Origin of the sequence: Ferrimicrobium sp. (genome assembly GCF_027364955.1) — a bacterium.
Classification (GTDB): Bacteria; Actinomycetota; Acidimicrobiia; order Acidimicrobiales; family Acidimicrobiaceae; genus Ferrimicrobium.
Map to the genome: position 1 here is coordinate 1 of NZ_DAHXOI010000001.1, position 57671 is coordinate 57671.

58 protein-coding genes and 1 tRNA gene (1 of these 59 running past the window's edge) are annotated in these 57671 nt (G+C 57.2%); 45 read left to right on the forward strand and 14 right to left on the reverse strand.

Annotation, left to right across the window (positions count from 1 at the left end; genetic code table 11):
- Positions 1-73: 73 nt before the first annotated feature.
- The 3 genes from M7Q83_RS00005 to M7Q83_RS00015 form a co-directional block, all read right to left on the reverse strand.
- A complete protein-coding gene (locus tag M7Q83_RS00005) occupies positions 74-562 on the reverse strand; it encodes a TetR/AcrR family transcriptional regulator (protein WP_298334044.1) in 489 nt (162 codons plus the stop codon).
- Positions 563-644: 82 nt separating this feature from the next.
- Positions 645-1376, reverse strand: a complete 732-nt coding sequence (otsB, locus tag M7Q83_RS00010) for a trehalose-phosphatase (RefSeq protein WP_298334047.1) — start codon at positions 1374-1376, stop codon at positions 645-647.
- Positions 1363-2721 carry a trehalose-6-phosphate synthase gene (locus tag M7Q83_RS00015; protein ID WP_366526343.1) on the reverse strand — a complete coding sequence of 453 codons (1359 nt, stop codon included), beginning with the start codon at positions 2719-2721 and terminating at the stop codon, positions 1363-1365. The genes otsB and M7Q83_RS00015 overlap by 14 nt, the downstream gene beginning before the upstream one ends.
- Before the next feature lie 47 nt (positions 2722-2768).
- Here M7Q83_RS00015 and M7Q83_RS00020 point away from each other — a divergent pair, with 47 nt between their 5' ends.
- Complete coding sequence (locus M7Q83_RS00020) at positions 2769-3794, forward strand: glycerate kinase (RefSeq protein WP_298334053.1); 1026 nt, start codon at positions 2769-2771, stop codon at positions 3792-3794.
- On the opposite strand, the gene M7Q83_RS00025 is transcribed toward M7Q83_RS00020, so the two are convergent.
- A complete protein-coding gene (locus tag M7Q83_RS00025; RefSeq protein WP_298334056.1) occupies positions 3791-4516 on the reverse strand; it encodes a glycosyltransferase in 726 nt (241 codons plus the stop codon). The genes M7Q83_RS00020 and M7Q83_RS00025 overlap by 4 nt on opposite strands.
- A 327-nt stretch (positions 4517-4843) precedes the next feature.
- Between M7Q83_RS00025 and groL the strand changes: the two genes are divergently transcribed.
- The 6 genes from groL to M7Q83_RS00055 all read left to right on the forward strand — a co-directional run bounded on the left by groL (position 4844) and on the right by M7Q83_RS00055 (position 9877).
- Positions 4844-6469 (forward strand): chaperonin GroEL, encoded by a 1626-nt coding sequence (gene groL / locus M7Q83_RS00030; protein ID WP_298334058.1) that lies wholly within the window; start codon positions 4844-4846, stop codon positions 6467-6469.
- 192 nt (positions 6470-6661) lie between these two features.
- Complete coding sequence (locus tag M7Q83_RS00035) at positions 6662-7408, forward strand: chlorite dismutase family protein (RefSeq protein WP_298334061.1); 747 nt, start codon at positions 6662-6664, stop codon at positions 7406-7408.
- Between the two features lie 42 nt (positions 7409-7450).
- Complete coding sequence (gene larE, locus M7Q83_RS00040) at positions 7451-8311, forward strand: ATP-dependent sacrificial sulfur transferase LarE (RefSeq protein WP_298334064.1); 861 nt, start codon at positions 7451-7453, stop codon at positions 8309-8311.
- Positions 8283-8522 carry an NIL domain-containing protein gene (locus tag M7Q83_RS00045; RefSeq protein ID WP_298334066.1) on the forward strand — a complete coding sequence of 80 codons (240 nt, stop codon included), beginning with the start codon at positions 8283-8285 and terminating at the stop codon, positions 8520-8522. The genes larE and M7Q83_RS00045 overlap by 29 nt, the downstream gene beginning before the upstream one ends.
- Complete coding sequence (locus tag M7Q83_RS00050) at positions 8509-8934, forward strand: hypothetical protein (RefSeq protein ID WP_298334069.1); 426 nt, start codon at positions 8509-8511, stop codon at positions 8932-8934. Before M7Q83_RS00045 ends, M7Q83_RS00050 begins: the two co-directional genes overlap by 14 nt.
- A gap of 235 nt (positions 8935-9169) precedes the next feature.
- Positions 9170-9877: an NUDIX hydrolase N-terminal domain-containing protein gene (locus M7Q83_RS00055; RefSeq protein WP_298334071.1), complete on the forward strand. Its 708-nt coding sequence runs from the start codon at positions 9170-9172 to the stop codon at positions 9875-9877.
- Positions 9878-9931: 54 nt separating this feature from the next.
- On the opposite strand, the gene M7Q83_RS00060 is transcribed toward M7Q83_RS00055, so the two are convergent.
- Positions 9932-10786 (reverse strand): PAC2 family protein, encoded by an 855-nt coding sequence (locus M7Q83_RS00060; RefSeq protein ID WP_298334073.1) that lies wholly within the window; start codon positions 10784-10786, stop codon positions 9932-9934.
- Between the two features lie 55 nt (positions 10787-10841).
- On the opposite strand from M7Q83_RS00060, the gene M7Q83_RS00065 reads away from it, so the two are divergent.
- Together M7Q83_RS00065 and M7Q83_RS00070 are read left to right on the forward strand one after the other, a co-directional pair.
- Positions 10842-11297 carry a GNAT family N-acetyltransferase gene (locus tag M7Q83_RS00065; protein WP_298334075.1) on the forward strand — a complete coding sequence of 152 codons (456 nt, stop codon included), beginning with the start codon at positions 10842-10844 and terminating at the stop codon, positions 11295-11297.
- 26 nt (positions 11298-11323) lie between these two features.
- Positions 11324-12592, forward strand: a complete 1269-nt coding sequence (locus tag M7Q83_RS00070; RefSeq protein ID WP_298334078.1) for a citrate synthase — start codon at positions 11324-11326, stop codon at positions 12590-12592.
- A 52-nt stretch (positions 12593-12644) separates the two neighbouring features.
- Here M7Q83_RS00070 and tesB read toward each other — a convergent pair whose 3' ends face one another.
- Positions 12645-13496, reverse strand: coding sequence for an acyl-CoA thioesterase II (gene tesB, locus M7Q83_RS00075; RefSeq protein WP_298334080.1), 852 nt, complete (start codon positions 13494-13496; stop codon positions 12645-12647).
- Between the two features lie 70 nt (positions 13497-13566).
- On the opposite strand from tesB, the gene M7Q83_RS00080 reads away from it, so the two are divergent.
- The gene (locus M7Q83_RS00080) at positions 13567-14049 is read left to right on the forward strand and encodes a GtrA family protein (RefSeq protein ID WP_298334083.1); all 483 of its coding nucleotides are present in this window, start codon (positions 13567-13569) and stop codon (positions 14047-14049) included.
- Positions 14046-15098: a nicotinate-nucleotide--dimethylbenzimidazole phosphoribosyltransferase gene (gene cobT / locus M7Q83_RS00085; protein WP_298334087.1), complete on the forward strand. Its 1053-nt coding sequence runs from the start codon at positions 14046-14048 to the stop codon at positions 15096-15098. Before M7Q83_RS00080 ends, cobT begins: the two co-directional genes overlap by 4 nt.
- Before the next feature lie 42 nt (positions 15099-15140).
- On the opposite strand, the gene M7Q83_RS00090 is transcribed toward cobT, so the two are convergent.
- Both M7Q83_RS00090 and hemE read right to left on the reverse strand, forming a co-directional pair.
- A complete protein-coding gene (locus M7Q83_RS00090; RefSeq protein ID WP_298334090.1) occupies positions 15141-16475 on the reverse strand; it encodes an FAD-dependent oxidoreductase in 1335 nt (444 codons plus the stop codon).
- Positions 16472-17575 carry a uroporphyrinogen decarboxylase gene (gene hemE / locus M7Q83_RS00095; RefSeq protein ID WP_298334093.1) on the reverse strand — a complete coding sequence of 368 codons (1104 nt, stop codon included), beginning with the start codon at positions 17573-17575 and terminating at the stop codon, positions 16472-16474. The genes M7Q83_RS00090 and hemE overlap by 4 nt, the downstream gene beginning before the upstream one ends.
- Before the next feature lie 216 nt (positions 17576-17791).
- On the opposite strand from hemE, the gene M7Q83_RS00100 reads away from it, so the two are divergent.
- The 8 genes from M7Q83_RS00100 to M7Q83_RS00135 all read left to right on the forward strand — a co-directional run bounded on the left by M7Q83_RS00100 (position 17792) and on the right by M7Q83_RS00135 (position 26957).
- Positions 17792-19948: an AAA family ATPase gene (locus M7Q83_RS00100; protein WP_298334096.1), complete on the forward strand. Its 2157-nt coding sequence runs from the start codon at positions 17792-17794 to the stop codon at positions 19946-19948.
- Positions 19949-20038: 90 nt separating this feature from the next.
- The gene (locus M7Q83_RS00105; RefSeq protein WP_298334099.1) at positions 20039-20635 is read left to right on the forward strand and encodes a cytochrome c oxidase subunit 3; all 597 of its coding nucleotides are present in this window, start codon (positions 20039-20041) and stop codon (positions 20633-20635) included.
- 57 nt (positions 20636-20692) lie between these two features.
- Entirely contained in the window at positions 20693-21559 is an 867-nt protein-coding gene (locus M7Q83_RS00110; RefSeq protein ID WP_298334102.1) for a c-type cytochrome, read from the forward strand.
- Positions 21556-22452: a ubiquinol-cytochrome c reductase iron-sulfur subunit gene (locus M7Q83_RS00115; protein WP_298334105.1), complete on the forward strand. Its 897-nt coding sequence runs from the start codon at positions 21556-21558 to the stop codon at positions 22450-22452. Before M7Q83_RS00110 ends, M7Q83_RS00115 begins: the two co-directional genes overlap by 4 nt.
- Entirely contained in the window at positions 22449-24017 is a 1569-nt protein-coding gene (locus M7Q83_RS00120) for a ubiquinol-cytochrome c reductase cytochrome b subunit (protein ID WP_298334108.1), read from the forward strand. The genes M7Q83_RS00115 and M7Q83_RS00120 overlap by 4 nt, the downstream gene beginning before the upstream one ends.
- Positions 24018-24094: 77 nt before the next feature.
- Positions 24095-24829: a cytochrome c oxidase subunit II gene (locus M7Q83_RS00125; RefSeq protein ID WP_298334111.1), complete on the forward strand. Its 735-nt coding sequence runs from the start codon at positions 24095-24097 to the stop codon at positions 24827-24829.
- Positions 24830-24868: 39 nt separating this feature from the next.
- A complete protein-coding gene (gene ctaD, locus M7Q83_RS00130; protein WP_298334113.1) occupies positions 24869-26554 on the forward strand; it encodes a cytochrome c oxidase subunit I in 1686 nt (561 codons plus the stop codon).
- Positions 26544-26957, forward strand: coding sequence for a cytochrome c oxidase subunit 4 (locus M7Q83_RS00135; RefSeq protein ID WP_298334116.1), 414 nt, complete (start codon positions 26544-26546; stop codon positions 26955-26957). The genes ctaD and M7Q83_RS00135 overlap by 11 nt, the downstream gene beginning before the upstream one ends.
- Positions 26958-27676: 719 nt before the next feature.
- Here M7Q83_RS00135 and tatA read toward each other — a convergent pair.
- On the reverse strand, positions 27677-27904 hold the full coding sequence (gene tatA / locus M7Q83_RS00140) for a twin-arginine translocase TatA/TatE family subunit (RefSeq protein WP_298334119.1): 228 nt from the start codon (positions 27902-27904) through the stop codon (positions 27677-27679).
- A 50-nt stretch (positions 27905-27954) separates the two neighbouring features.
- Between tatA and M7Q83_RS00145 the strand changes: the two genes are divergently transcribed.
- Positions 27955-28590, forward strand: a complete 636-nt coding sequence (locus M7Q83_RS00145) for a DedA family protein (RefSeq protein WP_298334122.1) — start codon at positions 27955-27957, stop codon at positions 28588-28590.
- Between the two features lie 38 nt (positions 28591-28628).
- Here M7Q83_RS00145 and M7Q83_RS00150 read toward each other — a convergent pair whose 3' ends face one another.
- Positions 28629-29498, reverse strand: a complete 870-nt coding sequence (locus M7Q83_RS00150; protein WP_298334125.1) for a glycosyltransferase family A protein — start codon at positions 29496-29498, stop codon at positions 28629-28631.
- Between the two features lie 80 nt (positions 29499-29578).
- Between M7Q83_RS00150 and M7Q83_RS00155 the strand changes: the two genes are divergently transcribed.
- Positions 29579-31036, forward strand: a complete 1458-nt coding sequence (locus M7Q83_RS00155) for a UDP-N-acetylmuramoyl-L-alanyl-D-glutamate--2,6-diaminopimelate ligase (RefSeq protein WP_298334128.1) — start codon at positions 29579-29581, stop codon at positions 31034-31036.
- Positions 31037-31039: 3 nt separating this feature from the next.
- Here M7Q83_RS00155 and M7Q83_RS00160 read toward each other — a convergent pair whose 3' ends face one another.
- From M7Q83_RS00160 to M7Q83_RS00170, 3 genes are all read right to left on the reverse strand, one after another.
- Positions 31040-31876: an ABC transporter permease gene (locus M7Q83_RS00160; protein ID WP_298334131.1), complete on the reverse strand. Its 837-nt coding sequence runs from the start codon at positions 31874-31876 to the stop codon at positions 31040-31042.
- A gap of 4 nt (positions 31877-31880) precedes the next feature.
- On the reverse strand, positions 31881-32828 hold the full coding sequence (locus tag M7Q83_RS00165; protein WP_298334134.1) for an ATP-binding cassette domain-containing protein: 948 nt from the start codon (positions 32826-32828) through the stop codon (positions 31881-31883).
- 349 nt (positions 32829-33177) lie between these two features.
- Positions 33178-33249, reverse strand: a tRNA-Arg gene (locus M7Q83_RS00170).
- A gap of 141 nt (positions 33250-33390) precedes the next feature.
- Here M7Q83_RS00170 and argS point away from each other — a divergent pair.
- From argS to M7Q83_RS00285, 23 genes are all read left to right on the forward strand, one after another.
- Positions 33391-35013: an arginine--tRNA ligase gene (argS, locus tag M7Q83_RS00175; protein WP_298334138.1), complete on the forward strand. Its 1623-nt coding sequence runs from the start codon at positions 33391-33393 to the stop codon at positions 35011-35013.
- A gap of 1 nt (position 35014) precedes the next feature.
- The gene (gene lysA, locus M7Q83_RS00180; RefSeq protein ID WP_298334141.1) at positions 35015-36295 is read left to right on the forward strand and encodes a diaminopimelate decarboxylase; all 1281 of its coding nucleotides are present in this window, start codon (positions 35015-35017) and stop codon (positions 36293-36295) included.
- Positions 36292-37572, forward strand: a complete 1281-nt coding sequence (locus tag M7Q83_RS00185; RefSeq protein WP_298334144.1) for a homoserine dehydrogenase — start codon at positions 36292-36294, stop codon at positions 37570-37572. The genes lysA and M7Q83_RS00185 overlap by 4 nt, the downstream gene beginning before the upstream one ends.
- A gap of 11 nt (positions 37573-37583) precedes the next feature.
- Positions 37584-38630, forward strand: a complete 1047-nt coding sequence (thrC, locus tag M7Q83_RS00190) for a threonine synthase (protein WP_298334147.1) — start codon at positions 37584-37586, stop codon at positions 38628-38630.
- A gap of 75 nt (positions 38631-38705) precedes the next feature.
- Positions 38706-40457, forward strand: a complete 1752-nt coding sequence (rho, locus tag M7Q83_RS00195) for a transcription termination factor Rho (protein ID WP_298334150.1) — start codon at positions 38706-38708, stop codon at positions 40455-40457.
- Positions 40458-40830: 373 nt separating this feature from the next.
- Positions 40831-41049, forward strand: a complete 219-nt coding sequence (gene rpmE / locus M7Q83_RS00200; protein WP_298334737.1) for a 50S ribosomal protein L31 — start codon at positions 40831-40833, stop codon at positions 41047-41049.
- 15 nt (positions 41050-41064) lie between these two features.
- On the forward strand, positions 41065-42045 hold the full coding sequence (locus M7Q83_RS00205; RefSeq protein ID WP_298334154.1) for a hypothetical protein: 981 nt from the start codon (positions 41065-41067) through the stop codon (positions 42043-42045).
- Positions 42038-43114, forward strand: coding sequence for a peptide chain release factor 1 (prfA, locus tag M7Q83_RS00210; protein WP_298334157.1), 1077 nt, complete (start codon positions 42038-42040; stop codon positions 43112-43114). Before M7Q83_RS00205 ends, prfA begins: the two co-directional genes overlap by 8 nt.
- The gene (prmC, locus tag M7Q83_RS00215) at positions 43101-43919 is read left to right on the forward strand and encodes a peptide chain release factor N(5)-glutamine methyltransferase (RefSeq protein WP_298334160.1); all 819 of its coding nucleotides are present in this window, start codon (positions 43101-43103) and stop codon (positions 43917-43919) included. Before prfA ends, prmC begins: the two co-directional genes overlap by 14 nt.
- Complete coding sequence (locus M7Q83_RS00220) at positions 43916-44614, forward strand: L-threonylcarbamoyladenylate synthase (protein ID WP_298334163.1); 699 nt, start codon at positions 43916-43918, stop codon at positions 44612-44614. The genes prmC and M7Q83_RS00220 overlap by 4 nt, the downstream gene beginning before the upstream one ends.
- Positions 44615-44724: 110 nt before the next feature.
- Entirely contained in the window at positions 44725-46005 is a 1281-nt protein-coding gene (glyA, locus tag M7Q83_RS00225; protein WP_298334165.1) for a serine hydroxymethyltransferase, read from the forward strand.
- A gap of 1 nt (position 46006) precedes the next feature.
- Positions 46007-47149, forward strand: coding sequence for an MraY family glycosyltransferase (locus tag M7Q83_RS00230; RefSeq protein ID WP_298334167.1), 1143 nt, complete (start codon positions 46007-46009; stop codon positions 47147-47149).
- An 85-nt stretch (positions 47150-47234) separates the two neighbouring features.
- Entirely contained in the window at positions 47235-47576 is a 342-nt protein-coding gene (locus M7Q83_RS00235) for a hypothetical protein (protein ID WP_298334168.1), read from the forward strand.
- A 1-nt stretch (position 47577) separates the two neighbouring features.
- A complete protein-coding gene (locus M7Q83_RS00240) occupies positions 47578-48000 on the forward strand; it encodes a hypothetical protein (protein WP_298334170.1) in 423 nt (140 codons plus the stop codon).
- The gene (atpB, locus tag M7Q83_RS00245) at positions 47997-48767 is read left to right on the forward strand and encodes a F0F1 ATP synthase subunit A (protein WP_298334172.1); all 771 of its coding nucleotides are present in this window, start codon (positions 47997-47999) and stop codon (positions 48765-48767) included. The genes M7Q83_RS00240 and atpB overlap by 4 nt, the downstream gene beginning before the upstream one ends.
- Before the next feature lie 97 nt (positions 48768-48864).
- On the forward strand, positions 48865-49128 hold the full coding sequence (gene atpE / locus M7Q83_RS00250) for an ATP synthase F0 subunit C (protein WP_081900972.1): 264 nt from the start codon (positions 48865-48867) through the stop codon (positions 49126-49128).
- A gap of 11 nt (positions 49129-49139) precedes the next feature.
- Complete coding sequence (atpF, locus tag M7Q83_RS00255; RefSeq protein ID WP_298334176.1) at positions 49140-49658, forward strand: F0F1 ATP synthase subunit B; 519 nt, start codon at positions 49140-49142, stop codon at positions 49656-49658.
- 2 nt (positions 49659-49660) lie between these two features.
- The gene (locus M7Q83_RS00260) at positions 49661-50527 is read left to right on the forward strand and encodes a F0F1 ATP synthase subunit delta (protein ID WP_298334178.1); all 867 of its coding nucleotides are present in this window, start codon (positions 49661-49663) and stop codon (positions 50525-50527) included.
- 12 nt (positions 50528-50539) lie between these two features.
- Positions 50540-52066, forward strand: coding sequence for a F0F1 ATP synthase subunit alpha (gene atpA / locus M7Q83_RS00265; protein ID WP_298334180.1), 1527 nt, complete (start codon positions 50540-50542; stop codon positions 52064-52066).
- Between the two features lie 6 nt (positions 52067-52072).
- The gene (gene atpG, locus M7Q83_RS00270; protein WP_298334181.1) at positions 52073-52981 is read left to right on the forward strand and encodes an ATP synthase F1 subunit gamma; all 909 of its coding nucleotides are present in this window, start codon (positions 52073-52075) and stop codon (positions 52979-52981) included.
- A gap of 2 nt (positions 52982-52983) precedes the next feature.
- Complete coding sequence (atpD, locus tag M7Q83_RS00275; RefSeq protein WP_298334183.1) at positions 52984-54462, forward strand: F0F1 ATP synthase subunit beta; 1479 nt, start codon at positions 52984-52986, stop codon at positions 54460-54462.
- The gene (locus M7Q83_RS00280; RefSeq protein ID WP_298334185.1) at positions 54462-54854 is read left to right on the forward strand and encodes a F0F1 ATP synthase subunit epsilon; all 393 of its coding nucleotides are present in this window, start codon (positions 54462-54464) and stop codon (positions 54852-54854) included. The genes atpD and M7Q83_RS00280 overlap by 1 nt, the downstream gene beginning before the upstream one ends.
- A 24-nt stretch (positions 54855-54878) precedes the next feature.
- Positions 54879-55823: a 2'-5' RNA ligase family protein gene (locus M7Q83_RS00285; protein WP_298334187.1), complete on the forward strand. Its 945-nt coding sequence runs from the start codon at positions 54879-54881 to the stop codon at positions 55821-55823.
- On the opposite strand, the gene glpX is transcribed toward M7Q83_RS00285, so the two are convergent.
- Positions 55781-56767 (reverse strand): class II fructose-bisphosphatase, encoded by a 987-nt coding sequence (glpX, locus tag M7Q83_RS00290; protein WP_298334189.1) that lies wholly within the window; start codon positions 56765-56767, stop codon positions 55781-55783. The genes M7Q83_RS00285 and glpX overlap by 43 nt on opposite strands.
- Before the next feature lie 115 nt (positions 56768-56882).
- Here glpX and M7Q83_RS00295 point away from each other — a divergent pair, with 115 nt between their 5' ends.
- Positions 56883-57671, forward strand: partial view of a methylmalonyl-CoA mutase family protein gene (locus M7Q83_RS00295; RefSeq protein WP_298334191.1) — the start only. It continues 891 nt past the right edge of the window; the window shows 789 of its 1680 coding nt (coding positions 1-789); the start codon lies at positions 56883-56885; the stop codon falls past the right edge of the window.

A 57671-nucleotide genomic window follows, 5' to 3' on the forward strand; every position in this document is an offset into this window, starting at 1 on the left:
TCAATGCTGCGTCGGCCATGCTCACATGATAGCACAGACTCCGTGACTGTTCAAGTTATTATTGCTTGACTCCTTAGACCGCCTCTACCAGCTCTGCATAGCGCCGTAAAGCCGCATCCTCACACGCTTGGGAGTGCAAGAGATAGCGTTCGAAGAGCAATCCCACCACCATCGTTCGTTTGGCTCGATCGCCGTTGGGGAGCAAGAGGTCGAGAAGGTGGCCAAACTGCTCAGCGCCTCGCTCCCTGGCGTCGACCATACAGATCATGAGGGCCGTAATCCATAGTGCCGCTGATGGTCGATCAAAGATGGAGAGCCTCCACATCAGATCACGAGAGGGATCTGCCAGTTCGGTCTCTACCTCCAACGGGATATAGGTCACCTCCTGGAGCAGATCCGCCTTCGAGCTAAAGTAGTGATAGATCAGCGCAGGGTCCACACCAGCGGCTTTTGCAACACTACGAATCGTTAGACTGCTGGCGCCGTCGTTGACGAGAACATCCATAGCTGCTCGCAGAATCTGCTCTCTGCGTTCGCGCCAGGTTTCTTGAACATTTCCCATGATCTGATCCACCTTTGCAAGTTGCAAGAAGGTATCGGAGCGATTTGTCGATTCTAAACTTTCTCGCGCGTGCGCGTGATCCTCAGGTATTGCTAACAGAGGTCAATAAGACGAGATAATGGACAAATTGCGATCGGGAAATACTCTCGTCGGCGAGCACAGTTAGCTCAGCTGGAGACTGTTCGGAGGCGATGGCAAGTCCACACGTCGGCGTGTCGAACTCTTGGAGTGCCTTCATGGCCGGGATATCTCCCACATCATCACCGGCGTACAGCACAGCGGAGTGACCTCCAGCCAGTCGACGCAGTACCGTTCCTTTGTCGGAGTGATCACCAACGCTGACCTCTACCACAGATTTTCCAAAGTCGAGGGTAACGTCGTACTCGCGTTGTTGCCGACGGCTCCAGTCCAGGACCTCAGATGCTCGATCGGGAGCGCGACGATAATGAAGCGCGAGCGAACTTGGCTTTTCCTCCACCAAAATGGCGGTGGGCAACTCTTGGCGAGCCCGTCTGACGAGCGCCTCAAGCAGGGTTTGATCCGTTGGTTCCAGCGTCTCTGGACGGCCATAGTTACCGATGAGATCGACCTTAATACCGACGAATTGCTCCTGAAGATAGTCAGTTGGGCGACCGGAGAGAATGATGACGTTTGTTTGTCTGCTCAGTTTCACTAGCGGTTGGCGGAGCTGGACATCAAGGCGGGCTTGGCCAGGCGTTGACACGATGGGGGCAAGCGTTCCATCGAAGTCGAAGACAAGAAGGGCCGTCGTGGGGTGTTGGAGATAGACCTGGCGAAACTCAGCGAAGAGCACGGTTGATGGTCTCCAACCACCTTGTCCACGTATTCTGGCTGGTCCATGATCTGACAGGGTCAAGATCGCCACCCCCGAGCGCCCGGTCGAGTGCCCCTGCTGTCTCAGCGATGTCGAGCGGGTTGATGAGTTCAAGCCATTGGCCAACGTGCTCGGCGGCGCCAGCTTCGGTAGAGAGCACAATTTGTGCGGTCGGCTTGGCGACGAGAGCAGCTTCAAAGACGACGAGGTTCAGGCCGTCGCGCAGCGGGTTGACCAAGAGGGCATCAAAGAGCTGGTAACTCGCAAGGCTTCTGGCGGGATGGTCGGAGAGGTCGAGGTGAATAGGGTTCCAGCCTTCATGGAACCAGCGTTCATTGACCTCCTTGACGAGCGTCTCGAGTTCAACGGTCAGACGGCGATACTTGGGAATGGTACTTCGCGATGGGTAGGCAAAGAGGAGGGCTCTGAAATTTCCGCGTGCCTTCGGGTTCTGGCGCAGCATGCTATCGATGGCATAGACGCCCCGCAGGAGGTTCTTCGACGGTTCAATTCGGTCGACTCTCAGGATTGTGGGGAGCCCCATGGCAAGTGGTTCGAGCCGATCACGCTCGCGGGCGACCGCTTCGTCGGAGACTGAGTTTATCATGCCAAGTGTGTCGGCTGGGAGGGGAGCCACTACCGTTGGGGGCAGTCGAGACCCACGGTGGCCGAAGGAATCGATAAAAAATTGTTCCCAATGATGAGCGTGGAGGCCGATGACGTTAGCGGCAGCGAAGTTACGGAGCAGTTCGTCGCGGACGATTGACGGGATAAGGTCGGATTCAGCCGCCGTGCAGATCGGCGTATGAAAGAACAGAACGATCGAACCACCGAATCCGCGATCACGCAAGAGTTGGGGCATCAGCATCAGGTGGTAATCGTTGATAATGATTGTGGTAGCGCTCAGGTCAAGTTTCGATACTGCGTCAGCCATCTGGTCATTGAAACGACGATACTGATCGTAGGCGTCGAAAAAGGCCTGGTCAAAGATTGGCTCGAAGCTGAGGTCAAAGAGCCCATGGAAAAGATACCAGAAGTATTCGTTGGCGATCACTTGATAGGCGACTCTGTGGTCTTGCGCGTTGACGGGTGCAGGACAGAAACCTGGTTGGATCGCCTCATAGCGATGCTCGCGCGCTGCGGTTACTTCGGCTTCGGAGGAGATAGGGAATAACCATCGAATTTCGTCGTGCCCCGGTTGGTCCATCAGCCCAAGCAAGCCACTTGCGAGTCCTCCTCCTGAGCGGATAAGGGTATGGCCGTCGGCGCCGACCTGCATCGGTCCTCTATTGGTGACAAAAAGATATCGTGACTTTTGCTGCATAATGGGTGTCGTGCTTTAGTGTAGTGTCATGTGGTAAGGCGGGATGCGTGAAGGTTCTAGCCGCTTTTGACAGCTTGAAGGGTACCGCGTCGGCACAGGAGGCCTCCCATGCCTTTGCGCGTGCGCTAAGGGCTGACGAGGTAAGAGAGTGTCCCCTCTCTGATGGGGGCGATGGCTTCCTTGAAGTCCTTGCCCACCGATGGGAACAGGTGGCGACTGTCGATGCTCTTGGTCGTCCATGTCGTGCCCGTCTTGGTTATCGTGCTCTCGATAAGGGCAACGTTGAGGTGATCCTTGAGACGGCGGAGGCCATCGGATTAACGCGTATCGGTGGTGCTGCGAACAATGATCCGATACGTGCAGACTCGACCGGCGTAGCGATCCTGCTCGAAGAGACGTTACGAAGATCAGAGCCACACCGCATTGTGGTTGGTTGTGGCGGTTCTGCGGTTACCGATGGTGGACTTGGTTTTATCCGAAGGGTACGACAGCGTCGTCTTGCAGTTGATACCAGTTTGCTGAGGGTAGCACTCGACGTGCAGACTCGTTTTAGCGATGCGGCCGTCATTTTTGCTCCCCAGAAGGGAGCGAGTGCGGAAGCGGTACGACTGCTCACCATGAGGCTTGGCGCGGCACGAAACTGGTACCAGCGTTGGTACGGGATCGATCTTGACCATTTTGTTGGGACTGGCGCGGCGGGAGGCTTGTCGGGGGCCCTGTTGGCGATCGGAGCCGAGCTCACCTCTGGGTTTGATGAGGTGGCCGATCGAGTCCAATTGGCGCGCCATATCGGCGATGCTGATCTTGTCGTTACTGGTGAGGGTCGGCTCGATGACACGTCGCTTGGTGGGAAGGTGGTGGGCGGTGTTCTCAGGCTTGCTGAGAGTCAAGGCACGCCAGTTTGGGTGATTGTCGGCTCTGCTGCACCCGAGACAGTGCAGGCCGTGCGCCAGCGAGGGCACCGGGTATCGGTGTTGAGTGAGCTTTTTGGTCTAGATGTGGCGTTAGCCAACCCGCTCGAGCTGCTTACTCAGCTAGCCACGGCAGCAAGGGACGAGGCTGGATCGGGCTAGAGGAGTTGCGTGATCAGAGATTCCGGGATCGGCTCCTGCGGATCTATCTGGAGCCGCTCGACGCGCTCGAGGAGCGCCCGGATGACCTGCCGAGATTGAATGCCGAGCGACGAGAGCGGTTGGTGGGGGTGATCTTTGATGCCAAATGGGATTTCGGCGATGGCGCTGCGCCCATAACGCTGCGCGAGTTCCAACAGAATGGCGATGTCGACACCGTAGTCATCCGGAAGATCTAGGGAGATCGCGTCGTCACGATAGAACGCCATCTCACCGCTGAGTGGAGACTGTAAGTCGGCACAGGAAGGGAAGAAAACCTCTAGCAGTGGCTTTGCAGTGAGTTCCGTCACCCGTCCACTGTCATCAGCAGAGTTGCCGTAGGCCGCTTTCGCCAGCCGCAACTGCCGTTGGCTTGTGAGCGTCCAAACAAGACGACTCAACTGTGCATGCTGCAGCGAGCCTAAGTCCGCATCACAGGTCACGACAATGTCGGCCGTGGACCGTTCCCAACCCACCCGCAGCGCTTTACCCTTGCCGGGCCTCCCGTCGCGAATAGCGACAACACGTACCTGTGGGAACTGATGGGCTACCTCTTGGGTCGCGTCAGCGGAACCATCGTCTACAACGATGATCTCGTCAAAAAGAGCAGGCTGATCAGAGGTGACGATATCGAGCACATGCGGGAGTCGTGGAGCTTCATTGCGAGCTGGTATGACGAGCGCCACGGTGTTCCTTGGGCTCAGGGAGTTTTTGACGACCACGACGTATCATCCTAGAAGTTTGCGTGGCCCTATGCGCAGACGGTCTGAGTACTGGCTCGCCGAGGTCCAAGTTTGCGGGCTTTGCTGCAGGCGCAACGCGGATCGGAATGAGGAAGCTAGACAAGGGATGGTGAGTCCTCTGCGGCTGATGCACCGGGTGAACGGAATTTTGAGGGGCAGAGCGTGCGTGAATGGCGTGCAGCCTGGCTAGGATTGTTAGCACTCTCATATGTAGAGTGCTAGTTTCGGTAAACACACTAGTTTCGGTAAACACAATGGAGGAAAGTGGCTATGGCTAAGCTGATTCTGTTCGATGATGAGGCTCGACGCAAGCTCGAGTCAGGGATGAACCAGCTCGCTGACGCGGTGCGGGTAACCCTCGGACCCAAGGGACGTAATGTGGTGCTCGATAAGAAATGGGGAGCACCTACCATCACCAACGATGGAGTGTCGATCGCTAAGGAGATCGAGCTCGAGGATCCATTTGAGCGACTTGGTGCTGAACTTGTGAAGGAAGTCGCCAAGAAGACTGATGATGTCGCAGGTGACGGCACCACGACGGCGACGGTTTTGGCGTGGACGATGGTCCGCGAAGGCCTTCGAAACGTCACCGCTGGGGCAAACCCCATGTTGTTGAAGACGGGCATTGAACTCGCAGTAGAAGAGGCTGTTCTCTCGCTGAAGAATCTTGCTCGCGAGACAGAATCACGGGAGCAGATTGCCCAGGTTGCCTCTATCTCTGCGGCCGATCCTGAGGTCGGTCAGATGATCTCCGAGGCCATTGAACGCGTCGGTAAGGACGGGGTCATCACGGTCGAAGAGTCGCAGACCTTTGGGATGGAGATCGATCTGGTCGAAGGAATGCGTTTCGATAAGGGTTACATCTCTCCATACTTCTCCACCGATCCGGAATCGATGACGGCGGTGCTTGAGGATCCTTACATCTTGTTCTACAGCTCCAAGATTTCTGCGATTCGTGATGTCTTGCCGGTGCTCGAGAAGATCATGCAGGCGGGCAAGCCACTGTTGATCATCGCCGAAGACGTTGATGGCGAAGCTCTCGCCACGCTTGTGGTCAACAAGATTCGCGGAACGTTCCGCTCCGTTGCGGTCAAGGCTCCTGGGTTTGGCGATCGACGCAAGGCCATGATGCAGGATATGGCTATCCTCACCGGTGGCCAAGTGATCTCTGAAGAGGTGGGTCTAAAGCTTGAAAACACGACGCTTGACCTACTTGGTCGGGCGCGACGAGTGGAGATCTCGAAAGATGAGACCACCATCATTGAAGGCGCTGGCGATGAGACCGAGATCAAGGGTCGTGTCGCACAGATCAAAAACGAGATCGAGACCACAGACTCAGACTACGATCGCGAGAAACTGCAAGAGCGCCTCGCCAAGTTGAGCGGTGGAGTTGCCATCATCAAGGTGGGCGCGGCGACGGAGGTGGAGCTCAAGGAGAAGAAGCACCGTATCGAGGACGCAGTCTCGACCACGAAAGCAGCTATTGAGGAGGGTGTCGTTCCTGGTGGCGGCGTTGCACTCCTGCGTGCACAGGAGGCAGTCGCTCAGTTGGCCGATAAGCAACTCGATGCAGATGTGGCTACTGGCGTCCGTCTAGTCGCGAAGTCCCTTGAGGGTCCACTGCGCCAGATTGCCACGAATGCTGGTATGGAAGGCGGTGTCGTCGTCGAGAAGGTGCGTTCGCTTAAGAATGGTTCCGACGGCCTGAACGCGGCCACCGGCATCTATGAGGATCTGTTTGCTGCTGGAGTGATTGACGCAGTCAAGGTGACTCGCTCGGCGCTGCAAAATGCGGCATCGATTGCGGCGCTGTTCCTCACGACAGAGGCTGCGATCGTCGATAAGCCAGAAGAGAAGTCGGCGGCGATGCCACCTGGAGGCATGGAGGACTTCTAGTCACGGGTTCTTTACGGCAATGGGCGGCACGCTATGTGTCGCCCATTGCCGTTTTCTGCCCTGTCGTAGTAGGGTTGGCCGGCGAGCGATTGTTGCTACCGCCGGTGGGGTTCCTAAGGTAGAGGTAGCGGATTTGCCCCGCAGGTGTGGTAGCCGGGCGGTGCAGGGTTGGACGCACAAGGAGAAGATAGCATGGTAAGAGATGAGGAAATGATGCAGCCAGAGGAGCCCAACCAAGGAGCGGATGAACTGGAGATTCCGTGTTCGGAGGTTACCGAGGGACTCAACGTGTTGCATCTCTTTGGGGACGCAACCAAGGATTTCGATCCGGAACTTGCGACAGCGAGGGTCAAGCAGGCCATTGAGCGTGGGACCCAGGTATTGACGGTTGCCACATTAGGTCATCGTTGTGAGGTCGCCATCATGGCACTCGATCGTGATCTTCTCGGGCTACGACGTCTTCAGTTGGATTTACGACGTGCTGGCCTGGTCTTTAGTGATTCATTCTTCTCCATCACTGAAGTCTCCGAGTATGCACGTAATATCACCGAGGAGCGTAAGCGACCCCGTCTTTATCCGAAGTTGCCACCCAAAGGTAAGGATGCGTGGTGTTTCTACCCAATGGCTAAGCGTCGTAACGTTAGTCAAAATTGGTATGCACTTGGCTTCGATGAGCGCGAGCACCTCATGGGAGAACACGGTGCGTCGGGGCGAAAATTCGCCGGTCGTGTCACCCAGTTGGTTACCGGTGCGACTGGTGTGAGTGATTGGGAGTGGGGCGTGACGCTATTTGCTCGCCATCCAGATGATTTGAAGGATGTGGTCTATACGATGCGCTACGACGAGGCGTCGGCAGTATACGCAGAGTTCGGCCCGTTCTACGTAGGAGTCCTCCAAGATCCTGAGGTAGTCTTCTCCTCCCTCTTCGCTGATAATTAGTCCTTGGGGACACTCGAAAGCGCTGGAAGGAGGATAGAGAGCATGGCGGTGGATGTAGACACGTCCCTGATCGATGATAAAATCAGCGAAGTTCGACGCTGGTTTTTGGGTGTCGGCAACGTGGTGGTGGCCCTCTCTGGTGGGGTCGATTCTGCTGTCCTTGCGGCGATGGCGAACAGGGCGCTCGGTGATCACGCTCTGGCGGTGACGGCCGTTTCTCCGTCGTTATCGCAAGAAGAACTCGAAGGCGTTCGAGGCTTTGTGCAGCGAGAGTCGTTGAACTTCATGGAGGTTCACACTGACGAGATTCAAGACCCGAACTATGTCCAGAATGCACCAGACCGATGCTACGTCTGCAAAAGTCATCTTTTTGAGGAGCTTTTGCCCATTGCGCTTCATCGGAAGGCGACGATTGTCGTTGGGACCAACCTTGACGATCTGGGTGACTACCGTCCGGGCTTGCGAGCTGCGGATGAGTTTGGAGTTGCTTCGCCCTTTGTGGAGTGTGGGGTAGACAAGTCGATGATCCGGTCGATAGCTCGCTCGTTAGGGCTCGGGGAGCTTGCGGATAAGCCAGCTTCGGCCTGTCTAGCCTCACGCATTCCCTATGGGGTCCCCGTCACGATCCAGCGATTGAGTGCTGTCGAGCGCCTTGAGCGATTTCTTCATCGCCTTGGCCTCTCGGTCGTACGAGTACGCCACCATGGCGACATCGCGAGAATCGAGCTACCTCCGGAGATGTTCCAGCGGATGCTGGCTAACCGTGAGCAAATTGTCGCTGAAGCCGAGCGACTCGGATTCGTCTATAGTACGCTCGATTTAGGAGGATTCCGGAGCGGTTCGTTGAACCGGGTGCTCAAGGGGGCAAGCGGCGATGAAGGTGATCGTCAAACTTTGGTATGAAGGTGCGCTCATCGGTGAGCCTATTATCGCGAAACTGGCAGGGAACTACGGTGTGACTGCCAATATCAAGCGTGCAAACGTCGAAGACGACCTCGGATGGATTCTTTGCACGTTGGAGGGCGATGGGAACTCAGTGGCTGCTGCGACTGATTGGCTGATATCCATTGGAGTAGAGGTGGAGATGGTTGAGGGGGACAATGACACTCAGTGAACCGGTGACCCAAGAGGAGTTTGGGAGAATTTCAGCAGCATTCCTCGATGGTCTCACGATGGCGTTGCCGGCGTACTTTGCGAGAGTCGAGGCAGAGCTGGTTCGCGAGGGAGAGGTCGATCTCGACTGGCTCACGGAGCTACAGAGTCAAGTTGAGTCGGAGTTGGCGCTACTCCTTGGGGCGCCAGCGGAGACGCAGCGAGAGCCTCCGGTGGGGCTGATTCGCCGCCGGATGGTGGAAGGGCTGGCCGAAAACGGTTGTGCTGCGAGCATGCCAGCCCTGCAGCGGCGTGGCCTCCTGCCTGCTAGTGCCGTGGATATCGATTCGGATCTGTCCGCGCTGCACCTCGCCTGGGGCGTAGCCAAGGCCCGCAGGTTGCGCTCCCTGACTGAAGAACCGACGCGCGGCTAATTATCCTTGCGTTTTGGGATCTCCCAGCCAATTTTGGTCACTCGCGTGCGTGCCTCATAGAAGAGGCAATCAGGTGGACAGGCGAACGGAAGATCAAGGTTGGCTTTGAGCCTGCACCTTTGAATGCGCTCTCCTGAGGGGAGTGTTTGTAGAACGTAGTGTTTGCAGGTCTCTTGAATGGCCACCCCTGTAGCGTACCAGTCCTAGGCTTATGGTGAGCGAAGGAATAGGTTGAGTGGGTGAAATAGACCAAGGTAGTCAGAGGGCGACAGATGACCCTCGAGAGTCAGCATCGGCGAATGAGCTGGCGCAGTGGATCTTGTCGCTGGCCGCCATTGCCCAGACGGGGCTAGCATTCAGTGATTCCCTCTATGAGCGTGAGCGTTATGACGAAATCCTCAAGGTCGTCGGCCGAATGCAACAGGTGGGTCTCTCCCGAAACGCCGGAGTTGATGTGTCGGTTTTGACGGAGGGGGGGCCGCGGGGGGTTCCAGGCTATGTGACGCCAAAGACCGCGGTTGGCGCCATCGTGCTCGATTCATCGCAGCGCATGCTCCTCGTTCGCCGAGCGGATAGTGGAGTCTGGCTCTACCCCACAGGTTGGGCCGATGTTGGATACTCTCCTGCTGAAGTAGTTGTGAAGGAAGTCGAAGAAGAGACGGGGATTCGTTGCACGCCGACGCGTCTCCTCGCGGTTCTTGATGGCATGCGACTGGGGTTCACCCGAGTGGCGATGTATAGCTCAATCTTCCTCTGTCGAGCTGACGGTGGCGAACTGCGACCGCACCCGCTCGAAACATCGGGAGCGGACTGGTTTGCGATCGATCGACTGCCACCTCGTCTCGAAGCGTTACTGGCGCTACCATGGTTGAGTTGGATCCGAGACGGCGAGGAGCCACCACTCACTACGTACTTTGACCCCGTACGGGCTGATCGCGTCTGAGTTCTACTGAGTCTGAGTCCCACTGTGTCGAGAGGTCGGTTGCACCTTCTTTGGTTACTCTCCTTGCTGTCTGCGAAGAAAGCGTTCCGCTTCAATGGCGATGGTATCGATCGATGATCGTACGTTGAGTTCCTGTTCGTAGTTGGACTCCAGCGACGAGATATAGGCGACGAGATCAGGGTCCCGAGAGACGAAGTCCTTCACCTCTTGATCGGTGTCGCCGAGGTCTTCTCGGAGCTCTCGGAAGTCCTCTTCCATGCCGAGGAGGATCTCGAGTTGGCGCAGGAGAGCTAGTGCCGAGCGCTGCGCCGGAAACTGGCTGAGATAGTGTGGCACTTCGACCCAGAGGGAGACGATCTCCGTGCCATAGCTCACTGAGGCTGACTGGAGCACACTGAGAAAACCAGTGGGCCCCTCGTAGCGAGGACTGTCGAGTTGGAGCAGGTCAGCGACGTCCGGTGTACTTGCATAACCAAAGAGCCGTGGTGGTTTCGTGTGCGGTGCAGGTGCAAGGAGCGAACCGAGGGTAATGACACGGTCAACAGCCAAGAGGTTAGCTACTGCAAGCAGCTCTGCTGATGCGGTCTTCCATCGAAACTGTGGCTCGGGTCCGAAGAGGAAGAAGACCGGTCCATAGCGCTTCGTGGTCGCCTCACCGATGACAAGCGTGCTCCAGCGGAGTTCAGAGATACCGTGGTGGTCGATGGTTACCATGGGTCGGACCATGGAAAAGTCATAGAACTTCTCTGGATCGAGATACGCAAGATCAACGAGTCCAAGAGCCGTGCCGATCTGATTGTAGGCAATTGTTGCGGCATCACCCGCATCGGTCCACCCAGAAAGCGCCGCGATGAGCGTCGCGGGCTTTCGGCGTTGGCCAACCCGCCTATGCCAGACGATATCTCTCATCGTATCTATGCTAGTTGCCAAAGGTGAAAACTGAAGGTAAACGAGAGGAGTTTTGATGATGGCTGTGGACGAGTGGCAAGTCGTACAACCGAAAGAGGGAAACTTCGAGCTTGTCCAGGCAATCAATCTGCTCCTACCACAACTCTCGCAGCGGGCCGCTCCGCTCACACCTGAAAGGCTCGACCAAGTCCTCGCCGCGCCTTCGTCGCATCTCTTCGTTGCCGTCAACCGGCAGGGTCAGATCGGCGCCATGTTGACCCTGGTTGTTTTCCCGATATTGACCGGCCAACGAGCTTGGGTGGAGGATGTCGTGGTAGATACCTCCCTGCGAGGCAAAGGGCTGGGTCGGTTGTTGACCCAACGAGCCCTACAAGTCGCGGAGGAACTCGGGGTGGCGACCGTCGACCTGACGTCAAGGGCCAGCAGAGTCGCTGCTCATGGTCTGTATGAGTCGGTTGGGTTTGTAGTTCGCGACACAAGTGTGTACCGTTTTGTAGTGGAGGCGAGTTAAAAGCCACGAGACAAGAAGAGGAGAAAATGGCTGATTCAATTACGATTACAGACAACCGCACGGGCGAGGCGTTCGAGGTCCCGATCGTTGACGGGACAGTGTCCGCGGAACAGTGGAACAAGCATTTGCCTGGTATCTGGTTCCTTGATCCGGCTCTCGCGACGACAGCGATGTCTGAGAGCAGTATTTCGTATCTTGATGGGGAGGCCGGGATCCTCCGCTATCGCGGTTATCCGATCGAACAACTCGCCGAGAAGTCGACCTATCTTGAGGTTGCCTATCTCCTCTTGAATGGCGAACTGCCGACCGCCCAGCAGCTGTCGGTTTGGGTCGACGAGGTTACCCACCACACCTTCATCCATGAGAACGTGCGCAAGCGTTTTCTTGAGGGTTTCCACTACGATGCTCATCCGATGGGCATCCTGGTCTCAGCGGTTGCAGCGCTCTCTACCTTCTACCTCGACGCCAAGGAGATCTTCGACCCCGAGGCTCGTCATCGCCAGATCGTACGATTGATTGCGAAGATGCCGACGTTAGCGGCTGCTGCCTATCGCTTCTCCCAGGGCATGCCCTTTGTCTATCCTGATAATGCGTTGAGCTTCCCTGAGAACTTCCTTTCCATGATGTGGAAGATTGCTGAGCCCCGGTACGAGGCAGATCCCAGGCTGATTCGAGCGGTCGATGTTCTCTTCATTCTCCACGCTGATCACGAACAGAACTGTTCAACAACGGCGATGCGTGTGGTTGGCTCGGCCCATTCCGATCCCTACTCCTCAGCCGCCGCTGCCTGTGCGGCTCTTTATGGACCGCGTCACGGCGGTGCGAACGAGGCGGTAGTAAAGATGCTGACTGAGATCGGCAGTATTGAGAATGTTCCAGATTTTGTTCGCACGGTCAAGGAGGGACACGGACGGCTGCAGGGTTTTGGTCATCGGGTCTATAAAAATTATGATCCCCGTGCGAAGATCATTAAGAACGTTGCCTATGACGTATTTGATGTGACCGGCAAGAATCCACTCCTCGATATCGCCTTGAAATTGGAGGAGGTGGCGCTCTCGGATGAGTACTTCATCTCGCGTAAGCTCTATCCCAATGTCGATTTCTACTCCGGCCTGATCTATCAGGCTATGGGCTTCCCTGTGGACATGTTCCCTGTGTTATTCGCAATCCCTCGCATGTCCGGCTGGCTTGCACACTGGCAGGAGTTGCTCGATCAGGACGCCAAGATCGCCCGACCCCGTCAGCGCTATATCGGTGCCGACAAGCGCGACTTCGTGCCGATTGCAGATCGATAGAGAGTCACTGACAGCTTGCTGCTCGCTAGCGAAGCAGTAGAGCAGCAAGCTGTCACGGCCTCACTCTGATGAGGCCCTCCTGGGCGACCGACAGGAGCAGTCGGCCTGCACGATCATACATCCTCCCTTGAGCTAAGCCTCGGGAGTGTTGGGTGGTTGGGCTGCTCATGTCATAGAGAAACCAGTCATCGGCTCTGGCATTGCGGTGAAACCACATCGCATGATCCAGGCTTGCGGCAAAGATTCTCTGGTCCATCCAAGACAGCTGATGGGGGAGCAGCGTGCTGTCGAGCAGGGTCATGTCTGAGGCATAGGCAAACAGACAGGCGTGGAGTAGGGGAGAGTCTGGAAGTTGACCGTCGGCTCGCAGCCAGATCATCTGCTGTGGTTTCCGGGGTTGTGGCAGTTTCGCCATGGTGGGTGGCAAGACATAGCGAATATCGAAGGGCCGTGGCCGGTCATACCACTCTCCCATCAGCTCGGCCCATGGTGCCATCGTCTCTTCGAAATCAGGGAGGCTGAGTGGGTCAGGCACTTGGGGCGCCTCGATTTGGTGCTCGAGCCCATCCTCCTCGATTTGGAACGACGCGGAGAGGTTGAAGATGGGCTTGCCGTGTTGGATCGCAAGGACGCGGCGTGTGCTGAAGCTCTTTCCGTCGCGGATGCGCTCTACCTCATAGAGGAGAGGAATGTTTGGGTCTCCGGGTCGGATGAAATAGGCGTGAAGGCTGTGCACGGCTCGATCGCTGGCAACCGTTCTCCCGGCGGCCACGAGTGCTTGTCCGGCAACTTGGCCACCGAAGACTCGTTGACGGTCCTCTCGGGGGCTTTGCCCTCGAAAGATGTTGACTTCGATTGACTCGAGATCGAGCAGGGTGATGAGATCATCAAGGGCTTTTGACACCATTCTCCTATCTGTGCCCTCTGTCAAGGGCTATGGTTATCAACCGCTGCAACACGACTAGGATTGTCCCGTGCAGTCTCTCTATCGCACATTCTATGGCTGGTTGGTCGCTAAGGTCGGTCTCAAAGCCATTAAGTATGCGCTTGCCTCAGTGGTCTCGGTGGTTGTCACCGAAGTCGTCCTTTTTTTGGTCTTCGGTGTGTTTCGGCTCTTCTCCGCGGAGGTGTCTAATATCGTGGCTACTGCCGTTGCGGCCGTGCCTTCGTACTACCTCAACCGGAATTGGGCGTGGGGTAAGTCTGGCAAGTCACATTTTCTTCGCGAGATCGTTCCCTTTTGGACGCTTGCGTTTATCGGGCTCGCCCTCTCTCTCGTGACGGTTGGTTTAGCGCAGTCGTTTGCACAGACCCATCACCTCTCGCACCTCGCCGATGCCCTTTTTGTGAACTTTGCATCGCTGTTGGCATTCGGCGTAGTCTGGGTCGGCAAGTTTTTCATCTTCAATATCTGGCTCTTTGTAGAGACAGCAACCAGTGAGGTAGAGCCACTATGAACCAACTACGAGAGGAAGCGAGCCGGTTCCTCGACCGCGATGCAATGGAGGCGGCGACACAGCTGCAGGGTCGTCTCACGAAGCCGGCCGGATCACTGGGTCGTTTGGAGGATCTGGGTGTGCAGCTAGCTGGTATCAGTGGGGCCTGCCCTCCTCGTGTCCCCAGCAGACCGATGGTCGTGGTCGCGGCTGGTGATCATGGCGTATTGGTTGAAGGAGTGTCTCCGTGGCCACAGGAGGTCACGACACAGATGATCCACAACTTTCTTGCCGGTGGTGCTGCAATCAACGTGCTTGCCGATGAAGTTGGTGCCCAGGTCGTCGTCGTTGACTGTGGGGTCCATGCGGAGTTTGCGCCAGCACCGATGTTCTACAGTGTCAAGCGAGCGCAGGTCACGGGTAACATCCACGTCGAACCAGCGATGACAGAAGCGGTTGCCGCTGCCCTCATCGAGGAGGGCAGACACTTCGCCGCCCAGCAGGCATCGCAAGGCATCGATCTCTTTGTAACAGGAGATATGGGGATAGGTAACACCACGCCATCAGCGGCGCTGATCGCAACCGTCTGTAGCGTGAGTGCCGTCGATGTGACAGGCCGTGGCACTGGAGTGGATGATCACACGCTTGCAAAAAAGACGGCCATCGTCACCCAGGTCGTTGATTCGTACTATGGTGATCGATCGAACGCCGTGCAACTTCTCGCACGCATGGGTGGATTCGAACATGCCTTTCTAGCCGGGCTGATCCTCGGTGCAGCGGAGGCACGCGTTCCGGTTATCCTCGATGGCGTTATCGCCATCGCTGCTGCATTGATGGCTGCAGCGGAGGACCAAGCAGTCGTTGGCTGCCTTATCGCCGGGCATCGTTCGGTTGAGCCAGGCGCCTCGGTTGGGTTGGCACATCTTGGGCTGGAGCCTTTGCTTGACCTTCATCTGCGCTTGGGGGAGGGAACGGGGGCCGCGCTGGCAGTTCCAATGGTCCGAGCAGCCGCCCGGGTGCTCGCTGAAATGGCTACCTTCGACGCCGCAGGCGTAACGGAAAAAGGTTAGCGAACCAGTAGTCGCGGCCAGGCAACCGCGAATAGCTGGTGTCTACGCTGACACCAGCTGTTGTGCGCGTGACCTGGCGGTGGCGATACACGTTGGGATCCCTGAGCCGTTGATGTAGGCACCAGTGACGCCAATATCCCCATGGAACCGATCGAATAGATCGGCATCCAACTTCGCGACCAACTGGGCATGGTAGGGGCGAAAATGAGGGAAGGAACGGTTCCAACGGACGATACGGTTCCACGCCGTGGGTAACTGATGGGCTAGCATTTGATTCACCTCAAGGGTCAGTGCCTCCAGCAGTTCGGTATCCTCCATACGTAGGTGGCGGCGATCATAGAGTGAACCGGTTGATATCCGTAGAAGGGTTCCAGCCTGAGCAGTCCAACCTGGCCACTTGTTCGAGGCAATTGACACCGCAGTGGTGAGAAGGCCGAGGTTGCGCGCTACTAAGATGCCACTGACCTCGAGAAGGCGTGACGGCAGCGCCTCCTTGGAGTAGCTGATGAGCATGGAAACTGATGAGTAGTGAATGGCACTCAACAGGCTGCGCCCATCACCGAAGAGGGGACCGAGTAGTGAAGCACTTTGGTAGGCGGGCAAGGCGAGGAGCAGTCGTTGGCTTGGGTAGGACACCGCCGGAGTCGTGATAAGCACATCGGATGGGCCACGCCGTTCGATCGACTGTACCGGGGCACTGGTGACGATCGTACACCCTCCAGCTAGCAACGCGTCCTGCAGCTGGTCGATGAGTACCGACAACCCCCCTGATGGTGCTCCAAAGGCTGGTGTGGTCGCTGCTCCCGAGGACGGTGCAGGCGGAGGCGCATGCAAAATGCTTGGTGCGCTGGTTTGAGCGCTCAATCCGTAGATGGTGTTGGCGTTGATACCTCCGACGAGGGGCTCAACGTTTGCGTCTGCCCATCGACGTCCATAACGGTTCGCGACGATGGCACCCAGGTCATCGCTGAAACCAGAAGGCCACAGCGAGGGTACTAGCGCTCCGATAGCGGCTCGTAGACGAGCCGAGGGTGGTACCAGGTGATTGGCGATCGCTTGTTGCGCTCGCAGCGGAGTGCCCAGATTGAGACCTGCTGGAATGGGCTCGGTCCCTGTGGACGTATACAGGAGGGCTTTGCTGGTTGCTGGGGCGATCTCGGAGAGGACCAAGTGATCGAGGAGTTCGTTCGCCGATGGGTTTCGACGTAGATAGGAGTCCGGCCCCAGCTCTACCTGAACCCTATCGATGGTGGTCGTCTGTAACTTACCGCCAAGTCGCTCTTCTTGCTCAAAGACCGTTACTTCGTGACCGTGTTGCATGAGCTCCCAGGCGGCTCCAAGCCCGCTGATGCCACCGCCAACGATGGCGACCTTCATCGGTTGGCTCCGGCCGCTCGGTCGGTTGTGTCTGGCAGACTAGGCGCACCACGTAGGCTTGCTCCACGCTGGTGGACAAGTTCCACGATGGCGGCCAGGGTGTCTGGGTTCGTCTCAGGCAAGACTCCATGGCCAAGATTAAAGATATACCCCTTGGCCTTCGCGGAAGCAGTCAGCACATTTTCGGTTGCCGCCAAGACCGTCTCCGTGGGCGCGAGGAGGATCGAAGGATCAAGGTTGCCCTGCAAGGCCACCTGTGAGCCCAATCGCGTCGCTGCGTTCCCAAGGTCGATGCGCCAGTCGAGGCCTAACGCTGGAAAGCCGAGATCGGCAAGGTCCTCCAGCAGACCTGCGGTTTCGACCCCGAAATAGATCACTGGTACCCCCAGTCGCGCGGACGCATCTGCGAGGCGTTGGAGATGCGGGCGCACCCACGTCCGAAACATCCACGGGCTCAGCGTTCCGATCCATGAATCGAAGATTTGCACCACACTTGCCCCATGGTCAACCTGGACGGTCAGGGTAGCAATGGCGATATCTACCAGGCGTGAGGCGAGTTCATGGAAGACCTCAGGTTCTTGGAGCATCAGTGTCTTGATGATGGCGTGTGTTCGTGATGGACGACCCTCGACGAGGTAGCTAGCGATGGTGAACGGGCCACCACAGAATCCGATCAACGGAACAGTGAGTTCCTGGACACAGAGCGCGACGGCTGCCGCCATTGGGGCAAGATCGATCGAGGGGTCAACCGCTCTGAGCCGCTGGACGTCGCGCATCGACCTCATGGGTTCTTCGATGACTGGTCCCACCCCAGCGACGATGTCAATCCCGACCCCAAGGTTCGTCAGTGGGGCCATGATGTCTGAGTACAGTATTGCGGCATCAACTTGGTAACGTCGCACTGGCTGCAGCGTGATCTCTGCAGCCAACTCTGGAGACTGCAGCACTTTGAGGATCGATTCTACCCCGCGCACCTTCCGATACTCTGGCAACGAACGGCCAGCTTGGCGCATAAACCAGACGGGCGTTCGTTCTGTTGGCTCCTGGTGGAGTGCTTTGAGGAGCACGGAGGAACTGAGGTCGGTGGTGGGTGTATTCATAGAGCTACTCATCGAGTCTACCGGCGCGACACCTGAAGGGTCAGCTATCGATGTGGAGGGACGCCCACGATTGCTCTTGTGAACCTATGCCTGGGGACCGGGTAGAGTGGATGGTCGGGATAGGCAAGACGTGTGCGAAGGTCACCAATGGCGATAGGTGTAGTTTGGGATATGTAATTGGGTGGCGAATGGCCATCTTGAATTTGGTTGAATTCGATGACGCCTGACCAACAGGAGCACGCAATCGGTGCGGAGCTTGACGCTTTTGAGCTCGAGCGTGCCTATGTCGAACGGGCGTACCGGACACTCGATGAGCTCAAGTCAAGGATCCAAGGATCTATGCATCAGGCCCTGGAGCTCCCCAGAGGGGGGACCCCCCAGGCGCGCCTTGAACGCGATGTGACGATCGAGACCTCCCTCACCCGCCTTGGACGGCTGGAGGTGGGTGCACACCCACTCCTCTTCGGGCGAATCGACCTCAACGATGCCGAGGGTTTAACGTCCTACCACATTGGACGCATTTCTCTCTCCGACGATACCGGTGACCCACTGGTGGTTGACTGGCGAGCACCAGTCGCCGAAGCATTTTATCGAGCGACTGCACTGCATCCGATGGGGTTGCAACGACGATGGCATCTCGCGATTGCACAGCGAAGCCTCGTCGGTCTGGAGTGTGAGGATCTGGTCGCCTCGGATCGAGGCGACCAGGAAGATGCGTTGGTCGGACGAGCATCGCTCTACTCTGCCCTTGAGCGCCCACGCACACTCGAGATGGCCAACATCGTCGAGACGATTCAGGCCGATCAAGATGAGCTGATTCGAAGGCCGCTGAATCGGACCATTGTGATCGAGGGATCGCCAGGAACTGGCAAGACGGCGGTGGCGCTGCACCGAGCAGCCTATCTCGTCTACACGTACCGATGGAGGCTAGAGCGCCAAGGTGTGCTAGTGCTCGGCCCCTCCGAGTCGTTTGTTCGTTACGTTCGTGCCGTCCTGCCTTCCTTGGGTGAGAGTGGCGTGGAGGTGCGATCCATCGCTGGGTTACGCGAACCGCGCATGAACTCGACTCCCACCCGTGACGCTTTCGTTGCGCGGTTGAAGGGTGATCCTCGCATGGCTCGTGTTCTGCGACAGGCGGTCAAGGACCGCGAGCGGCCACTAAAGCAGACCGCGAGCATACCCTTTGGGTCCAGAATTCTTATGGTGTCACCGGAACTCACACAGCGAGCGATCCTGGCTGGAACTGCGGCCAAGGGGCGTCATAACCAGCGGCGCAAAGCGGTTGAGGCCTACCTTGCGAGGGAACTGGCCATCGAATTTCTTCGTGGTGGACAACTCTCCATGAGTCCTGCTGATTTAAGCGAGAATGTCATCAACCTCTTCGACGATGACCTCGATCTTCCGTTGCGACTTCCCGAGGACACCGAGGAGGACATCATTGGTGATGTGGTCCTCCAGCTCCGCAGAGTAGAGCACTTTCAACGGATCGTTGAGCGGATTTGGCCGGCACTCAAGGCGGAGGAGCTTCTTTTTGATCTCTTTACCCATCGACCATTGTTGCAGCTCGCCGCGAGATCGATCCTTCGTGAGGATGAGGTGGCTGCCTTGTCACTACCACCCGATCTGGCTTTGACCGAGGTGCACTGGACCGACGAAGACATCATGCTTCTCGACGAGATTGACACGCTCGTTGGGGTACCTCAAGCCAAGATATTCGGTCATGTTATAGTTGATGAGGCTCAAGACATATCGCCTATGGCTGCGAGAGTGATCCGTCGACGCACTTCTAAGGACTCTCTTACGGTGCTCGGTGATCTTGCACAGGCGGTTGGCCCCTATCGCGGGAGATCGTGGCGGGAGGTGATGGGGCCTTTTGGGGTATCTGATTTTGAGCTCATACGACTCCCGATGAACTACCGTTCTCCACGGCTGCTTGCCAGGGTTGCTGACCGTCTTCGACGTCGTATACTGGGCGATCAGGCACTTCAGGAGGTCCCGGTCCGGGCGCTTGTCGGGACACTTGCGACCACTGTGATCGATCGCTCCAGCCTCGTTCAGCACCTCGAGGACCAGGTGCGTGTGTGGTTGGCCGAGGCCGAGGGTACGGTCGCGCTCGTCGTTCCAGATGAGGTCCCGGAGTTGCTCCAATTGATTTGCAATTGCAAAGTCGATGTCGCTAGAGTGTTCGTAGCTAGTGTGTCCGGGGTCAAAGGGATGGAGTTCGATTCAGTAGCGCTTGTTGGGTTCGACATACCGGAGGAGGGCGATCTTCTTCGGCGTTCGATGTATGTGGCTCTCACTCGCGCGACTCGTTCTGTCTCGATGGTTTTCCTCAACTCGATCCCTGGATGGGTCGAGTCCATGCTTGTGTGATGGAACGATAGGGTAGCGTCGGGATTGGTCTGACAGGGTTGGTCTGACAGGGTTGGTCGGACAAAGGAGTGCTGGGAGTGATGGGTAACAATGGCTGAGACGACTGTCGCAGCGCCGACGAGACGAGAACCGATCCGATTCTCAAAGCCATCCATACTCGGGTTAGGTACCATTGTCTGGCTTGGCTCAGAGCTGATGTTTTTCAGCGGTCTGTTTGCCGCCTATTTCACCATCCGTGCCCATGATGGTTCGCCTTGGCCACCAGCGGGAACCCACCTCGACACTGTGCAGGCGGGCATCTTCACCGCTATCTTGGTGATGTCGAGTGTGACGATGCAGAAGGCAGTTTTTGAGGCAGAACACGATCGCCCTAGGAGCGCGATGTGGTGGATCGTCCTGACCTTCATCATGGGAGGATCGTTCATTGCCAACCAAGCAGTTGAGTGGTCGACGTTGAAGTTTGGTCCGCAGACCAATGCCTATGGCTCATTGTTCTATGTCATGTCGGGAGTCCATGGTCTTCACGTGATTCTTGGTTTGGTGGCCATGTTGTTTCTTCTTTTTCGGCTCAAGGGCATCAAGGGTGGTTCCCGTCACTTACCAGGCTTGCAGGCACTGTCCTACTACTGGCACTTTGTTGACATTGTGTGGGTTGCGCTCTATGCCTGTCTGTTCCTGGTGCACTGAGTGCGCGGTATTTGAGGTGGTTGATGATGAGGGGTTGGTGTGGTGAACGATCACAAGATGCGTAAGAGCAAGAGGCGTTCTCAGCTCACGTGGGCTGTGGGTTCTGCGGTATCGGGTGCGGCGGTACTTGCGCTCGCTACTGTTGCGTTGTATCCCCATCAGGGGCATACCCAGGCGTTGACGAGTGCCAAGGTGGCGTCGCACGCCAAAGTTGGGGCCAAACCAGTGGCGCACGGCGCCTCTTCGCAGCAGCCGATCGTCTACAAGAATCCACCTAGAAGCCTGATTCCACAGGGTAGGGAGCTCTTTGCAGAGGATTGCCAGACCTGTCATGGTCCCGACGCTGAGGGTTCAGTGCGAGCTCCCAACCTACAAGGGCTTGGGGCCGCAACCGTCGATTTTTGGGTAGCGACCGGGCGCATGCCACTGGCAGATCCGACGGAGGAGGCCGAGATCAAGCCGCCGCGGTTGTCGCATGAGCAGCAGTTAGCGGTGTCGGCCTATGTCGCGTCGCTTGCCCCAGGGGGACCTGCGATCCCGTCCCCGAATCTCGGATTGGCGAACCTGTCAAAGGGAGAGTCACTCTTTGCGGAGAACTGCGCGGCGTGTCATACCATCACGGGAGCTGGTGATGCGCTGGCAAACAATATCTATGCACCTTCGCTATGGGCTGCAACGCCAACGGAAGTCGCCGAGGCCATACGCACGGGACCTGGTGATATGCCTCGGTTCGGTCCGGGCACCTTCTCGAACCAGGAGGTTGATGACATCGTTCGCTATGTCAACTACATCCAACACCCCGATGATCGTGGTGGCTTGGCACTTGGCGGTGTTGGTCCAGTGGCTGAAGGTTTTGTAGCCATCCTCATTGGATTGGGTTCGTTGATGGTAGCGGGTTATTGGATTGGAGGACGGGCGCAATGAGCGATACCCAACTCTTTGAGGGTGCCGGAGACCAGGAGATTCGGCGTCCTTTGATGGAGAAGGTGGTGGCGATTAGTTTTATCGTCTCCGTCATCGGGACCATTGGCCTTGGCGTGACCTATTGGGTCGGCGGCCAACCGCAGGTCGAAGGTGGGTTCCTCTTCCTCGCGCTCGGCGGCATTGGTGTCGGCATTGTCTCTTGGGGTAAGTATCTCGTCCCGCAGGGGCCCTACGTACAAGAGCGCCATGAGATGAAGAGCGCGCCCGAAGATCTGGATGCGATGCACGCATCGTTGTCACGAGGGCTGGGGCAAGTAGGTCGGAGAAAATTCCTGCTGCGCCTCCTCGGGGGAGCGGTGGGCGTCTTTGGTATTATCAACCTATTCCCTTTCCTTCGCTCGCTCGGACCGGTTCCCGGGAAGTCGCTCTTTGTGACTAACTGGAAGCACGGTTCGGAGCTTGTGACTGCTGATGGTCGAACGGTCTTAGCGAGTGATCTCGAGGTCGGTGGCGTGATGACCGTTTTCCCCAAGGGTTTCGAGGGTGAACCGTCAAACGCGATCGATCAGGTCATTTTGGTGCGGGCAGCTGATTACGACTTAGTGACTCGGCCGGGGAGAGAGACATGGGGGCCCCAGGGATACCTGGCATTCTCAAAGGTCTGTACTCATGCTGGCTGTCCGGTGGGACTATACCAAGAGCTAACCCAGCAACTCCTCTGCCCCTGTCACCAGAGCCTGTTCGACGTCCTCACTGGCGCGACAAATGTGTTTGGCCCGGCTCCGCGACCATTGCCGCAATTACCGCTCTATGTCGGCTCTGACGGTGTGTTGCGATCGCAGTCTGGCTTTGATGAACCGATTGGTCCTGGATTTTGGGAGCGTGGAGCGTGAGTACGCTAGAAGAAAGAGCGGTTGGGGCCGCTGACTTTGCTGATGAGCGCTTAGGGGTCGCGAAATTTGCACGCAGCTCGTTCAACAAGATCTTTCCTGATCATTGGTCGTTCATGTTGGGCGAGATCGCGATGTATTCCTTTGTTATCCTGATCTTTACTGGAGTATTCCTTACCCTGTTCTATGTGCCATCCCAGCATCTGATCACCTATCACGGATCCTACGCACCGCTACGCGGTCAGAAGATGTCAGAGGCCTATGCTTCGACACTGAATATCTCCTTCAACGTGCGTGCGGGTCTGGTCATGCGCCAGATCCACCACTGGGCAGCGGATGTCTTCATCGCCGCGATTGTGGTCCATCTGCTGAGGATCTTCTTTACCGGTTCTTACCGCAAGCCGCGCGAGCTGAACTGGATTATTGGGAGTTCTTTACTGATCCTCGCTATCGTGAATGGGTTTATCGGGTATTCACTACCGGATGACTTGATCTCTGGTACGGGTATTCGTATCGCGTTTTCTATTATTCTCTCGATCCCCGTGATCGGGAGCTATCTGGCCTTCTTTGTCTTCGGTTCGAACTTCCCAGGGACCTCCATCATTCCGAGGTTCTTCATTATTCACGTTTTGATCCTGCCTGCCATTATCGCAGCTCTGATTGGGGCGCATCTCGCCATTATGTGGCACCAGAAGCACACCCAGTACCCTGGGCGAGGACGAACGAACCGCAATGTCGTTGGTATCCCATTCTGGCCCGCCTACGCGCTCCAAGCCGGTGGTTTTTTCTTCATTACCTCAGCCGTGATCGCCGCGCTCGGTGGCTTTGTCCAGATCAACCCCATCTGGCTCTATGGGCCATATATTCCCTACAAGGTCTCTTACGCGGTACAGCCGGACTGGTACATGGGTTGGCTCGATGGCGCGTTGCGCTTGATGCCGAGTTGGGAGGCGGTCTTTGGGCCAACCTACGGGGGGCATATGATCCCGAATGTCTTCTTCCCAGCGGTCCTGCTCCCGGGAGTCACCTTTGGTTTGTTGTTTGCATGGCCGTGGATTGAGAAGAGATTCACCAAGGATGATCGTGAGCACAACATCTGTGATCGTCCAAGAGAACATCCCGTACGGACCTCGGTTGGTGTTGGTATCTTGATGTTCTACATCGTGTTGTTCTTAGCGAGCGCTACTGATGTTCTGGCGAACACCTTCCAGACTTCACTGAATTTGGTACTGTGGACTCTACGCATCATGCTCTTTGTGCTCCCGTTGGTAGCTGGTCTCGTCACCTACCTCCTGCTGCGAGAGATGGCGGCGATCCCGACGATTGGTGATCCCAAGATTCCTGTAGAGATTCGGCGTGATTTCGATGGATCGTTTACCTTGGCTGAACTGAGTATCCACGGAGAGGAGGAGGAGATCCGAGAACTGCCTGAAGAGGTCGCTTACCGTAGCTTGGTGGGTGGCAACGGTCATTCGATGAGTTCTCAGGATGCAGCCCCAGGGGATAGCTCGGCGGAGGCGTCTGGGATCGAAGATGACCATGGTGTCTTCGAGGTTCCGAGGGATTGAGGTGAAGTGTGGATAGGACTAATCAGCAGGGATTGATGCAACGTGTTTTCCACGGTCGTCTTCTACAAGGTGGCAGTGTGTCAAGAGTGATGAGGCGGCTTGCACCGCTCGTAGGCGTCCTGGGTGCAGGGCTGACGTTGTCCGCGTGCAACCTCCCAAGCTTTGGTGCCTTCAAGGGCAACACGGTGCAAGGGAATAGCACCTATCATCTCTTTCAAGGTTTCTTTGTGGCTTCGATCTTTGTGGGTGGCATCACCTTCATTCTCTTGGCATTAGCGATTATTCGTTTTCGTCGCAAGGGAGAATCGATTATCCCTAAACAGATTCATGGCAACACCAAGCTTGAGGTGTTTTATACAGTCGTTCCTGTGCTCATTGTGGCCGTGCTCTACTTTTTCACGGTTCGCGTTGAGAACAAGGTGGATACGGTTGCTCGTAACCCGAATCTGCGCGTCGATGTGACCGGGTTTCAATGGGGTTGGAAGTTCTACTACCCAAAGTATGGGGTGACGACCATCACCAAGGGTGTCGACCTGTATCCAACGCTCGAGTTGCCGGTCGGCGAGACCGCTACGTTCCGGTTGGTCTCCAACGATGTGGTCCATGGGTTTTATATGCCTGAGTTTGATTTCTCAAGGTATGCACTCCCGGGCGTCACCAACTATTTCGACTTCACACCTCAACACACGGCGAACTTCCTTGGGCGCTGTTCTCAGTTCTGCGGTCTGTACCATGCCGATATGTTGTTCTATGTTCATGTGGTCTCCCCGAGTCAGTTCCAGTCGTGGATCCATGCTCACCAGGGAGCTTGAGATGAGTTATTACTGCGAGATAAAGGTTAAGGTGGAACAATGACGATTCTTCAGGAGCCGCAGGTTCAAACTGGAGCTGTTCTGCACGAGCAGAAGGTTCCAGGTGGGTTCTATAAGTGGATCACGTCCGTTGATCACAAGGTCATCGGCAAGAACTACATGTATACGGCGTTGACCTTTATGTTCATCGCTGGTGCGATGGCTCTGTTGATACGCACCCAACTCTTTAATCCGAATGGTCATGTAGTCTCACTGCAGACCTACAACGAGCTGTTTACGATCCATGGGTCGATGATGCTGTACCTGTTTGCAGGGCCTTTTGCCTTCGGTGGATTCGCAAACTTCATCGTTCCTCTCCAGATTGGGGCGCCAGATATGGCGTTCCCGCGGCTGAACAACCTCTCGTATTGGCTCTTCCTCCTAGGTGGCGTCACGATGTTGTTTGGCTTCTTCACCGCATCGGGCGCGGCGGCTTTTGGATGGGTCGCCTATGCGCCGCTCTCGACGGCGCCATACTCTCCTGGTCCTGGTCCCGATCTCTGGATCGTCTCGATCGCGATGGTCGGTTTCTCGGGTATCTTTACGGCTGTCAACTTGGTGACCACCATCTTCTACCTGCGTGCACCGGGTATGACGATGTTCCGTATGCCGTTGTTTACTTGGAGCATGCTTGTCACCGGAGTGCTTATCTTGATCGCCTTCCCGGTGTTGACCGCGGCTTTGGTACTGCTGTATGCGGATCGACACTTTGGAGCGCATTTCTTTAGTGTTGCAGGGGGTGGAGTACCGGTTATGTGGCAGAATCTGTTCTGGTTCTTTGGCCACCCGGAAGTCTATATTCTTGCGCTTCCCTTCTTCGGCATCGTATCCGAATTGATTCCCGTTTTCTCCCGTAAGCCCATCTTCGGTTACAAAGGGATGATCTTCTCGATCCTGGCTATAGCTGGTCTCTCCACTGGCGTTTGGGCGCACCACATGTTCACTACCGGTACCGTGTTGTTACCGTTCTTCTCCGCGATGTCGCTTCTGATTGCAGTTCCAACTGGCATCAAGATTTTCAGTTGGATCGCCACCATGTGGGGTGGGCAGATCAAGTTCAACACCTCAATGTTGTTCGCGGTCGGTTTCATCTTTGCCTTCGTGATGGGCGGGATCACTGGAGTGATGTTGGCATCGCCGCCGATTGACTTCTACACCCATGATACGTATTTTGTTGTTGCGCACTTCCATCAGGTGTTGATCGCGACCACGGTGTTTGCCGGTTTCGCTGGCATTTATTACTGGTACCCCAAGCTGACCGGCCGGTTTATGCATGAGGGGCTCGGCAAGTGGAACTTCTGGGTGACCTTCATCGGATTCTGGATAACGTTCATGCCGCAGTATTTACTCGGGCTACGTGGTATGCCGCGTCGTATCGCTATCTACTCTCCCACTGATGGCTTCACCTTCCTGAATCGGATGTCGACGGTAGGGTCATACATGATGGGGATTGGTATGTTCCTGTTCTTACTGAACTTCATCGTTTCCTGGCGCCGCCCCCGCCCTGCCGGAGATAACCCTTGGGATGGCTTTACGCTGGAGTGGGCGACAAGCTCTCCGCCGCCCCCGCACAACTTCCACTCTCTTCCTCCCATTCGGTCGGCTCGTCCGACGTGGGATATGAATCATCCCGATCACGCTGATGCAGTTCCAGTCCTTACAGGAGGTGACGAAAGTGCGGAATGAGTCGCGAGTCTATCTCGGTATTGGTAGCTTCTTTGTTGTTGTTCTGATCATCTATTTCCTATGGAGCCATGAATCAACTGGTTCTGTGCTGCTCTTGGCGAGTGCCGGTCTCGGTCTGATGCCTGGTCTTTATTTGGGCTGGTGGTCCCGTAGGATGCAGCCACGACTTGAGGATACCGAGGTTGAACCAAAGGATATCACTGGGGTGATCGGTCAGTTTCCCGAGAACACGATTTTCCCGTTTACGCTCGGGGTTGGTGTCTGGCTGGTTGGGTTGGCCTTCGTCTTCGGGCTGTGGTTCGCCATCATCGGCATGGGTTTTGTCTTCGGTGCTGCAATCGGGGCGACACAGGAGTCCAAACGGGCGTCCTACTCCGAAGTGGAGAATGTGCACCATTCCTGAGGCTCTGTTGCTCCTTCCTGGGCGACTGGTTTCATGAACGCTCGTCTTTGCCAGGATCGGGTTCACTCTGCCGCTCCTGCCTCAGATAGGCAATAGCGCAACTCTGTGGTAGCGTCGTGCTAGGTGGCGGCTCGGGCTAGTGCGCCGGGGTCCGGTTGCTTAGCCGTTGGCCACGGTCAATGGCGAGATGGAGTCAGGCCTCTATATTCCCTGCGTCAATCTCGGTAGTTGGGGCGCAATTCACGCGATTGGTGGCGCTGTTGCGGGAGTTGTGCCGTTCCCTCACCGCTAGGGGCTACCGTAGGTGCACGACATGTCGTCGTGAGGGACGTGTAACGTAGCACGAACCCGTCGAATTGGTGGCCTGCGCTACGCGTGAGTTTGTTGGAAGGCACTGGCGTGTCATGCTTCGGGTCGCCACGGGGCTGTGACGGGTGCCGAGGTCATCGTGGGCTCTTGGAAGAGGCCGACGAAGGTACGATTGTCGGGTAGTGGTCGTGTAGATGAAAACCACGAAGGAGAAATACTCGGTTGCAGTTGCGGGAGTCCAAGACTGCCATGATTGAGTGGGTTGTCTCCCATGGCACTCAGGATCGGTAGGACGTCGGCGCCTCCAGGGATGCTCGGTGCGTTACCGCCCGTGCGGTATCGCTGCATCCCCGGGACTCCGGTGTGTTCACAGCGGGAGAGGATTGGATAACGTTCCGGTGTGGAGCGAGCTATTCTGGGTTGTTGCTCTCGTCGGGCTTTGTTGCCTCGGCACGTGGCTGCTCGTCGGGCTTGTCCGCAGTGGAGCGGGCGCCTTCGTCGACGCCTTTCTTGAACTCAGAGGTCGCTGACCCAATCGAACGAGCGAGACCGGGAAGCCGCTTACCTCCAAAGATGAGGAGGAGCACGACGACGACAACAATGAGGTCGGTAGGACTGAATATATCTGCTAGTAACATGGTACTCCTTCGGTACTTCTCCATTAACTTAGCACGAGAGGTTAGGAAAAGTGAACTTTCTCGTCTCCCGGCTATTATCTGTTCCTTCGTTGCTGGCGCTGGTTCTGGTTTTCGCCTTTCCCGCATTGGAAGCCTCTATTTTCTTGGGTTTCATCTTCCCTGGTGAGACCGCTGTCGTGTTTGGGGGCGTCTTAGCTGCTGAGGGTCGATTCCCGGTATGGCTCGTAGGCGGGATTGCGGCTGCGGGTGCAATTATTGGTGATTCGGTTGGCTATTGGGTAGGTGCTCGGTACGGGCCACGGGTGATGAAGAAGATTCCACGCCGACTCTTAAAGCCGGAGTCGCTTGACAAGGCTATTGATCTGTTGCGTCGACGGGGGGGGCTTGGCGTGTTTGTTGGCCGGTTTACGACGGTGCTTCGCGTGTTGATTCCAGGAGCTGCGGGGATTGCCGAGATGCGCTACCGGCGGTTCCTTGTCTTTAATGCGCTCGGCGGCATCTGTTGGGCTGGCCTCTACACAGGGCTCGGTTATGTCGCAGGAGCGAACTATGCATCCGTTCTCAAGGATGCAAGCCTAACGAGTGAGATTGTGTTGGCGCTAGTGGTCGTCTTGTTCTTCGGTGTCGGGTTATACCGACACTTTGGTCCGTCCCTGCGTAAGCCAAAGCCGGCTACAGAGGATTGATATGTGCCGTTTTGGGAGTGTGAGAGTGGTTGGAAACCTCAGATCTCCCTCCTACGACGAAGTCGCTCGGTGAGGAAGGGGATGGTGAGTGTCCTCGTGGCGTGCAGCTGGGCGATTGGCGATACCCGTAGGCCGCGAAAGGCAATCTTGACGAGGAGCGATAGGTCACGTTGCAACAGCGCAGCGACCAACATCCGTTGGACGTGCCAGGCGATGATGCGTTCGCGGTCGGTAGGGTCAAGGAGCGCCATGGCGTCAGTGGTGTGGATCATCCGTTCCAGAGTTGCCCAGAAGCGATGTAGGTCCTTAGAGACGCCGTCAGGTGAATCACGGTAGAGAACGAATTCCTGTTCAAGAACGGCCAAGGTGCCCTTCTTGGCACAGGCAATCCAGAACGCCCAGTCTTCGACGGTATCGAGTTTGGAGTCAAACCCGCCGACCTCGGCTGCGAGCTGGCTGCGCATGAGGACTGTTGATGTTTGGAATTGATTCATCAAGGTGAGGTCTCGGTAGCTCAACCAACGAAGCGACCAGTCCTGGCGCGGTATGGGAGACGTCCGCGACCAGCGAGTGGCGACGAGGTCGAGCTGTGGGTGTTGCTCCAGAAGCCTGATCTGGCGCTCCAGCTTCGTCGGATGCCAGACGTCATCGTCGTCGAGGAATGCGATAACGTCGCCATTGACATGAGCTAAACCCGCGTTACGCGCCGCGGAAACGCCCTGGTTACGCTGCTCGATGATCGTTGCTGCAGGGATGACGCTGCGCGCAATCGCTACGGAATCATCGGTGGAGCCATCATCGACGATGATGATCTCATGCGGTGGGGTTGACTGTGCTGTTACGCTCTCCAGAGCAGCGGCAAGGGTGGTGCGGGCGTTGTAGCAGGTGACGATGACTGAGATTTGCATTGACTCCCAGGATTCTGTTGATGGTTGCGGCTGCTAGCCTAGCATCTCATGAGTGACGGCTTTTCGGCGAGACGATCTTATTGCCTGGACTAGCGGAGCTCGCTGGGCTGTTGCCCTCGGCGCAGCTGATTGGCGAATCGGTGTTGTTGACGGATCTGACGCTTGACTCGCGGGCGGTTCGCCCTGGGTCGCTATTCTGCGCAACACGGGGCAGCCGTTATGACGGGCATATCTTCATCGATGATGCTATCGAGGCCGGTGCGGCGGCGGTGATGGTCGCGCATCCAGTCAACGTGAAGGTTCCCCAACTCATCGTCCCATCGGTGCGTCACGCGATCGGCCGTGTTGCGAGTTATTTTTTCGGTGAGCCGTCGAAGTCCCTAGAGGTGATTGGCATCACGGGCACCAACGGGAAGACGACCACCTCGTACCTGATCGAGTCGGTGTTGAATGGGACCGACCGCAGCGTTGGTCTCATCGGAACGATCGAATCGAGATTTGCCGGGCTCAATCGGCCGAGCATCTATACGACACCGGAGGCCCCTGACCTGCACCGTCTCTTGGCCGACATGCTCCACGATGGAACGCAGTCCGTCGTCATGGAGGTCTCGTCGCATGGTATCGACCAGCATCGAATTGATTCGATGCGTTTTGAGGTGGCCGTGTTCACGAATCTGTCGCCCGAACATCTCGACTATCACGGCACGATGGAGCAGTACTATTACACCAAGGCGCGCCTGTTCGTGCCGGCCCTTACCAATGTCGCTGTCATCGGTACGGATACCGAGTGGGGGCGTCGGCTAGCCAGTCAAGTGGCGGTTGAACATGTGACCTACGGGCCGGGACCAAGCAATGATTTTGTCGTCTCAGATATTGAGCTCCTTCCGATTGGCACTCGTTTTCTCCTCCGCCACCATGGACAGACAACCCAGCTGACGGTACCAATTCTTGGCGCACACAATGCGTACAACGCAGCAGCGGCAGCAGCAGTGGGCTTTATCCTGGGGGTGGACCAAGACGTTGTCTATGCGGGCATAGAGAATTGTCATGCGGTGGCTGGCCGTTTTGAGTCGATCACGATGGGGCAGGATTTTCAGGTCGTGGTGGACTACGCGCATACCCCAGATGCGATCCGATCGCTTATCGAGACGGTCAGGCTTCAGTCCTCGGTCGGCAAAGTCATCTTGGTGGCAGGGGCTCGCGGACGACGCGATCGACTCAAGCGCCCAGAGCTCGGCCGCGCTGCGGCGACGAGCGATCTTGCGATCCTGACGGCAGATAACCCAGGTGATGAAGAGCCTGCTGAGATTGTCGCTCAGTTATTGGCTGGCACCCTCGACGTCGCCACCTCTCGTATTGTGGTCGAACTAGATAGGCGTAGGGCGATCGAGCTCGCTATTGACGAGGCTGAACCGGGAGACACGGTGCTCATTGTGGGTAGAGGGCATGAACAGAGCTTGAGAGTTGGACCTGCGGTTGTCTATCTAGACGATCGCGAGGTTGCGCGGTCGGCGTTGATCGCCCGCAGTAGCCGCTGAGACCTACACCCTCTTCCGGTAGATATTGACCGAAAGCGGAATCATGATGATCAAGAGGCCGATGCACCAGATGATCGCGGTGATGGTCAAATCACCGGTGGTGGACTGGGCTGCACGGGCTGCGACCGGGCCGTCCATGAGGCTCCTTGCGGCATTGACCGCCACGCTCAGCGGTTGGTGATTGGCAAAGCCACGCAGCCATGAAGGCATACTCTCCACGGGCACGAAGGCAGATGAGGCGAAGGTCAGTGGGAAGAGCAAGGGGAAGGCCATCACCTGCGCGGTTTCACTGTTAGGCGCGGCCAGACCGATCAAAGCAAAGAACCACGAAAGCGCATAGGCAAAGAGGAGAGCGATGCCGATTCCCGCGAAAAACTCCCCGACGTTGGTTCCGATGCGAAAGCCGACTAAGAAACCGACGATCACCATGATGACGATCACCACCAGGTTGCGGATGAGATCGGCGATGGTTCTTCCCGCCAAAACCGCTGAGCGTGTCATGGGAAGGGCATGGAAGCGTTCAATGAGCCCTTTCTGGAGGTCCTCGGCCAAGCCGACGCCGGTCTGGACAGAGCCAAAGGCGATCGTCTGGATGAAGATCCCTGGCATCAGATAGTTGACGTAGCTCAGACCAAGCTTGGAGGTCTCTGACCCGATGGCACCTCCGAAGACGTAGCGGAAGAGCAGTACGAACATCACTGGTTGGATCGTGGAGAAGACCAACGACTGGGGTATGCGGACATAGTTCAGGAGATTGCGCTTGGTGATCGTGAGGGCATCAGCCACCATCCAATAGAGACGAGAGCGGTGCGGACTGGTCGTAAGTTCTGCGAGTGCCATGGGCCTATCCTTCCATTGTCGCTGGTTGTTCGGTGAGCGCGAGAAAGACATCGTCGAGGCTCGGTTCGCGAAGGTTGATTCTGGTTGGGTTGATCTTTTCGTTGAGCAGACGCTCAAGCACCAGTGCGGTGGTCGCTGCGCCATCAGCCACAGGAATCTCTAAGCGATTCTCAACCTGTTGTACGGCCGCTGAGGCCAGCGGGTTGACGGCCGCCTTGGCTTTGTCAGTGACCTCTTCGTCCTTGAAGGAAAGTTCCAGCACCGTTGCTCCAAAGTTCGCTTTGAGCTGATCTGGCGTGCCCTCGGCGATCACGAGACCATGATCGACGACAGCGATCCGCGATGCCAGTCGATCCGCCTCCTCAAGGTATTGCGTGGTCAGCAGTACGGTCGTTCCATTCACCAGGAGTTTTTCGATGATCTCCCAAAGGTCGTTACGACTTTTGGGATCGAGGCCGGTGGTAGGTTCATCGAGGAACAAGACCGGAGGCTGTGCGACGAGGGCCGCAGCGAGGTCAAGGCGCCGTCGCATCCCTCCTGAGTAAGTACTGAGCACACGTTTGGCTGCGTACTCAAGGCCAAAGTCATGGAGGAGCTCAGCGGAACGGTCCCTTGCAACTTGTTTCGGGAGGTGGTTGAGCCGACTAATCATGAAGAGATTCTCTTCACCCGTTAGCCGTTCGTCGACTGCCGCAGCCTGACCCGCAAGACCGAGGTGTTCACGGACCTGTTGGGGGGATTTGGTGACGTCGATGCCCATAATGGTCGCCTGGCCATTGTCGGGAGGGATGATGGTGGTGAGAATCCTGACGATGGTCGTCTTCCCAGCCCCGTTAGGGCCGAGTAGACCAAAAACGGTTCCAGCCTCCACCTGAAAGCTCACATCCTCCAGAGCGGTAACGCCTCCTTTGAACGTTTTGCGCAGGTTGCGCACCTCGATGGCTAGGGTCATCTCACCTCCGATGGACTCGATCAAATATCGTGTTGTTTGGGGACTCGGCCGACGAAGACGTCGTTGTTCCGTGCTCGCTGTCCTCAGGCTAGTTGTTTCTCTACAGATCTTCCTATCTCAACATAGGAATAATGCCTGATTAATCCCGACAGCAGGGGATAAGTTCGTGTCAGGCCCCATGCTTGCAGCAGACCCTGAGGCCGAGGTTGTCCTGGCCTCAAACAGTTAGCAGGAGCGTCAGGTACCTCACTGGCTTACTTTACCGTCCCTGGGCGGCCGTCTTTGCCCTACTGTTCTTTGGTGGGCTCGTCAGAGCCGGGTCTCTCGGCGTATCGAGACATGGACCGAGCGCCCCCGGTAGGATTCGAACCTACGCACCCGGCTCCGGAGGCCGATGCTCTATCCCCTGAGCTACGGGGGCTCAATCAGGCGAACACGAGTCTAGCGTTCTCTCAGGTCCAAGACGCCGAGTGCATTGTCTGCGCTGGTAGCGCTGATATGCTTTGCTCAAAGCTCTTCGTTGCCCGGCGATAGCTGTATTCGATACGTGAAGGAGTGGACAGTGGCGATTGCAGACCGGCTGTTAACGTTGGTGCATACCACTGCACAGGATAGTTTTGCGACACTTCAGGCTGATCCTACACCGTTGCAGGCGGTTGCGATTGATGAACCAGCGATCCCTGATCATGGCGATTATGCGACAAATGCAGCGATGGTGCTCGCAAAGACACTGGGAGCGCCGCCTCGGATCATCGCTGAGCAGCTCGCCGAGCGACTTCGTGCCGATGCAATGGTGGATCGGGTGACCGTCGCTGGTCCTGGCTTCTTGAACTTTTGGATCGCTCCCGAGGCGTTGGGCCGAGAGATTACGGCACTGCTTGACGAAAAGGTTGAGTACTTTCGCCCTGATCTAGGCCACGGCGTCACCGCCCAGGTCGAGTTCGTGTCGGCGAACCCTACTGGTCCGCTCCATGTTGGCAATGGTTGGCTTGCGACCTACGGTGATGCGCTGAGTCGGCTGCTCGAATTTGTGAACTATCGGGTGACTCGAGAGTACTACGTGAACGATACCGGGGGGCAGATTCGACAGCTTGGTGCCTCTATCATTGCGGTCCGGCGTGGAGACGAGGTACCTGAAGGTGGATATCAGGGCGCGTATATCTCTGATCTGGCGCTGCGTTATCAGGGCGCAGATGATGTGGTGGAGGCTGGTAGCTGGGCTGTCCCGATCATCCTGGAATTGGTCCGAGCAACGCTTGGTTCACTCGGCATCGAGATGGATAGTTGGTTTTCGCAGGCTTCGATCGAGGAGTCGGGGGATGTCGCCGAGGTGGTGGCCAAGTTGGATGCCCAAGGAGCGACCTATGAGCGTGACGGCGCGCTCTGGTTCGCCTCTGAGCGCTTTGGTGATAGCCGTGACCGGGTGATGCGCAAGTCTAACGGAGACTTCACCTACCTTGCCGGAGATATCGCCTATCACTACAACAAGCTTGTAGTCCGATCGTTTGCGCTGGTGATCGACGTTCTGGGGGCCGATCATCATGGTCAAGTTGCCTCCATGATGGCTGCGGTGCGCGCGCTCGGCATCGATGAACATCGGTTGGAGATCAAACTTGGTCAGATGGTATCCCTGCTCGAACAGGGCCAAGCGGTGAAGTTCTCCAAGCGCGCTGGAACGGCGATTCCACTCGACTGGCTGATCCAAGAGTTGGGCCGTGATGCAACGCGGCTGCTGATCCTCTCTAGCTCCATCGATCGCGCCTCGCAGATCGACTTGGTGCAGGCAAAAGCGCAGTCGATGGAGAACCCGGTCTATTACATACAGTACGCCTATGCCCGCATCTCGGCATTGCTGCGCAACGTGGTGAGTCGTGGTGTGAACATTGAAACCAGTTCGCCTGAAGCACTGGCTGGTCTAAGCCATCCTCGTGAGGTAGCCCTGATGAAGGATCTGTTGCGGTTGGAATCGGTGATCACACGTGCTGCACACGAGCGGGCTCCCCATAAGATCGTCGGCTGGCTCATGCAGGCGGCCGCTGATTTTCATGGGTTCTACCATGACTGTCCAGTACTCACGGCTGAGCCTGCCGTGCGCGACGCTCGACTGACCTTGGCAACAGCCACACAACTCGCGTTAGGGGTTGCGCTTGAACTGCTCGGGGTAACGCCCCTTGAGGAGATGTGAGTTGGCTGACCTAGGGGTCCTTCCTGAACATCTCGCCCCTCTAAGTGCCACCGTCGATGGTGTTGGTGAGCTCCTGGTGGGTGGCCTCGCGGTGAGCGAGCTCGCGGGCCGTTTTGGAACCCCGCTGTTCATCTATGATGAGGGGCATCTCCGGAGCCGGATGCGAGAGGCAGTCAGCGGGTTTGGTCGAGGACAAGTCATCTACGCTTCCAAGGCATTCCCGACGATTGCCATGGCAAGGATCGTAGATGAAGAACGGTTGTGGTGGGATGCAGCGTCGCTTGGAGAGATGAAAGCTGGTCTGCTTGGTGGAGTGAGGCCATCGCGTATGGTGCTCCATGGGAATAACAAGTCGATGGAGGAGTTACGGTCGGCGGTCGAGGTGGGGGTCGGCAGAGTGGTGGTCGATTCATTCGATGAAATCGACCGGCTTGAACGTCTGGCGGGAGATGCGATCTATGTGTGGCTTCGGGTGACCCCTGGTATTGAGGCGCACACGCATGCCTATGTACGTACGGGGCAACAGGACTCCAAGTTTGGTTTCAATCTTGCCAATGGGGACGCTCAACGCGCGATTACGCGGATGAAGACGAGTTCACGTTTCGTGCTGTCTGGCCTCCACTGTCACATCGGTTCTCAGGTTTTTGCGCTGGACTCCTTCCGCGATGCGGTGGCGATCATGGTGGAGCTTGTAGAAGAGAACGATGTTGAGGAGTTGTGCATCGGTGGTGGGTTCGGAGTAGGCTATCTGCGAGATGAGCTGGTCCCCTCGCTTGGCGATTGGACACATTGGCTCCGAGAAACCTTCGATGCACATGGCATTGACCCTGAGCGAACCTTTGTTGAACCAGGTCGCGCAATCGCTGCTGCAGCCGCGGTTACCGTCTACACCGTTGGAGTCATCAAAACGATACCGGGAGTACGTACGTATGTGGCAGTCGATGGAGGTATGAGCGACAATCCGCGTCCCGTCCTCTACGGGAGTGGTTACGAAGCCTATGTTCCCTCTCGCTTATTTGCTGCGCATGATACGACGGTGGCCCTTGTCGGTAAACATTGTGAGTCGGGAGATGTGCTCGTACGAGAGGCCTGTCTCCCGTCGGATCTACGCGTCGGCGAACTCGTCATGACACCTGTCACTGGCGCCTATGGTTGGGCGATGGGATCGAACTATAACAAGCTTCCACGACCGGCTGTTGTTGGAGTGCACCAGGGGCAAGCGCGATTGATGGTCCGGAGGGAGACCGTTGATGATCTCTTTCGTTTGGAGTTGGGTCTATGAAAATCGGTCTCTTGGGGTGCGGAACGGTGGGCAGCGCGCTTGTTTCATTGCTCGACCAGGAGGGAGATCGCCTCGCCTACCTATTGGGTGAACCTCTGGAAGTCGGGCGCATTCTGGTTCGTAATCCGGACAAGGCACGGAGTGGGCCGATACCAGCTGGCTTGTTGACAACCCAGTTGGCGGAGGTGATCGACGATGATGAGATCGAGGTGGTGGTCGAGCTCATAGGGCCTGGTGAGTTTGCTCTCTCCGCGATTCGGGCCGCGCTTGGGGCAAAGAAGTCGGTGGTGACGGCCAACAAGGAGATTCTGAGTACTCACTTTCCTGAACTCGAACTCGCTGCGCAGGCCGTGCATCGGGATATCTTCTTCGAGGCGGCGGTGGCAGGGGGCATCCCGCTCATTCGTGCCTTGCGGGTCTCGCTTTTTGGTGAGCGGCTTTCAAGGATTGTGGGGATCGTGAACGGAACGACCAACTACATCCTGACTCGGATGCAGGAGGAGCACCTCAGCCTCGAGGCGGCGCTGGTGGAGGCTCAGCAGCTCGGGTATGCTGAAGCAGATCCTTCGGGAGATCTGTCCGGCAGGGATGCAGCCTCCAAACTTGCTATCATTGCCAGCATCGCCTTTGGGGGCCATGTTGACGTAGGGGACGTGACGGTGGATGGAATCTGGGGAGTCACCCCATCGGATTTTGACTTCGCGGAGCGCAGCGGAGGGGTCATCAAACTCCTTGCACAGGCAGAGCGAGACATCACCACCTCGGATGCCCCCGTACGTGTCGAAGTATTTCCAGCGATCGTGATGTCGACCCACCCATTGGCCAGTGTTCGCGGCTCCTTCAACGCGGTCTTTGTGGAAGGGTCGGCGGTTGGTCAGCTTATGTTCTCTGGCCCTGGAGCAGGTGGGCTGCCGACGGCATCAGCCGTCTTGGCCGACGTCATCGACGCAGTGAAGAACCTTCGAAATGCCACGCGAGCACCCATGCGGATCGCTGAGGGTACCCGCTTTGTCGAGGATTCGGCTATCGAGGCAGTCTTTGCGCTCTCGATGGAGGTGGTGGACGCTCCTGGGGTCCTCGCACAGGTGAGCGAGGTGTTTGGCCAGCATGGCGTCTCGATCGCGCGCATGGAGCAGGACGAACTCGGTGGCGAGCTAGCGCATCTGGTATTCCTTACCCACCGGACCCGTCTCTCTGCCATGAAGGCAACGATGGCGGCGCTAGCAGGACTCGATGTGATCGAGCGGTTGCACCAGATTTTGCGCGTCTTGGAATGAGGAGTGAAGGTATGAAAAAGGAGACCTGGCCAGGAGTGATCGAGCGGTATCGTGCATTTTTACCTGTTGATGCGACGACGCCAGTCGTGAGTCTTGGTGAGGGAGGAACACCCTTACGGTACGCTCCGCGACTGTCGCGTCGGGTGGGAGCGGATGTCTATCTCAAGCTGGAAGGATTTAATCCCACTGGCTCCTTTAAGGATCGCGGCATGACCATGGCGGTTTCTCAGGCGCTCGCACAGGGGAGCCGCACTATCATCTGCGCCTCTACTGGCAATACCTCAGCGAGCGCGGCGGCCTATGCAGCTGCTGCGGGGATAGATGCGGTGGTGTTGATACCCTCGGGTCATATCGCTCTTGGCAAGCTGGCACAGGCGCTTGTCTATGGAGCACAGGTGATTCAGATCGATGGTAATTTTGATGAGGGCCTCCGCCTCGTTCGTGCTCTTGGAGAGTCTCATCCGTTGACGATTGTCAATTCCATCAACCCCTATCGACTCCAAGGACAAAAGACGGGAGCCTTTGAGGTGATTGATGAACTTGGGTTTGCCCCTGATGCTCAGTTCATTCCTGTTGGCAATGCCGGCAACATCAGCGCGTATTGGCTTGGCTATCGGGAGTTTTACGAGGCGGGCTACGCGCAGCAGCTCCCGAAGATGTTTGGTGTTCAAGCAGCTGGCGCTGCACCCATCGTCAACGGCGCGGTCGTGCCACAGCCCGAAACGGTTGCGACTGCCATCCGAATCGGCAACCCTGCCAGTTGGTCGCTAGCGTTAGAAGCGCGCGATGAATCCGGCGGAGCAATTACGGCGGTGACCGACGAAGAGATCCTTCAGGCATATATACTCTTAGCGAGAGATGAGGCAGTATTCTGTGAACCAGCCTCAGCAGCCTCAGTAGCTGGACTTCTCAAAACCCCGGTTATTCCTGGTTCGTCAATTGTTTGTGTGCTGACCGGGAATGGGTTAAAGGATCCAGACACTGCGGTATCCCAAGTGCAAGTACCAAAGGTAGTGGGTACGTCAATGAAAGAAGTGGCAGAGGCGATTGGTCTGTGATTTTTGAGATCAGGATTTGATGGATACCTCGTCACTCAATTCGCCAAGTTCCTTGGCAAAGAAGGGAAAGAACTGATGGACGTATCGTCTGGTGCACTTGAATCGCTTGATAAAGAGACACTGATGGGGCTTGCTCGCCAGCTCGATCTTAAGGTCTCTGCTCGGCTGAGAAAGGCAGAGCTGATCTCGATGATCGAAGGTCGTGGAACCGGAGGCGGATCCGCCACTGGGGAGCCTGTTGGGGAACACGGTAGCCCGGCGGAGCAACGAGGCGTCGCCTCGTCTGCTCAGACACACCAACGCGATAGCACGAACGGATCCAGCACGAACGGATCCAGCACGAACGGATCCAGCACGAACGGATCCAGCACGAACGGGTCGGCTCCCGATGGGACGTCCCGCCAGGAGGCTTCGCAAGCGAGGGCCAGCAGTCATAATCGTCCTACCAATGGGACGAGCGAGTCGAAGCGCGCTGAGGGTACCCGCGGTGGTCTTGCGACACTGATTCCGCCCATTACGGTGAATCCTACCGAGCGCACGAATGCGCCACAGGTGGATGAATCACCGAGTCCCTCCCAGCAACCCCGCGGAGAAGATGGGGCTTCGCGTCGCTCTCGACGCAATCGGCGAGGCAAGGATCGAACGGACCGTCCGGAGGGTTCGGAGAGATCAGATAGCCAGCAAGCGGTAGAGCTGGTGACCGTCTCTGGTGTGCTGGATCTGCGTGATGATGGCTATGGCTTTCTTCGCACAAAGGGCTATCTCTCCTCAAAAGATGATGTCTACGTCCCTGCATCATTGGCGCGGAGGATGAGTCTGCGGCGTGGCGACATCGTCGTTGGTGGAGCCCGGCCTGCTGGATCGACGGAGAAGTATCCTGCACTATCGAGGGTGGATACCGTTACGGGTCTCGATCCAGAAACTGCGAAGGCACGTCGTCGGTTCGAGGATCTCACTCCGCTCTTCCCGAATGAGCGGCTCACGCTTGAGACCAGTGCCGACCCGACCAATATCACACCAAGGATCATTGATCTCATCGCGCCGATAGGCAAGGGGCAACGTGGGTTGATCGTCTCACCTCCGAAAGCCGGCAAGACGACCATCATGAAGGAGATCGCGAATGCGATCGAACGGAACAATCCAGATGTCGCGCTCATTGTGCTGCTCGTGGATGAGCGACCTGAAGAGGTTACTGACTTCCGCCGTTCGGTCAAGGGTGAGGTGATTGCCTCGACCTTTGATCGTCCTGCAGAGGAGCACACCCAGGTGGCCGAGCTCACGATCGAGCGCGCGAAACGTATGGTTGAGATGGGCAAAGATGTGGTGGTCATCCTCGATGGCATCACTCGTTTGGCTCGCGCCTATAACCTTGCCCAGCCCGCCAGCGGCAGAATTATGTCTGGTGGTATTGACTCAGGAGCACTGTATCCACCAAAGAAGTTCTTTGGCGCGGCGCGCAACATCGAGGAGGGGGGATCGCTCACCATCCTCGCGACCGCTTTGGTTGAGAACGGATCGAAAATGGATGAGGTGATCTTTGAGGAGGTCAAGGGAACCGGTAACATGGAGTTGAAGCTTGACCGCCGACTTTCAGAGCGTCGGCTCTATCCTGCTGTTGACGTCAACGGCTCCTCTACCCGCCACGAGGAGTTACTCTTTTCGCGTGATCATCTGAACCAGATCTGGAAGCTCCGGAGGGTCTTGAATGCGATCACCCAAGATGGGACGGCCGCAGCAGGACTCGAGTTGTTGCTCGATAAGGTTCGTAGTACACGATCGAATAGCGAGTTCCTCGCGGAGATAGCCCGCAGCTCGGGAATGCAATAAGGGGATCAGGCGTTAACGGCCACAGGGGATCGTACGCTATGCTGATGGGCGGAGTTCGCGGTAGTAGTCTGTTCGCCTTTGTGTGAACTCGGAGTTCGTGGCGCGCTGTCACCAATGGTTGGCAAGCGAGTCTGAGACTCCGGAGACCGAATGGATGCTTTGGCGCTTCCGTTGCGGTGCGAGAGCGGGCGTTCAGTCCGAATCAATCGGCGATACCGGTGTTGCTGGCGGTGTGGATGATGTCAGTGGCGGGGTCTTGGCGATGCTGAAGATCCGGCCAACGAGACGGCTCGCGGGCGTGCGTGTTGTTTCGGTTCCGGATGAGAGGGCGTCCTTTTGGGGTCGCCATGGGAAGAATAGGACAGAGGAAATTATGAAGAGTGATATTCATCCAGAGTACGTGGTGGCTACCGTGCATTGTTCGTGCGGAAACACCTTTGTGACTCGTTCGACCAAGGCTGACCTACACATTGAGTTGTGCAACGAGTGCCATCCGTTCTACACGGGCCGGCAGAAGTTGGTGGACACCGGAGGCCGTGTCGAGCGCTTCCAACGCCGCTATGGTGACCGTTCCAAGAATCGAGCACAATAGCTCGAGGCTCGTGGCTTGGATGCAACTGAGTTAACACCTGCGTCAGTTGTCGCTCGGACGTATGGCCCGTTCGCGACGGTGTGGGAGGTGGGGGATTCCTGGTGGATCGGTCTCACCTCTGACGCCGTCGTCGTTTGGCCAGTGCCAGCTGCTGGTTTCTCAGTGCCTTCGGCGAAGACAGTACTTGGTCAGGTGATCAAAGCTCGTCGACGCTATCCGGAGTATCCCTGTAAGGTTGTTCTCCCGACTCACGTTGGCAATCGCGATGATCACCTTTTGGTGGCGGTTGAGGACTTTAACTCGGTGTTTGCGAGGGCCACCCCTGACGTTGAGGTGTTGGAGCTGCATCGGGATGTCTTCTCGCGGCTCTGTCCGCCGTCTCCCCTGGCGGCAGTCGCCCCTGGCACACTCCCGGTTCGATTGCAAGCGTTGGCCCAGCAGGTCTTTGGGCGAGCGGCGCAACCCGAATATGCGTGGTATCAAGGTTCTGTCTTTGCGGAGTATCGAGGGATTCCAGTACTCGGGATGGCGGGCGAGTCCCTCGTTGTGGGTATTGATCCGCGCGACCAGGCGATGGCCAAGGAGGCACTGATGACGCCAGAGTCGCTGGAGGCATTCGCCCGAGAGGTTCTCTTGACGCTGCTGGGGTCACGCGAGCGCCGCCAAGGTCGATTCGATTTTTCCCGGGTCGCATTGGGCCGTCTCCTGCGATCACGTTTCCGAGTGGAGCACCCTGAGGTCATGCCCATCGAGTTCGGTACGGTTGGACAGGCCAGGTCGCGTGCCTACGCGAAAACGGGCCAGGATTTCTGCGGATTTGGTAGTGCGGTTGACCTATGGCTCGTCGTGGAGACGGCTGCTCTCTGGCGGCTGGCTGGTCAAGCGAGACAGGTCACCTACGTACTTGATGGAGAACCAATGAAGGCGTTCGTGGAGTTGGCTAGGCTAGTAGGAGTTCCCTATTCGATCGAGGTCAAGGAGCTAACCGGTGGCTGATAGGCGTCTGGAAAAGTTCGAGCTCGAGTATCAGCGCAGCATCGAGGAGATGTCTGATCCGAAGCTGTTTCAGGATCAGCATCGAGCTCGCGAGGTCGCACGGCGTCACAAGGCGCTCGAGGCGATCGTCGCGACCCTGCGTGAGGTCGACAAGCTGCAGGAGGATTTTGCGGCAGCCACTGAGTTCTACCAGGCGGCCCCCCTCGACGAGCGGCCCCTTTGGGGGGATGAGATAGCCTCCCTCGAAACGGCTCTCGCCATAAAGACAGAGGAGCTTGAGATCCTCCTGTTGCCACAGGACCCAAACGATGGTCGTAATGTGATCCTTGAGATTCGTGGGGCTGAAGGTGGGGAAGAGGCGAACCTTTTTGCTAAAGATTTGACGGAGATGTATCAGCGTTTTGGTGACCGGATGGGGTGGCGCGTCGAGATGCTGGCTGCAGATCCGTCTGAGCTTGGCGGCTATAACTTTGCTTCGCTGTTGGTCAAAGGGGATGATGCGTGGCGTCGCTTGAAGCATGAAGCGGGCCCCCATCGGGTCCAACGGGTGCCAGTTACCGAGACCCAAGGAAGAGTGCATACCTCTTCCGCAACGGTAACGGTATTGCCTGAGGCTGACGAGGTTGAGGTCCAGATCGATCCCAATGATCTCCGGATCGACGTCTATCGATCGACAGGCCCAGGAGGACAGTCGGTCAACACCACGGACTCGGCGGTGAGGATTACCCATATACCTACCGGGATCGTTGTGGCGATGCAAGATGAGAAGAGTCAGATACAGAACCGTGCCAAGGCGTTGCAGGTGTTGCGAGCGCGACTACTTAAGGCGGAACAGGACCGCGTGAACGAGGAGCTTTCGCGCACGAGGAAGTCCCAGGTTGGCGGTGGCGGACGCTCTGAGAAGATTCGCACCTACAACTTCAAGGAGAACAGGGTCACTGATCATCGGATCAAACTGACGCTGCATCGTCTTGACCAGATTTTGATGGGCGACCTTCTTGAAATCTCTGATGCGCTGATCCAGGACGAGCGCGCCGCACAGCTACTTGATCAGGATGATGGTCGCTGATTTTACGTGCGAGGCTGTCACCGCCTTCGCACCTTCTCCCGCCTCCCCTACCCGGGTGCAACAGCGCTGGTTGGACCAAGCAGCCAGGGAGGTCGCGGCACGTACCGGGCAGCCTGCGGTTGCCGTGCTTGCCGAGTATCGGTCACGTTTAGATCAGGGTGAGCCACTCCAATACGTGCTGGGAAGCTGGCAATTTCGATGGCTGAACTTGGAGGTGGACCGTCGGGCACTTATCCCTCGTCCAGAGACGGAACTGCTGGTTGACCTTGTCGTCGCAGAAGTAGATAAAATGGGATCGGGAAGGGTTTTAGAGCTGGGTACTGGCACCGGGGCTATTGCGGCATCCCTTGCCCAGGAGTTTCCGATGCTCCAAGTCGTGGCGACCGACTTTTCTAGGGGTGCCCTGGCGCTGGCCGCTGCGAATCTTCGCCAGCTGGAACTCGACCAAAGCGTAGAGCTCCGTTTCGGTTGCTGGTGGGAGGCGGTGGAACCCCAAGAGCGTTTCGACGTTATCTGTTCGAACCCGCCGTATGTGACTGATGATGAATGGCTTGGACTGGACCCGGTTGTCCGTGACTGGGAGCCAAGAGAAGCGCTGGTAGCTGGAACTTCTGGTCTAGAGTGTTACGAAGTCATTTTCGCGCATGCAGCTTGTCATCTGGAGCAAGGACACGGCGCAGTTGTCGTAGAGATCGGCGCTGATCAGGGCGCTGAGGTAGTTGCCATTGCTCGCAACGCCTCCTTTGGCGCCGTTATCAAACAGGATTTGGTTGGTAGAGATCGTTTTGTGGTGGCTCGGCGATGATGCACCAGCCGTCACCGATGCTGGTCTATAACCTGCGAACGGGCCGTATCGTTGAACGCGACGAATCCGCTGCTATCGAGTGGGTGCGGTCGGAACTCCGCGATGGACAATGTGTCATCGCTCCAACCGATACCGTCATCGGTCTCCTCGCCGACGCTCGTAACCCCCTGGCAGTCGCGAATATTGCACGCATTAAGGGACGCACGAGCGCGACTCCCGCACCGGTATTGATCGATAGCGTTGCGATGGCGGTGCGATTGGCTACACCGTCGATGATGGGGCCATTGTCGCGGATTGCCGATCTCTGGCCAGGGCCGCTTTCGGTGATCGTCGATATCGATGATCCACTCGGAGAGGCTGTGAACCCGACAGTTGGAACGGCAGCACTTCGGGTTCCAGCGGTACCATGGCTCCGTGCACTCTGTCGGGACATGCCGCTCGCTGCTTCTTCGGCCAACCGACATGGCGTGGCTACCGAAACTAGCGTCAAGGGGGCCATCGCTGCATTGACGGCTGGATCCTACGATGCCCCCCTTACCCTAGCGATCGATCCATTAGGGGATGGTGCGGCCGGGACCATCGCATCGACCGTCGTTGACCTCACCTGCCAGCCTCCAACGATCGTCCGACAGGGGGCATTAGCCTATGAGGTCGTTGCCGAGCGACTCCCCGGGCTTACAACTCCTATGAGCTAGTCCCGGTTGTCATGGGCTCATCCCGTAGGCTTTCAAGGTGGGCTTCCCCTACACTCAGTGGTATCGATTCCATGCAGTCGTGGGTCGACGATTCGAAAGGGGGTGCCCTGTTGCGTTCTACTGAGTTGCTCTGGAGCCAAGATCCTGAAGTAGCGCGACTTCTGAGCGAGGAAGAGGAACGACAGCGAACGACGCTGCAGCTGATCGCCTCTGAAAACTTCACCTCTCGAGCGGTGATGGAGGCGACGGGAAGCGTGTTGACCAACAAATACGCCGAGGGTTATCCTGGTCGTCGGTATTACGGGGGTAATCAGGTCGTTGATCAGGTTGAGGACCTCGCTCGTAAGCGGTGCAAACAGCTCTTTGGGGCTCCCTATGCCAACGTCCAACCACACGCCGGTGCAAACGCGAATGCGGCAGCCTACTTAGCACTGCTTGCACCGCGAGATCGGGTACTTGCCATGAGGCTCGACCAGGGTGGACACCTTACCCATGGTTCGCCAGTAAATTTCTCCGGCCAGATCTATGATTTCATCTCCTATGGAGTACGTGAATCGGATCCGAATCGGGAGTGGTTGGACCTCGACCAGATGCGTCAACTCGCCCTCGAGCAACGACCAAAGTTGATTGTGGTGGGGGCTACCGCCTACTCAAGGATCATAGAGGTCGATCCGATCCGCGAAATTGCCGACGAGGTCGGGGCCTTGGTTCTCTTTGATGCTGCTCACGTGGCTGGGTTGATCGCCGGAGGGGTCTATCCCAACCCACTCTTCACTCGATCCGGGGCACGGGGTGCCGATGTCGTGACTTTTACGACACACAAAACCTTGCGCGGTCCTCGAGGAGCCGCAATCGTTGCCCACGAGGACCTTGGTAAAGCGCTTGACAAAGCGGTCTTTCCAGGACTGCAGGGAGGCCCCCTCGAGCATGCGATAGCCGCAAAAGCCGTCGCTTTTGCAGAGGCGCTCGACCCTTCCTTTCGGGAGTATGCCGAGCGCGTTGTGGAGAACGCTCGCGTGCTCGCTGATGCACTGAGTTCTGAGGGATTTCGCATCGTTTCGGGAGGTACCGATGTCCACTTGGCCTTGGTAGATCTACGAGACTTCGATCCAGAACTCGATGGACGTACCGCGCAAGATCGGCTGGATCGTGCGGGGATCACCTGCAACAGAAACCAGATCCCCTTCGATCCTCGCTCACCCTTTGTCACCAGCGGACTGCGTCTTGGTACCGCTGCAATGACGACGACGGGTATGCGCACCGATCAGATGAAGACGGTGGCTGCGCTGATCTCGCGGGTGCTGCGCACTGACGATGAGCAGACCCCTCTGGAGGTGCGGCACGAGATAGCTGAACTCTGTCGAGCCTTCCCTCCGCCGCTCGAGAGGTAATGTGCAATACGTCCTGGTAGCGTTCGTCGCAGCTATCGTTACGTTTCTGGTGGTGCCGATCGTTCGACGAATCGCATTCCGGACCGGTCAAGTCGTACAGCCTGGCGGTCGTATGGCTCACCTCAAGCCGACACCGACCCTTGGGGGAATCGGTATGTTGGTGGGATTTGGGGCGGCGATGGGGTTCGGCAGTCTGCTGCATGCCTTTCGTCCCGTCTTCACTGACTCCTCCGAACCGATGGGGGTGCTCCTCGCTGCGATCGCCATCACGGGTATCGGTGTGATCGACGATGTGTGGAATCTGTCTGCTCCCGCCAAGGTCGCGGGACAGGTGTTGTCGGCATCATTGCTTTGGGTCTTTGGCGTGACGATGTTCTGGTTCAAGGTTCCCTTCGCTGGTATCGTTGTCCTTTCGAACTCATTGACACCGTTGTTGACGGCGATTTGGGTGATCGCCATGGAGAACGCCATCAACCTTATCGATGGCCTTGATGGCCTCGCCTCTGGTATCGTCGCGATCGCATCGCTCGCCTTTGGTCTCTATTCATTGCGACTTGAGGCGTTGGGGCAGCTGCCGAGCTCCTCCATCGGACCACTGATCGCGTTTGCGATACTTGGAGTCTGCGTCGGGTTTTTGCCCCACAACTGGAACCCAGCCAAGATATTCATGGGTGACACCGGCGCCATGTTGCTCGGGCTCCTCTTGGCTGCCAGCACCTCGGTCGTAGGGGGCCGGACCGCCAACGTCTCCGACCAGACGTTCTTTTTCTTTGCACCATTGGTTATTCCTTTTGTGATATTAGGAGTCCCAATGGCGGACTTAGTGTTTTCTGTACTTCGTCGCACTGCCCATCATGTGAGCTTTGCGACGCCCGACAAAAAGCACCTTCACCACCGCCTCATGGAGATGGGGCATGGGCCGCGCCGCTCGGTGGCGATCCTCTGGGCATGGACAGCCATTTTGTCGGCCTTTGCGCTGCTCCCTACGTATGTTGGTGGCCTCGGATTCGAACTCCCCATTGCTGTTGCGGCGGTTGGGGTGCTACTGTATACGCTGTTCCATCCTGATTTGAAGGGAACGCATTCGCGGAGCGGGAGGGCGCTGCAAGTGATTCGTCGAAGGGATAGCGGGATCAGGCGGTGAGTTATTCTGGTTTGCGTTCCGGATGGCAGTTGGTTGGTCTGTAGCTGGTAGAGTAACTAAGGTTTGGTTCGGAAGAGGTTCGATCGTGGACAGCCCGTCAGTGGCCCGAGGTATGGTAGCGAGTTTTAGCGAGGCAATTGCCAAAATGATTGAGTCCTTCGGGACCATGGTGCTTTCGCTCGTTGTCGCCGTCGTGGTTGGTCAGTGGACGCACTCCTGGGCGTGGGGTGTAGGAATAGCCGTTTTTGGAGTTGTGGGGTCAATTTTGTCGATGTATTACCGCTCGAAGGCGGAGATCGACAGCACTCCTGTGCCAGTCAAGACGCGGCGTCCCGAGAGAGGTGGTGTTTCGCGTTTGCTCGAGTCAGATCTTGAACTCTCTGACGACGTTCGTCAGGCCGATGCGTGGCTGAGGAGGGACGAGTAGCGTGTCTAGCACACCTATTCAGCCTGAGGTGAGTATCGCCAAAGGCTTTCTCATCCGGCTGCTCATCGTCGCCCCAGTGGCGGTTGCCATTTCGTGGGCTCTTGCCGGTGATCGAGGTTTGTGGTCCGCGTTGTATGGTCTCGCGTTAGTCGCCGTCAACTTCGCCATTATGATCGCGTTCTTCCGTGAGGGTGCCAAATTTGGTATGACGGGTTTGATGGCCGCTGCTTTTCTCGCACTGCTCATCGGGCTCGGAGTGCTCACGGCGGCGATCATTCCGGTTGCGCATGCGCACTGGATGGATCTTATCGTCTTCGGCCTTGTGGTGATTCTCGGCCACCTCGCTGCGGTGATTATCGAGGCGCGCCGGGTCTCTGGGCGTTTGGGCGATGATGGTCTTGCTCCCTGGAGATTGGTCAGATGATTTTTGCGGGCATTAACTTTCCGCCCATAGCGGAGCTGCTGAACTGGAAGCCGATCGCCTTTGGTGGCACGGCGCTCATGTTCAACAAGATCGCCGTCCTCACACTGCTCTCGGCGGCAATTACCCTTGCGCTGTTCTTTGTCGCTGGACGGCGCCAGAAGCTCGTTCCCCGTGGCATCCAGAACATCATGGAGTCATCGATCGACTTTATCACCAACTCCGTCGTGATCGACGTGATGGGTCAAGAGGGGCTAGCGTGGGTGCCGTGGCTCACCGGACTGTTCTTCTTCATCCTGTTCAACAACCTCTTTGAAGTCATTCCCTTTATACAGATGCCGGCGACCGCACGAACGAGCGTCACGATCCCTCTTGCGCTCATCGTCTATGTCACCTTTATTGTGGTAGGCGTCAAAAAGCAAGGCTTTGGTCGCTATTTCAAATCAGCGCTTGTCCCGAGTGGAGTGCCGGTAGCACTGCTGATACTCCTTGTCCCCATCGAGTTACTCTCTACCTTCATCGTCCGCCCCTTTGCTCTCGCCGTCCGATTGTTTGGCAATATGCTCGCTGGCCACCTCCTGTTGGTGACGTTTGCGGTGATCTCGGAGGCGCTGTTCGTTCGCAGCATTGGCCTGATTGTGTTGCCGTTACCAGCGGCTACCCTGGTGGTGTTGACAGGCTACGAGATCTTCGTCGGTTTTCTGCAGGCCTTTATCTTTACCATCTTGACCGCCGTCTACTTAGGCGAATCTTTGGGAGGTGGGCACTAAGGAGTTGGTCTGAAGTTCGCCGTGAGCGCTGAAGCTCATCAAGGAGTTGGTATCGAATGTTGAAATGGAGAGGAAAGCAAGTTATATGCATAGCATGATGGCGACAATTATCGCGGTTGCGGCAAATGTCAACTTACGGAAGGGTCTCGCAGAGCTTGGATCGGGTTTAGCCTACGGTCTCGCTGCGCTAGGACCTGGAATCGGTATTGGAATTATCTTTGGTCAGGCGATCTCGGCGATCGCACGGCAACCGGAGACCGCTGGACCGGTTCGGTCGTTGGCCTTCCTGGGTTTCGCGCTCGCTGAAGCACTCGCTCTGATCGGGTTCGTTGTCTTCGTCCTCTTGAAGTACACCGGTTAAGGAATCGTTTCGTGCTTTTCGGAGTAGTTACGCAGTCGCCGAACCCAATTTTGCCCTCGACAGGGGAGATTATCTGGTCGGTCATCTCCTTCGGCCTCTTGTTGGTCATATTGGTGAAGTATGCCTTCCCTCCAGTGGCCTCCATGATGGCCAAGCGCAGTGACAAGATCAGAGACGATCTTGAGGCCGCTGAGTCGGCGCGTCGGGACGCCGAACGTCTCGCAGAGGAGCGCCGCGCTGAGCTTGGTCGCGCACGCGAAGAGGGCCAGCGCATCATCGAGGATGCGCGAGCTACCGGTGAGGCGCTGCGCCAAGAAGCAGCGGCTGAGGCACAACGTGAGGCCCAGATGGTACGTGAACAGGCTCAGCTGCAGGTAGCGGCTGAGCGATCCCGGCTGATCCTTGAGCTTCGGGGTGAATTGGCTGGCATGGCGATCGAACTGTCCACTCGGATACTCGCGCATGAACTCGCCTCGAGTGAGGTAGATCCCCTGGTGGAGTCCTTCCTCGCGGAGGCGGATTCGGAGTAGACATGAGAGAGCGAACCCGTGGATTCGCCATCGCCACTCGTGATCTTGGGATCAGGAGTGATGAGTTGGCACGCATAACACAAGAGATAGCGGCGGTCGCGGCGCTCGTGACCGACTCCGTCGAATTGACCGATGTACTGATCGACCGTGGCCTCCGTTCTGATGTCCGACGATCAGTGTTGGTTGAGCTCTTGAGCGATCGTGTGGACGTGCGGGTCGCTGCGCTCGCTGGCTATGTGGTGGAGACCGAGTTGGCGGGGGATATTCCCGAAATTCTGGCGGGTCTTGAAGCTGTGCTGCAAAGCACTTACGTCCTTGGTGACGGAATCGAGACGGTGACTGGTGCGCGCGCGCGAGGATATGCACACGCGATCATGGGCGATCTCGATCGAGATGCTCTGTTGCTCATGCTGGATGAACTCATCAGCGTGACACAGTTGTTGGCCGGAGACGTTGCGTTGCGAAGGGTGCTGTCAGGTCTTGGCGGCGATCCAGAGCAGCGTATTCACATTGTTGAGGACCTCTTTGGAGGGCGAGTCTCACCGGCGGCGTTGTCGGTTATTCGCGCGGTCGTTGCTGTGAGCAACCCGCGCTCCCTAGCGGAGTCGCTCGAGAGGATCATTGGTGACTGCTCCAGGCTGATCGAGAGCCAGATTGCCCGAGTGACACTCGCTCGTCAAGCCAATGATATCTACCGTTCGCGGATTGCGTCAACGCTCGAGCATCGTATTGGGCGCGAGCTGATCGTCGAGTGGAGAGTCGATGAAACACTCATCGGTGGCATGGTCGCCGTCATTGGCGATCGGGTCTACGACGTGAGTGTTGCCAGAGAACTACAGAGGGCCCAGCAGTTGCTTGCCGGGCGATAACAAGGAGAGACGATGGCGGTAGAGTTGAAAATTGATAAGTCGGAGATCGCTGATGTCATCCGGCGGCGACTACAGGAGTACGCGACGACGACCGCAGGCGAAGAGGTCGGCCGAGTGCTGGAGTTCGGTGACGGGATCGCCTCGGTCTCGGGACTCCCCTCGGTGGCGGTGAATGAAGTGCTGCGCTTTGCCAACGGGACGGTTGGCCTCGCGCTCAACCTCGAAGAGGATACGATCGGCGTGGTTGTCCTCGGCGAGGAGTCCGGTATCTCCGAAGGCCAGTTAGTGAAGTCGACGGGCGAGATCCTGTCAGTTCCGGTGGGCGATGCACTTCTCGGTAGAGTTGTCGATCCGCTCGGTCGACCGATCGACGGGCTTGGTCCTATCGACTCCACAATACAGCGTCGCCTTGAGGTGCAGGCGCCAGGTATTGTCCAGCGCAAGCCGGTTGGAGAACCGCTACAGACTGGAATCAAGGCTATCGATGCCATGACTCCGATTGGACGTGGTCAGCGTGAATTGATCATTGGAGACCGCAAAACTGGTAAGACGACGGTGGCGCTCGACACGATTATCAACCAGCGTGGCCAGGGTGTGAAGTGTATCTACGTGGCTATTGGGCAGAAAGGTACCTCTATCGCGGCAGTTGTTGACACGTTGCGTGAACATGGGGCGCTTGAGTATACGGTGATCGTGGCAGCGGCTGCATCTGAGGCTGCGCCGTTCAAGTATCTTGCACCGTATGCAGGCTGTGCGATGGGCCAGCATTGGATGGAGAATGGGGAGCACGCCCTGATCGTCTATGACGATCTTTCGAAGCAGGCTGACGCCTATCGGCAGCTCTCGTTGCTTCTTCGTCGTCCACCGGGACGTGAAGCGTATCCTGGTGACATTTTTTATCTTCATTCTCGGCTTCTTGAGCGCGCGGCGAAGCTGAGCGACGCGCTTGGTGGGGGCTCGCTGACGGCGTTACCGATCATTGAGACCAAGGCAGGGGATATCTCGGCCTACATCCCTACCAACGTGATCTCGATCACGGATGGTCAAGTATTTCTCGACTCTGACCTGTTTAACTCTGGTCTTCGTCCGGCGATCAACGTCGGGACGTCGGTGTCACGAGTTGGCGGTGCCGCGCAAACCAAGGCGATGAAAGAGGTGTCTGGAAGCCTACGATTGGATCTTGCCCAGTTCCGTGAACTCGAGGCCTTTGCCACTTTTGGCTCTGAACTGGATAAGTATGCGCAGGCACAGCTCGATCGTGGTTATCGACTGACTGAGCTGTTGAAACAAAATCAAGGAGCTCCTCTCTCCGTTGCCGAGCAGGTAGTGAGCATCTTTGCGGGTACCAACGGTCTTCTTGACGCGCTGCCGGTGAGTGATGTGTCGAAGTTCTTGGCTGAGATGATTGGGTTCTTGAAGGCTCGACACCCTGATTTCATTGACGGGATTAATGCCAATGGTAAGATGCCGGACAAGCAGGCGTTGACGGATGCAATCACCACCTTCGCGGGTGGGTTCGCCACCTCAGTAAAGGTTTAGGGTCTCGTGCCAGGTGGGAAGGAACGGGCTCTTCGGGGTCGAATTCGGAGTGTTAACTCGACGAAGAAGATTACGAAAGCCATGGAACTCATTGCGGCCTCGCGTATCGTAAAGGCTGTTGGGCGTATCGGTGGGGCTCGGACCTATTTCAGGGAGATCTCAGAGCTGACGCGGGAGTTGCTGGTGACGCTTCCAAGTTATCGCCCGCCGTTGACGCGTACGGGCATTGCAGGCACCACGACGGTCTTGATCCTTGTCACCTCGGACAGGGGGCTCTGTGGAGGCTACAACAGCGCGGTCATCAGAGCTTACGAAGAGCAGGTGCGCCAGATCGAGGGACCGATTGAATTGATCGGTATTGGGCGAAGGATTGAAAACTATCTCCAATTCCGGGGGATTGCGAGTGCCGTGCAGATCAATGGGGTCACACACTTGCCTACGCTCGACCAGGCGTACTCGATCATCGGACCGATCATGAAGCGAGTCGACGCTGGAGAAGTAGGACGTGTCGTTGTCGTATCGAACCGGTTCTACTCACTCGGAGTGCAGCGACTGGAGGAGACCACGTTGGTCCCCATTGACCCAGCCACGTTCAATGAGGGTTCCACCGGGGAGGTTGCCCACTTTGATTTCGAGGCTGAGCCGACCTTGGAGAACGTGATCGATACGACGCTACATCAACTGGTGGTGGCCGAATTCTTTGGACTCCTACTTGAGGCCTCTGCTGCAGAGCATGCAGCCCGACAACGAGCGATGAAGAACGCGACAGACAACGCAACGGAGCTGGTTCGTAACTTGACCCGGGCCATGAACCGAGTCCGGCAAGACGCGATCACGACGGAGATTACCGAGATAGTAGGTGGCGCTGAGGCACTCGCACAGGGTGACCGAGCCATGAGTGGAGATGAGAGGTAACAATGGAGATGGATACTAAGCCGACTGAGACTGGATCGACGGAGACGGGGTCTCCCGACACCTCTTCTTCTCAGGGAAAGGCGCTTGGTCGTGTGGTGTCGATTGCGGGGCCGGTGGTCGACGTAGAGTTCCCTCCTGAATCTATCCCTGAGGTGAATATGGCGGTCTCGATGGAGGCCGAGATCGATGGCCAAACCGTCGTCATCATGGCTGAGGTGGCGAGTCAGCTCGGCGATGGCCGAGTTCGCTGCATCTGTCTCAAGCCGACGGATGGTCTACGTCGTGGAGCTGAGGTCACTGACTTGGGCCATGGGATTAAGGTTCCGGTTGGTTCCGGTGTCTTAGGGCATGTGTTCAACGTCATCGGCGAGTCATTGAACGCGACGGAGCTGGTCGACATCGAAGACGTGTGGGAGATCCACCGGGATCCACCACCTTTTGATGACCTTGAGCCAAAGGCGCAGATGTTCGAGACCGGCATCAAGGTGATCGATCTGTTGGAACCCTATGTGCAGGGCGGTAAGGTTGGCCTCTTCGGCGGAGCCGGGGTTGGCAAGACCGTGTTGATCATGGAGATGATCAACCGAGTGGCACAGCAGCACGGTGGAGTCTCGGTCTTTGCGGGTGTTGGTGAACGGACTCGAGAGGGTACCGATCTGCTCCTGGAGATGGAGGAGTCCGGGGTGATTGAGAAGGCGGCCTTGGTCTATGGCCAGATGGATGAGCCGCCGGGAGTTCGCCTCCGCGTCGCTCTCTCGGCCTTGACGATGGCAGAGTATTTTCGCGATGTCAAAGATCAGGATGTACTGCTCTTTATCGATAACATCTTCCGTTTCGTTCAGGCAGGTTCCGAGGTTTCGGCTTTGTTGGGTCGACTCCCGTCGGCAGTTGGCTACCAGCCCACACTCGCCGATGAGATGGGCGCGCTGCAGGAGCGTATTACCTCCACGAAGCGGCGCTCCATTACCTCGTTGCAGGCCGTGTACGTACCGGCTGACGACTATACCGATCCCGCACCGTTTACGACCTTTACCTTCCTGGATGCTACGACAGAGCTCTCTCGTCAGATCGCGTCGCTGGGCATCTACCCCGCGGTGGATCCACTCGCCTCGACCTCGAATATTCTCGCGCCCCATATCGTTGGTGAGCGTCACTACCAGGTTGCCCGGAACGTCCAACAGATTCTGCAGCGCTACAAGGAGCTTCAGGACATCATCGCCATCCTTGGGCTCGATGAACTCTCCGAGGAGGACAAGGTGACGGTCTCGCGGGCACGTCGCATCCAGCGGTTCCTTTCGCAACCCTTCTTTGTGGCCGAGATCTTCACCGGGGCAAAGGGCAAGTATGTGCCGATCAATGAGACGATCGAGTCGTTTGAGGCGATCGTACGAGGGGACCTCGATGGCGTTCCTGAGCAGGCGTTCTTGAATTCCGGTGGCATCGAGGATGTTCTCGCGAGAGCCAAGGAGATGGATGCATAGTGGCGAACGAGACCTTCAATCTGGTGATCGCTAACCCGGAGTTAGTGCTCTTTGACGAGGAGGTTGAAAGCCTCACCCTTCGTTCGGCACTCGGGGATGCTGCCTTCCTTGCGCATCATGCCCCCTTCGTCGGAGAGGTGGAGGTGTGTCTGGGCACGGTGGTGAGGAGTCAGGGCGATTCCTTCCAGATTGTGATTGATGGCGGACTGGTTCGAGCCGGCGGTAATCGTGTGGTGGTTTTGGCCAATGACGCCCAGTTGGCTAGCGACGTTGAACAGGAGTCTCTTCGGCGCAGAAGGCAGCGCTACGAGGAGCGGTTAGAGGAGCTTGATGATGCGATCGCGGAGGCTGAACTGCGGTCTCTCGAGCTTCGGGGGAGTCTGATCGACTAGGTGACGCCGCGAGTTCGGTGCTGTGTGGCGGTAACATTTGCTGATCCAATCGAGACGGAACTCAACGTTGTCAGAAGGCTTCTCGGATCAAGGTCGACTGATTGGATCCCTCCTCATATCACCCTTGCTCCACCAGTGGATTGCACTCCGATGGAGGCGTGGTTGTGGGTGGGCAGGATCGGTGCCTTGAGCACACAGGTGGCACCTGTCGATCTCGAGTTGAGCGGCTTTGACATCTTCGCGAATCGCCGGATCACGGGACATCTCCCGGTCGTGGTTGGCCGAGGGGCCCTTAGGCAGTGGCATGATCGTTTGGTGGCTCAGCCGGATGAACGCCCCTACCTCCCCCATGTGACGGTCGTAGAGGACCTTGATCTTGATGCGAGTTCCGTCCTCCGGGAGCGGTTGGCGCGTTACACCTTGGCGGTTCAGGCGAGTGAAGTAACCCTGCTGGTCGCCGATGCACGAGGGCAAAGGAGACGTTGGCGACCATTCCTACGGGCCCTCGTAGGCTTTGGTGGTCTGCGACGTCGCGCACATCGATCAGTTGTGGCAGTCGTATCACAATCGAGTCCATTGTCGCACCCCCAATCTGCGCCCTCGATAAGTTGTTGGTTGCTGAATGTCTCGGGAGAGCTGCTCGGTTGGGGCGAGGCAATAGGTGGTCCAAGTGGAGTTTGGATACTCAATGACCCGGTGCTACTCGATGGTGACCTCATTGGGTGTGGTTTCGACGAACTGATCGTCGAGGAGCTGATGGAGTACCTGCGACCTGCCACCATTGTCGGGCAGTCGTCGACCAACATCCTTGATGCCTTTGGAGCCAGGTCGATGAGTCCGGAGGCAGCACGGTTGTTAGGCCTCGATCAGTTGAGTCTCGACCACCCCGGTTTGGCCATGGCCGATTCGCAGGTGTTGGCTGGCTCTTACGCCATCAGATGGAAGTTTTTAAGCTTCTCCACGCGATGAACAGCCTCGATCGTTCTCACGGTTTTGCTTCGCGAGCGCATCACGATGGAGTGCGTAATCGCCTGATCGCGATGCGTGCGAACGCCCCGCAGTAGTTCGGAGTCCGTGATTCCGGTGGCGGCAAAGAAGCAGTCCTGGGAGTTGACGAGGTCTGAGGTGTGGAGAATCTTATCGAGATCGTAGCCGGCGTCGATAGCGCGTTGCTTCTCAGTCTCGTCACGTGGCCACAGCCGTGCTTGAATAGCTCCGTCAACGCACTGGAGGCTAGCGGCGGCGATCACCGCTTCGGGACTGCCGCCAATGCCCAGGAGCATATCGATGTTGGACGATGGTAGGGCGGTGAGGAGGGCCGCAGCGACATCACCATCACCGATCAGAAAGATCCTGGCGCCGGCTGCACGGACCTCCTCGATGAGCTCTCCATGGCGAGGTCGATCCAGAATAGCGACGGTAATGTCCGCAGTCTGACAGTGTCGGGCTTTCGCTAGTTCTACGACGTTTTCTCGTGGGGTGAGATCGAGTGAGACGGCTCCTACCCCTTCCGGTCCCGTAGCGAGCTTGTCCATGTAGACGATCGGACCAGGAAAGAACATCGATCCTGTGCCAGCGATCGCGATCACACTCATTGCGCCGCTGCGTCCCATCGCCGTTGGGGTGGTACCTTCGATGGGATCGACGGCGATATCGACTTTGGGGCCGGTGCCATCACCAACATGCTCACCATTAAAGAGCATTGGTGCGTTGTCCTTCTCTCCTTCGCCGATGATGACGGTTCCGTCCATCGCAACCACATCGAGGACACTGCGCATGGCGTTCACGGCTGCGCCGTCCGCTGACTCCTTTTGCCCACGTCCCACCCATTGGGTCGAGGCGAGGGCCGCTGCCTCTGTGACTCGGACAATTTCGAGTGCGAGGTTGCGATCAGGTGGCGTATTATCGATCATCTAGAGTATGGTAGCACAAGGTGGTCTGCGTGGGGGCAATGCCAAGTCCCGGGCCTATGTACCACTCGTATTGTTCTTATGTCCACGGTGCGCAAAAAGACTAGACTGAGCGCATATGACACGTTTTGATGAGTGGGTGGCGAGCTATGGCCGCGCTCCGAAGAGGCAGGATCGTTTCGAGACACTTTCAGGCATCGAACTTGCTCCGGTCTATACCAGTCAAGGCCCTCTTGATGCTGCAACCACGACTACGGGGTCACAGGCTGTACTCGCGGAGCATGAGGAGCTACCCGGTAGCTACCCCTATACCAGGGGGATCTACGCCAGTGGTTACCGGACCAAGCTATGGACCATGAGGATGTTTGCGGGGTTTTCGTCGGCTCAGGAGACCAACGAACGCTTTCGCGAGCTGCTGGCCGCTGGTGGTACCGGCTTGTCGGTGGCGTTTGATCTCCCGACCCTGATGGGACGGGACTCAGATGACCCAAAGTCGCTTGGTGAGGTTGGCAAGTGTGGTGTCGCTATCGACACCTATGATGACATGGAGACGCTCTTTACTGGCATTCGACTCGGTGATATCACCACCTCGATGACGATCAACTCGCCAGCTGCCTTTATCTTGGCCTCTTTTGTAGCAGTAGCTGAGGCGAGTGGCGTGTCGAGGGATAAGCTCGGTGGAACGTTGCAGAATGATATTCTCAAGGAGTATCAGGCCCAGAAAGAGTACTACTTTCCGCCACGGCCCTCGATGCGTCTCGTGCGTGACACCATGACTTTTGCCGCTGCCGAGATGCCCAAGTGGCATCCCCTCTCGGTCTCTGGTTATCATATCCGCGAGGCAGGGTCCACGGCGGCCGAGGAGTTGGCCTTTACGATCGCCAATGGCTTTGCCTATGTGGAGACG

Bases quoted from the DNA above. Each gene is read 5' to 3' on its own strand.
- M7Q83_RS00015 (WP_366526343.1), bottom strand. From the start codon at position 2,721: ATGCAGCAAAAGTCACGATATCTTTTTGTCACCAATAGAGGACCGATG.
- M7Q83_RS00065 (WP_298334075.1), top strand. From the start codon at position 10,842: ATGATGGCTGTGGACGAGTGGCAAGTCGTACAACCGAAAGAGGGAAAC.
- M7Q83_RS00110 (WP_298334102.1), top strand. From the start codon at position 20,693: ATGCGTAAGAGCAAGAGGCGTTCTCAGCTCACGTGGGCTGTGGGTTCT.
- groL (WP_298334058.1), top strand. From the start codon at position 4,844: ATGGCTAAGCTGATTCTGTTCGATGATGAGGCTCGACGCAAGCTCGAG.
- atpA (WP_298334180.1), top strand. From the start codon at position 50,540: ATGGCGGTAGAGTTGAAAATTGATAAGTCGGAGATCGCTGATGTCATC.
- M7Q83_RS00165 (WP_298334134.1), bottom strand. From the start codon at position 32,828: ATGACCCTAGCCATCGAGGTGCGCAACCTGCGCAAAACGTTCAAAGGA.
- ctaD (WP_298334113.1), top strand. From the start codon at position 24,869: ATGACGATTCTTCAGGAGCCGCAGGTTCAAACTGGAGCTGTTCTGCAC.
- M7Q83_RS00005 (WP_298334044.1), bottom strand. From the start codon at position 562: ATGGGAAATGTTCAAGAAACCTGGCGCGAACGCAGAGAGCAGATTCTG.
- tatA (WP_298334119.1), bottom strand. From the start codon at position 27,904: ATGTTACTAGCAGATATATTCAGTCCTACCGACCTCATTGTTGTCGTC.
- hemE (WP_298334093.1), bottom strand. From the start codon at position 17,575: ATGAATACACCCACCACCGACCTCAGTTCCTCCGTGCTCCTCAAAGCA.
- M7Q83_RS00035 (WP_298334061.1), top strand. From the start codon at position 6,662: ATGGTAAGAGATGAGGAAATGATGCAGCCAGAGGAGCCCAACCAAGGA.
- M7Q83_RS00050 (WP_298334069.1), top strand. From the start codon at position 8,509: ATGACACTCAGTGAACCGGTGACCCAAGAGGAGTTTGGGAGAATTTCA.
- rpmE (WP_298334737.1), top strand. From the start codon at position 40,831: ATGAAGAGTGATATTCATCCAGAGTACGTGGTGGCTACCGTGCATTGT.
- atpB (WP_298334172.1), top strand. From the start codon at position 47,997: ATGATTTTTGCGGGCATTAACTTTCCGCCCATAGCGGAGCTGCTGAAC.
- thrC (WP_298334147.1), top strand. From the start codon at position 37,584: ATGAAAAAGGAGACCTGGCCAGGAGTGATCGAGCGGTATCGTGCATTT.
- cobT (WP_298334087.1), top strand. From the start codon at position 14,046: ATGAACCAACTACGAGAGGAAGCGAGCCGGTTCCTCGACCGCGATGCA.
- M7Q83_RS00150 (WP_298334125.1), bottom strand. From the start codon at position 29,498: ATGCAAATCTCAGTCATCGTCACCTGCTACAACGCCCGCACCACCCTT.
- glpX (WP_298334189.1), bottom strand. From the start codon at position 56,767: ATGATCGATAATACGCCACCTGATCGCAACCTCGCACTCGAAATTGTC.
- M7Q83_RS00090 (WP_298334090.1), bottom strand. From the start codon at position 16,475: ATGAAGGTCGCCATCGTTGGCGGTGGCATCAGCGGGCTTGGAGCCGCC.
- M7Q83_RS00115 (WP_298334105.1), top strand. From the start codon at position 21,556: ATGAGCGATACCCAACTCTTTGAGGGTGCCGGAGACCAGGAGATTCGG.
- M7Q83_RS00220 (WP_298334163.1), top strand. From the start codon at position 43,916: ATGATGCACCAGCCGTCACCGATGCTGGTCTATAACCTGCGAACGGGC.
- M7Q83_RS00160 (WP_298334131.1), bottom strand. From the start codon at position 31,876: ATGGCACTCGCAGAACTTACGACCAGTCCGCACCGCTCTCGTCTCTAT.
- M7Q83_RS00045 (WP_298334066.1), top strand. From the start codon at position 8,283: ATGAAGGTGATCGTCAAACTTTGGTATGAAGGTGCGCTCATCGGTGAG.
- prmC (WP_298334160.1), top strand. From the start codon at position 43,101: ATGATGGTCGCTGATTTTACGTGCGAGGCTGTCACCGCCTTCGCACCT.
- M7Q83_RS00070 (WP_298334078.1), top strand. From the start codon at position 11,324: ATGGCTGATTCAATTACGATTACAGACAACCGCACGGGCGAGGCGTTC.
- atpE (WP_081900972.1), top strand. From the start codon at position 48,865: ATGGCGACAATTATCGCGGTTGCGGCAAATGTCAACTTACGGAAGGGT.
- M7Q83_RS00100 (WP_298334096.1), top strand. From the start codon at position 17,792: ATGACGCCTGACCAACAGGAGCACGCAATCGGTGCGGAGCTTGACGCT.
- larE (WP_298334064.1), top strand. From the start codon at position 7,451: ATGGCGGTGGATGTAGACACGTCCCTGATCGATGATAAAATCAGCGAA.
- rho (WP_298334150.1), top strand. From the start codon at position 38,706: ATGGACGTATCGTCTGGTGCACTTGAATCGCTTGATAAAGAGACACTG.
- atpD (WP_298334183.1), top strand. From the start codon at position 52,984: ATGGAGATGGATACTAAGCCGACTGAGACTGGATCGACGGAGACGGGG.
- M7Q83_RS00105 (WP_298334099.1), top strand. From the start codon at position 20,039: ATGGCTGAGACGACTGTCGCAGCGCCGACGAGACGAGAACCGATCCGA.
- M7Q83_RS00185 (WP_298334144.1), top strand. From the start codon at position 36,292: ATGAAAATCGGTCTCTTGGGGTGCGGAACGGTGGGCAGCGCGCTTGTT.
- M7Q83_RS00260 (WP_298334178.1), top strand. From the start codon at position 49,661: ATGAGAGAGCGAACCCGTGGATTCGCCATCGCCACTCGTGATCTTGGG.
- M7Q83_RS00060 (WP_298334073.1), bottom strand. From the start codon at position 10,786: ATGAGAGATATCGTCTGGCATAGGCGGGTTGGCCAACGCCGAAAGCCC.